This window comes from Flagellimonas yonaguniensis (assembly GCF_029193885.1).
GTDB classification, from domain to species: domain Bacteria; phylum Bacteroidota; class Bacteroidia; order Flavobacteriales; family Flavobacteriaceae; genus Flagellimonas; species Flagellimonas yonaguniensis.
Genome location: NZ_JARFVB010000002.1, coordinates 345,774 through 403,444, shown reverse-complemented (window position 1 = coordinate 403,444; position 57,671 = coordinate 345,774). Strand labels below are relative to the sequence as shown.

Sequence of the window (57,671 nt, the reverse complement as noted above, 5' to 3'; positions counted from 1 at the left end):
TGCATACACACTTCCGCCCGGCGAATTGATGTAGATTTGGATATCCTTGGTGGCATCGGCGCTTTCCAAGAAAAGTAATTGTGCCTGCACAATATTGGCCACTTGATCGTTGATGCCCGTTCCCATAAAAATGATTCTGTCCATCATCAATCTGGAGAAAACATCCATGGCAACGGCATTCAATTGCCTTTCCTCAATGATGTTCGGGGTCATGTTCATGGGGTACATGGTACTCATGAGTTTATCATAGTACATGCTGTTGATACCATGATGTTGGGTAGCGTATTTTTTGAATTCTTTTCCGTAATCCATAGGATTTGACTCGATTTATCTTAAAAAAAAGGTGCCGAAAAATTAGCTTTTCGGCACCGTAAAGATACTTAATTTTCTTTTAGCGAAACCTTAGCTGTATGCTTCCTTGATGAAGTCGTCATAGGAGACTTCCTTTACCTTAAGGTTGGCCTTTTCTTTGTAGAGGTCCAAAAGTTTTTGGCTCATCAATTGTTCGGACAATCTTTTTACCTCGTCCTGATTGCTCATTACCCTAGCGGCAACATTCTCCAATTCTTCTTCTTTGGGGTCTATGTGGCCGTATTGTGCCATTTGTGATTTGATGAATCCTTTGGCGAACTCCTTCAATTCATCAAACTGAACCTGAAGTTCGTTTTCTTGGATGATCTTGCCCTCGATCAATTGGTAACGAAGTCCTTTTTCGGATTTTTCAAACTCTTCTTTGGCTTCATCCTCTGTCAATGGGTTTTCTCCACTGATCTGGATCCACTTTTTCAAAAACTCGGAAGGAAGCTCGAATTTGGTCTCATCGATCAATTTTTCAGTAATGTCGTTCAACAATTTTTGATCGGACTGCTGCTCGAACTGTTTTTCTGAATCTTCCTTGATCTTGTCCTTCAATTCTTTTTCTGAAGAAACGTTCCCTTCTCCGAACAATTTATCGAAGAGTTCTTGCTCCAAAACTGCGGGTTCTCTTTCGTTGATTTCTTCAATAGTGAAGATAACATCGATTTTTAAGCCATCAGCTTTGTCCTTTGCTATCCCCAAGGCGCTAGGTAACAGGTAATCTTCTTTGAAAAGTCCTTTTGTGTTCAAGGTAACAGTGTCGCCAACTTTTTTTCCTACAAGTGCATCAACAGCTTTTTTGCTCTTGATTTTGTCCACTTCAATGGTGGTCTTGTGGTCGATTTCTTCCTCTTCATTGGCAAAGAAGCCGGTAATCTCATCTTTGTTGCCCACTTCGGTCTTGGAAATCAATTTCCCGTATTGCTTTTGAATACGCTCCACTTGCTCCTCGATCATTTTTTTATCGGCCACGATTTTGTATTGGGTAACGGCTTTTTTGGTCTTCAGGTTAACGTCAAAGCTTGGTGCCAATCCCAACTCGAATTCGAAATCCAAATTGTCCTTATCCCAGTCAAAATCGTCCTGTTGTTTGGGAAGAGGATTTCCCAAAACATCCAATTTTTCTTCGGTAAGGTATTTGTTCAGATTGTCTTGGAGCAATTTGTTCACTTCATCCACCAAAACGGCCTTGCCATACTGCTTTTTGATAAGTCCCATGGGAACCTGTCCTTTTCTGAAACCAGGAATATTGGCCTGCTTTCTGTAATCCTTTAGGATTTTCTCTACTTTGTCCTGATAGTCTTCTTTGCTTATGGCAACCTTTACTACTGCATTAAGATCGTCAATCTGCTCTTTGGTTATATTCATTTCCTACCTAATTTGCTTTCTAAAAATGGGATGCAAAAGTAACTCTTTTTTGATTTGCTGCCAAGTTTTTAAACCCTTGACTTTCAAACCATATGATTTCTACTGATCTTCCTTTAAAATGGAATGCAAAATGGCTTGTAAAAAAGAGAGCAACAGGCTGAAAATAATGGCCCACCAAAAACTGGTCACATGGAAACCATCAATCAAATTCGCTGCCAAAAGAATAATGATGGCATTGATGACCAAAAGGAAGAGTCCTAGGGTAAGGATGGTAATGGGCAAGGTAAAGATGACCAAGATTGGTTTTACCAAAAAGTTGAGCAAGCTGAGGACTACGGCTACGATTATAGCGGTAAACATGGAATCGACACCGACTCCGGGCAATACGTAGCTCAGTATTACAACTGCAAGTGCATTCAACAATAATCTTAGAATGAGTTTCATAGGTTGACTAATTGATTTTATAAATAAAAAGGCACCGAATTTCGGTGCCTTTAAGATAAAGAAAAATTATGTTTGTTTAGTCAATATATAGTCCAGTGTAATCCAAAGGATTGACTCCGGGCAAATTCGAATTATATTTTGCGTTGATAGTCTCAATGAAGGCGTTGGCTACTATGGCATATCCTCTTGGTGCTGGGTGAACTCCATCCAAAGAGAATCCTCCACCTGTGGCAAATGTGGCATCCACGATACTGCCATCGGCTTGTTGGAACCCATTGGCGTTTAGCTCGGCCAATAATGCATTTGCATCCACAAACGCCAAATCGTAAGCTGCGGCCAAACCAGCAATGGTTTGGTTGTATGATTCAAGTGCTGTTTCCACAAGGTCTTGCTCGTCTGGTGTCAATACCCATTGGTCTGCTAAAGGGACGGCAACTCCATTGATTGATGTAGGATTGTTAGGGTCGGCAAGTGTTCCTATGAAAGAACTTGCTGTGAGTACCAAGAGGTCTTTTTCGGTGGCTTGTCTCATATTGGTCAGTGCAGGGTTGAACCCTGTCAAATCTGTCAGGTCTTCATCCATGATAACCACCGCATTTCCTTCCCCTGGGGCAAAAGAGATGGTTCTAGCTGCCAACTCATCCTCTGTTATGATATTCAATTGTTGTAATTGGGCCAAACCAGCGTTGTATGCACCATAAGCGTCTGCGCTGTTCAAAAAGGCAGCTGTAGCTTCATCCAAAGGAATGGGGTTGTGTGGTACCGTTGTAAAATAGGGTATGTCGGTCACATTGGGCAAATTGGCAATGGCTCCATCTGCACCGTTTGCTGTCATGGCTTGAAGCATGGCGTCCAAAGATCCTGCAAAAACATTTGGGTCGGTAATATCGTTTCTGGAGTAGGTGCTTGGGTCTAGGTTGCCTGCTTGGTCAACTCCTGTTCCACCGCCAGTAGCGTATACCAAAATATCGTTTGCGCCAGCCCATAAGGTAAAAAATGTGGGGCCCTGAGCGGCGGCATCTCCGATTACCGTTGCGGATTCTGAAGATGAAAACCGGGCAAAGTATGGATTGGCGGTTCCCATGGCCACACCGGCCAAGCTACCGTATCCAGGTGCTAACAATTCGTAACTTTTGGCTCCAGGTACACCCATGTTGTTGTATGTTCCTGTTAGTTTGTTTGAAACTTCCGTGGTGCCTTGGCCTATAACTTCAACTGGACTTGGACTTTCGCCCAAAAAGGACAATATCAATCTATTGCCTGCTATTGGGGTTCCTCCAAGTGTCATTCCTCCAAGATTGTCCGCCATAAATGGAATCTCGAAACTTCCACCTCCCGCAAGAGCAAAGTTTGCGGCCAGCATGTTTGGAAAGGACGCTTCTTGCCCGTCTTCAAATAAGGCATTGTCGGAAAAACCAGCTGTCAATGAGTTTCCAATGGCTACGTAATTGGAAAAATCAGCTGTTCCTGAAGTGTATTCCACTGGGTCTGGGTCCGGTGTTTCGGTTATTGGGGTGTCATCTTCGCATGCAATCAAGAGTAAGCCTAGAAATGGGAGTAGGGCATAAAACTTTTTCATATCAAAAAATCTGTTATAGTTAGTTTATGTTAATTCTTATGGTAAGAATCTGAATTAACCAAATCTATATCAAATTTGTCATACAGACAATTAAATGGGTAAAAAAATTATGCATGCATAATAAAAAGGGGTGAATTTTAAGAATTCAGAAAGTTGAAACTCTTCTCGAAAAACTGTTTTGGATTTTCTGCATGTAGCCAATGTCCAGCCTTATCAATGGTTTCAATTTGGACATTGGGGAAGTGTCTTTTGATTTCGGCAAAGTCGTTGGGTTGGATGTATTCCGAACGGTCGCCACGCAAAAACAGGGTAGGGCCATTATAAATGGCATTTGGGAATATATTTTCGCCAATTTCTTCCATGCGGTTTTTGAGCACGTCAAAGTTGAAACGGAACCCCAGCTTTTCTTTTTCCACCCAATAGAGGTTTTTGAGCAAAAACTGTCGAATTCCTCTGTCCTTAATATATTTGGACAATTCATCGTCAGCTTCACGCCTGTCTGAAATTTGGTCAAAATCCAAGTGGGAAAGACCATTGAAGATGAAATCGTGATGTGGGGGATAATATTTTGGGGCGATATCTGCTACGATCAATTTAGTTACCCTATCCGGATGGGAAGTAGCCAATTGCATGGACGTTTTGCCTCCCATGGAGTGTCCCATCACAAAGGCGGAATCTAGATTATGATGGTTCATGTAGTTGATGACATCATCGCTCAATATGTCATAATTGAACTCTTCGGAATGAAAACTTTTTCCGTGGTTGCGCTGATCTATCAAATGAACTTGAAATCCATTTTCGGAATATTGGGTGCCAAGGGTTTTCCAATTGTCGGACATGCCCAAAAATCCATGCAGTATGATGAAAGGTTGCCCTTCGCCCAATATTTTTGAATGCAGTATCTCCATTATTTCAATCGGTGTAAGTACATGTTCACCACATTTTCGAGACCTAGATATATGGACTCGCAGATTAAAGCATGTCCTATGGAGACTTCCAAAAGGTGTGGAATGTGTTCTTTGAAAAATTTGATGTTTTCCAAACTAAGGTCGTGCCCTGCATTGAGACCAAGACCAACTTCGTGTGCCATTTTGGCTGCCTCAACAAACGGAGCAATACCACCTTCCTTGTTACCTTTGGCAAATTCATCGGCAAAACTTTCAGTATAGAGTTCCACGCGGTCGGTTCCCGTTTCTGCTGCCCCTTTTACCATTTCCATGTCGGGGTCCACAAAAATTGAAGTTCGGATGCCGTTTTCCTTAAAGGTTTTGATGACGTCAACCAAAAAGTCCCTGTGCTTTATGGTGTCCCAGCCAGCGTTGGAGGTAATGGCATCTTCGGCATCGGGCACCAAGGTAACCTGCGTGGGCTTTACTTCGAGCACCAAATCGATAAATTTTGGAACAGGATTGCCCTCAATATTGAATTCTGTGGTAACCACTTTTTTGAGGTCCCGCGCATCTTGGTAACGAATATGTCTTTCGTCCGGTCTTGGGTGTATTGTGATGCCCTGTGCACCGAAGGATTCGATGTCCTTGGTGGAAGTGATCAGGTTGGGCACATTGCCACCCCTCGAATTTCGTAAAGTTGCCAGTTTATTTATGTTGACACTTAACTTTGTCATGTGGTTCTTTTTTAGAATGTCAAAAATAAGAATTCGGCATGCCTTTTGCCATTTTAAATTAGTATTTTGCACCTAATAGAGTTGTTATGCAGATTCAAGACAAAATAATCAGCACAGTTCCCGTTTTTGAAGTGTCGGAAACTTTGAAAGATGTGATCAAATTTTTTGAAGAGACCACATTTTCCCATGTTGGAGTGACCGAGAACGGTACATATTTGGGATTGCTTTCCGAAAACGACCTGGCCTGTTTCGAACCCGAAAAAAAAGTTGACGATTTCAGGTTTGAAATGGAGGACTTTTTTGTGACCAAGGAAACCGCTTGGTTGGATGTGCTGGAAATGTTCTCTAGAAACGAGGCCAATGTGTTGCCTGTTTTGGATGAAGACCGTTTGATTATTGGTTATTACGATCTTGAGGATGTGGTGGACGTATTTATCGATACACCTTTCTTTAGGGAGCCAGGAGCCATTCTGGTGGTTTCCATTGGAATCAAGGATTATTCCTTTAGTGAGATTGCCCAAATTGTGGAAGGAAACAATGCCCGCTTGTTGGGTGCCTTCATTACCGATTCACAGAACGATATCGTGGAGATTACCTTGAAAGTTGGAACACAGAGCTTGAACGAGGTGGCACAGACGTTTAGGAGATACAACTACACCATTGTGTTTGGGAACAGCGACGACCAGTTCTTGGAAGATTTGAAGCAACGTTCCGACTATCTGGAAAAATATCTTAATGTTTAGTATGAAGGTAGCCATTTACGGTCAGTCCTTTCAGAAGGAGGACCAGCTCTGCGTGGAGGAGCTTTTGGACGAATTGAAGAAGTTGGATGCTAGTGTTTATGTGGAGGAGAACTTCAATGAACTTGTTGCTACAATTACCGAAGAACAAGTAAAGGGAACATTTACCCAATCCAAAGGATTGGATTCCTCTTTTGATATGTTCGTGAGTTTTGGCGGCGATGGTACCATGTTGCGAGCCGTTACATATATAAAGGACTACGATATTCCCATTGTTGGTGTCAATACGGGTCGTTTGGGATTTTTGTCCACTTTTAAAAAGGAGAACGTCCGAAAACTGGTTACTGAATTTGAAGCTGGTCATTATACCATTGAAGAAAGGACATTGGTAGAGGTGGAACTGGATTCCGAACTGGATGAATTCCGTGGAATCAATTTTGCCCTGAACGAAATTACGGTGAGTCGCAAGGATACCACTTCCATGATTACCGTGGAAACTTGGCTGGACGATGAATATTTGACCTCCTACTGGTCCGATGGACTAATTGTTTCCACCCCAACAGGCTCAACAGGCTATTCCTTGAGTTGTGGCGGTCCGGTCATTGCTCCTTCGGCAGAATCATTAGTGCTCACACCCATTGCGCCGCACAATCTAAATGCCCGCCCTTTGGTGATTTCCGATAAAACTCAAATTAGACTGAAGGTTTCAGGTAGGGAGCGGACCCATTTGGTGTCCCTGGATTCTCGGATTGCCGATATTCCGAACGGTAAGGAGATTCGCATCAAAAAAGCGGACTTTACCATCAAAATGATCGAGTACAAATCCGAAAGCTTCTTGAAAACCTTGCGCAACAAATTACTTTGGGGAGAGGATAGACGTAATTGATACCATCAAAAACAATAAAAGGAACGAAAAACTGTTTAACAAGGGAGAGCAACTCTAAATATAAATCTATAGACCTTCCTTTACTCTTAATTCTTGAAACTTTTTGGATAGTATGCGGATAGTTTTGGCAGTTTTTCTATGCTGTGTGATCAAGGTAAATGCACAGACCTACGAGATAGGAGTGTTTGCCGGTGGTGCCAATATGATAGGTGATGTGGGAAGGACCAATTACATTTTACCTTCTGGCCCTGCCTTTGGAGGAATATTTAAATGGAACAAAGGGAAACGCTATGCTTGGAGGGCCAGTGTCCTTTATGGTGACGTTACCGCGGACGATACCAAATCCCACATGCAGTCCAGGCAACAAAGGGGGTATGTGGTCGATAATTCCATCTTGGAGTTCTCCGCTGGACTGGAAATCAACTTTGTCGAGTACAATCTTCATAAGCTCGGACCCGCCTTCACGCCTTACTTGTACACGGGTGTAACCTACTTTAGATACGATTTTAATTATATTGATGCCCTTCAGATGCAGGATATTAACCAAAAAGAAGGTAGTTTTGCAATTCCAATGACGGTTGGGGCTAAGTATCGTTTAAATCAATTCTTGATTCTAGGGGCCGAAATTGGGGCCAGATATACTTTTACGGACAATTTGGACGCAAGTAACCCAGAAGGTTCCAATTTTGAGCAATTCCGATTCGGGAATATATTGAGCGACGACTGGTACGTTTTTTCAGGTATAACATTGACCTATACCTTTGGACGTAAGCCCTGCCAGGATTGTTTTCAATAAAATGCACACACTAGAGGACGTAGACAAAGAAAAACTACCACAACACGTGGCCATCATCATGGATGGTAATGGAAGATGGGCCAAACAGCGTGGCAAAATACGTATGTTCGGGCACGAGAACGGAGTGGAATCCGTGAACCAAACTGTGGAGAGCTGTGCCAAACTCCAGATTCCTTTTTTGACACTTTATGCCTTTTCCACAGAAAATTGGAACCGCCCAAAGACTGAGATAGATACCTTGATGAGGCTTTTGGTCAACGCGTTGAAAAGGGAATTGAAAACCCTGAACAAGCATAATATTAGGTTAAAGGCCATCGGTAAGATCGAAACATTGCCCAAAAAAGTCTATAAAGAGCTTACCGAAGTGATGTCAAAAACCGAGAACAATTCAGGGATGACCCTTACGCTGGCATTGAGCTACGGCTCACGGGAGGAGATAAAAACAGCGGTTCAGGAGATTGCGGTCAAAGTTAAAAATAACATAATTTCCCCCGAAAATATTGATGAAACAGTTATAAATACACATCTTTACGCGCACTTTTTGCCTGATGTAGACCTGCTTATCCGTACCAGTGGCGAATGCAGGATAAGTAATTTTCTACTTTGGCAGATTGCATACGCCGAATTATATTTTATTGATGTATTTTGGCCCGACTTTAGAGAAAACCATTTGGTAGAGGCCATATTAAGTTACCAAAATAGAGAACGACGATTTGGAAAAACGAGCGAACAACTTAACTAAGGGTATCACAAATTCCATACTTACCGCCCTTATTATCCCACTATTTTTATTTTCAACCCACGGTATTGCCCAGGAAACCGATTTTGAAGAAGGCAAGCAATACATTTTGGGAGGGTTGACCGTAACAGGTCTACAGAGCTACAATGAACAAACCGTGAAGAGCTACACTGGTTTGCGTGTAGGTCAGCCGATCAAGGTGCCCGGCGATGAAATAAGTGCTGTGATCAAAAAGTTATGGAATCTCGACTTGTTCAGTAATGTGGAAATGTATTACACCAAAATCGAGGACGACAAGATATTTTTGGAACTGAACATCACTGAGCGCCCAACCTTGAACAATGTTACGGTTTACGGTGTTAAGAAAAGAAAGGTTGAGGATATCATAGATGACACCGACCTGAAAAAAGGAAAGAAAATAACGGAGAGTTTAATAGCCAATACCAAGAACTACCTTCAGAACAAGTATAAAAAACAAGGGTTCTTGAATGCCAAGGTGAACATCGCCACTGCTGCGGATACCACTGGTGCCAATGTACAGAACATGGTCATCAATGTGAACAAGGGGGATAAGGTCAAAATCAAGAATATCAACTTTGTCGGCAACGAAAAGCTGTCCAACAAAAGACTGAGAAAATCCCTTAAAAACACAAAGAAGAAAAAAATCTATCGTTTCTGGAAAAAGTCAAAATACATTGAAGCCGACTACGAAGAAGATTTGGATAACCTGATTGATGCCTATGCGGAAAGAGGGTACAGGGATGCTAGGATATTATCGGATACTTTTGTGAAACTGGACGATAAGAACATTGACTTGACCATTAAGGTGGAAGAAGGGGATAGATACTATTTTGGTAACATTGATTTTGTTGGTAACACTGTATACACCGATAGGATGTTGAGCCAATATTTGGGCATCAAAAAAGGGGATACCTATAACGGCGTGCTGCTCAAAGAACGTATAGCAGATGCTTCCGATCCTGATGCGCAGGACTTGACCAATCTTTATCAGAATAACGGGTATCTGTTCTCAACCATCAATCCTGTTGAGGTTTCCGCAGTAAACGATACCATCGATTTTGAGATAAGGATCATTGAGGGAAAAGAGACCTTTTTGGATCATGTGACCGTTTCGGGTAACGACAAGACCAATGATCATGTGATCTACAGAGAAATACGAACCAGGCCTGGCCAAAAATACAGCAAGTCCAATATCGTAAGGACGATTAGGGAATTGGGTCAACTTGGCTTCTTCGATGCAGAACAAATAGTACCGGACATTCAAAATCCAAACGCGAATGAAGGAACGGTTGACGTAAATTATAGCTTGGTCGAATCCGGCTCCAGCCAAATTGAGCTCCAAGGAGGTTTTGGAGGAGGAGGTTTCATAGGTACATTGGGACTTTCCTTCAGTAACTTTTCCCTTAGGAACATCTTTAACAAAGAAGCTTATACACCCGTACCCATGGGGGATGGTCAAACATTTGCATTGCGTTTGCAGGCCAGTAGAACCTTTAGGGTATATAGCTTGAATTTCTCCGAACCTTGGTTAGGAGGTAAAAAACCGGTAAGGTTCAACCTGTCCTTATCAAGAACACAACAATTTGGTACCAGTTACGATAGTAACGGAAGATTGGATGTGGATAAGTCCAGGGGTTTTGCCATTACAGGAGTTTCTGCTGGTTTGGCAAAAAGGGTGCAATGGCCGGATGATTTCTTCACTATTTCACATTCCTTGAGCTATCAGTTGTATGATTTTGACAACTACAACAGTGGACTGTTCAATTTCGGTAATGGTAGTTCCAACTCCTTGAGTTATACATTTGGTATCTCTAGAAGTTCCCAAGGACCGAGCAGAATTTTCCCAACTTCCGGTTCCAACTTTGAGTTGACTGCAAAGTTTACCCCGCCATACTCGCTTTTCAGCAGTAAAGATTACGGACAGTTGAAAGACGATATTGATGAAACTACCCAAAGGCTTTACGACATAGGAGAGCCTGGTTCGACAGAGGAGCAGCTGGAATTTAATCAGTTGAGTGATGATCTGGAACGGATGGAAGAAGAGCGCTTTAAGTTACTGGAATATTATAAGGTAAAGTTCAAAGGAGACTGGTACCAGGCCATAGTGGGCAAGCTTACTTTGCGCACCAATGCCGAGTTTGGATTCTTGGGAGCTTATAACCATGATATTGGTAATGTGCCTTTTGAGCGCTTCTACGTTGGGGGCGACGGTTTAGGTAACTTTACCTTGGACGGTAGGGATGTGGTACAGTTACGTGGATATGAAAACCAATCGTTGACTCCATACAGTACCAACCCAATTACAAATAATCTGGAACAAGATGGAGGAACCATTTACAATAAATTCTCATTGGAAATGCGTTATCCACTTACTTTAAAGCCAACAGCTTCCATATATGCACTGACATTTTTGGAAGCAGGTAACGCCTTCAACAATTTTAATGACTATAATCCGTTTGAGTTAAAAAGATCTGCCGGAGTGGGGCTACGTATTTTTATGCCGGCATTCGGACTCTTGGGAATTGATTTTGGTTATGGCTTCGATACAGATGCCCGTCCAGGATCGGTGGGACCAAGTGGATGGCAAACGCACTTCATCATCGGGCAGCAGTTTTAATTTATGGAAAATCGTGTATTGCTAATTTGTAAATAATTCATTTTAAATAAATTAGTAATTTTGGCACGATATTTTCTATGTAAAATGCGGAATCAAAGATGAATACCAAAGTTCTTTTATCAGTAGTTGTTTTGATGTCGTCCCTTTATGGGTTTTCCCAACGAGGAGTGCGCATAGGATATGTGGATATGGAATATATCCTCGAAAATGTGGAGGAGTACAGGGATGCTACTGAACAGTTGAATGCCAAGGCCCAAAAATGGAAGCAGGAAATCGAGCTGAAGCAAAGCGTCATCGAACAAATGAAAAAAGATCTGATGGCAGAAAAGGTTTTGTTGACGGACGAGCTTATTTTGGAACGTGAAGAGGAAATCCAGTTGCTTGAAAAGGAAATGTTGGACTACCAGCAAGACCGTTTTGGACCACAAGGGGATTTGGTACTCCAAAAACAAGTTTTGATACAGCCCATACAGGATCAAGTGTTCAATGAAGTACAAAAAATCGGGGCCAATAAAAGATACGATTTTATTTTTGATAAATCCGCAGATGTTGTAATGTTGTATTCCGAAAAAAGACACGATATCAGTGACTTGGTCTTAAGGGAGATAGGACGCACCAGAAAAATCAGTGCATCCAACAAAAAACAACAGGAACAAAGCCGTCTAGAGCAGTTCAAAGAGGAAGAAGACCAGATCAGTGATGCGCTTAAGGAAAGACAGGAACAAGCAGCTGAAGCCCAAGAGGAACGGGAAAAGGCAGCAGAGGAACGAAGAGAGGATAAGTTGAAAGAACGCGAAGAGCGTAAGAAAGCATACGAAGAACGAAGAAAAAAATTATTGGAAGAGCGCGAAGCCAAGAGAAAAGCCAAATTGGAAGAACGAAAAAAAGCGCAAGAACAACAAAAGGATTCAATAGGATAGATTATATTGAAACACTAAATTTAAAGTCAAAAAGTAACGTTGAGAATCATGAAAAATGTAAAAAGGATTGCTGTAGCCCTAGTATTGTTTGTTGCGGCTACGGGTTTTGTAAATGCACAGAGCAAGGTTGCACATATCAATGTACAGCAACTATTGTCTGAAATGCCGGAGATGAAGGCTGCACAAGCTGAATTGAAGAAATTACAGGAAACTTATCAAGCGGATATTCAAGGCTCCATGACAGAGCTTCAAAACAAGTATACACAATACCAAAATGAAGCCACTTCCAAAACAAGGGAAGAAAACGAGCAAAGAGCCGTAGAGCTTCAAGGATTTGAGAAAAACATTGAAGAAGCACAACAAAAGGCTATGCAGGATATGCAAAAGAAACAGCAAGAGTTGTTCGCTCCTATCTCGGAAAAAGCCAAAGCAGCTATTGAAAAAGTGGCAGCGGCCGAAGGGTATGAGTATGTAATCGATGCCAGCCCAGGATTAAGCTTGATCGTGGCCAAAGGAAAAGATCTTTTGCCAGCTGTAAAGCAAGAGCTTGGTTTCTAAACCATGATTTTACAATATTCAAAAAACCGCTTTTATTAAAAGCGGTTTTTTTATGCCATAAAAATTCAAGGCACTATTTTTAATCATGCAAAAACCAATAGGCATTTTTGATTCAGGAGTAGGGGGTACATCCATTTGGAAAGAAGTGGCAAAGATGCTTCCTCGCGAAAACACCATTTATCTGGCCGATAGTGCCAACGCCCCTTATGGCGAAAAGTCAAAAGAGGAAATACAACGGCTCAGCATCAAGAACACAGAGTTTCTGCTCGGTCGTGGCTGTAAAATCATTCTAGTGGCATGTAATACCGCCACAACAAACGCTATTGACTACCTTCGTTCCCATTACGATGTGCCATTTATAGGAATCGAGCCCGCCATAAAACCTGCCGCATTGCATACCAAAACCAAAAAAATTGGGGTTTTGGCCACCAAGGGTACCCTCTCCAGTAGCTTGTTCCACAATACGTCCAAACTGTATGCTGAAGGAATCACCATATTGGAACAGGAAGGAAAAAGATTGGTGGAGCTTATAGAAGCAGGTAAAATCCAATCTGATGAGATGAAAGAGCTATTGATCGGTTTCTTACAGCCCATGCTTGATCAAAATATGGATTGTCTGGTACTCGGATGTACCCATTACCCGTACCTGATACCCGTTTTGAAAGACATATTGCCAGAACATATTAACATCATAGATTCGGGCGAGGCCGTGGCGAGACAAACCAAAGCTATTTTGGAGCAAAACAGCCTGCTTTCAGATAGGAATGTACAACCCGAACATATCTTTTATACCAATGCCAATATAGCGGTTATTGAAGATTTAATCGATCGGCCCTCCGCGAAAGTCTTTTATCTGGATTTCTAATAGAATGAAACTGTCATTCCCGTGAAAACGGGAATCCAAAACCTATTTTCTTCGGTAAGTCAGATATGTAAAGTCATATTGATGTCTATCATCCTTTGGATGATGTTCCTCGTTTACCAATTTCCATTGGTCATCATCGATTTCCGGAAAAAAAGCGTCCGCTTCAAAAGTGCCGTGAACCCTTGTCAATTCAATATCCGTGGCACGGTCCATGGACTGTTTGTAGATTTCCCCGCCTCCGATGATGAAAGCCGTTTCGTTGTCTTTCACCAGACCAATGGCATCCGCCAATGAATGTACAATGGTGCAAGGAAACTTTGGGGTATAATCCTCGTCCCGTGTGATGGCAATATGGGTTCGGTTGGGCAATGGTTTCGGAAAGCTCTCCAATGTCTTTCTGCCCATGATGATCTTGTGTCCCGAGGTCAAGTTTTTAAAGCGTTTGAAATCATCAGGCAAATGCCACACCAAGTCGTTGTCCTTGCCAAGGGCATTGTTTTCGGCCGCGGCCGCAATAATGATCAATTTTCTCATTGATCTTTTTTTTTATTGATTTTGGAAAGAGGAAAGTCCGTTTCTATTTCCTTTTGGATTTCGCCAATCCGTTCTTTTTGAAGCCTTACCAATCGCTCACGTTGCTGACGCTCCCAATTTTGCCCCATGAATTTGTGGGTCACAAACACATTGAACAGATGCAGGACCAATAAAAAGACCCAGGCCAATACGATCCAAAAGGACCAATCGTACCCTTCCCCGTACTTGAGGACCTTGTTGGCAAGAATCAAAAAAATACTGCCGATCAAAAAAATGACAAAGTGGGAGAACAGCCCTTTCTTTTGTTTGATGCGCTTATGGGCATTCTCCAAAAGTTCGTGCTGCTCCAAATCTATTTCCGACTTCTTCTTTTTACCAAATGACAACATGGAATGGCTATCTTTATCAACAAAGATAACTGAATTGTATCCAAAAATCCCGACATGCAAAATCTAAGAAAAAAATTTCCAGCCCTTAATCAATCCGTATACGCCAATACCGCATCCGCAGGGCTGTTGAGCGAAGATTTGATGGAGTGGCGCCAAGGGCACGACCTCGATTACCTTATTGGCGGAAGTGAAATCAAGAACAAAGGTTTTGCCCACATGCCCGAGATCAAGAAGACCGTTGGGAGGTTTTTCAATTGCAAAGCGGAAAATGTGGCCTTGGTCCCAAATTTCAGTTTGGGATTCAACCTGCTCTTGGAAGGATTGCCCAAGGATAAAAAGGTATTGCTCGTAAATAAGGATTATCCAAGTGTCAACTGGCCATTCGAGACCCGGAATTTTAAGCGGGACTATGTGGATGCCGATGAACATATGGAAGAAAATATCCATGCCAAGGTAAAAAAAGGCGATATTGAAGTACTTGCACTCAGTTTGGTGCAATGGGTAGATGGGGTCCGTATCGACTTTGATTTTTTGAAAGATTTGAAAAAGGAGTTTCCCAACCTGATGATTCTGGCCGATGGTACCCAATATTGTGGAACAGAGCCTTTTGATTTTGAAGCTTCAGGAATCGATATCTTGGGAACCAGTGCCTACAAATGGATGCTGGCCGGTTACGGGAACGGTTTTTTTCTGGTAAAAGACGAAGTGATGGAGCAGTTCGAGCTTCGGGGTATCGGAAATGGCTCTGTGGACAATGATGCCTCCAAACGGAACAACATCACTTTTTGTAAGTTTTTGGAACCGGGCCATTTGGATTCCCTCAATTTTGGAAGCTTGGAGTTTGCGGTCAAATTTCTGGATGAAATAGGTTTGGACAATGTGCAGGCACAACTCCAAAAGCTCTCCAAAAAAGCAATGACAGTCTTTACCGAGCTCGATTTGTTGCAGCCCGCTATCACCAAAAGAAAGCAGCACAGCACCATCTTCAATGTTAAGGGAGACGAGAAGCTCTTCAATAAACTCACCGGGGAAAATGTAGTGGCATCACCACGGGGCGGAGGTATTCGGTTGAGCTTTCATTTTTACAATACCGAAGAAGAAGTAGATGTTGTTGCAACACTTTTAAAACGCTGGGCTTCAAACTAATAATTGGTAAAAAACATTGATTTTATTTACTAAAAGTGATCTTGGGGTTAGGTGGATTTTATCAAATTGATAAATCGATTCTAACTTATTGTAAATAAATGGTTTTATGTATTGTTTTGTACTGAAATTAAAATTTTTGGTACCATGGCAATTAAAAAACAATACCTAAAGAGCAAGCCTGTTTGCAAAGTAACTTTCACAGTTCCTGCGGACGAGGCCAAAACGGTTGCTGTAGTGGGGGACTTCAATAAATGGAACCCTAAAAAGAGCAGCTTGAAGAAATTGAAGAACGGCACCTTTAAGGGAACGTTTGACCTACCCGTGGAGAACAGCTACGAGTTTAGATACTTGATCGACGGCAATTACACCAATGACTCCGAGGCTGACCGTTACCAATGGAACGATTATGCGGGCACCGAGAACGCCGTATTGGAAGTATAAAAACACTGTCCGCCATGAGTGAGCCCCAAAGCTGATGGCGGATTCCCTTTTCCTTTGATTTATTATTATCCTTTGCCCTGAACTTGTTTCAGGGTCTCATAAACTTTTGACATAATTTGATGAGATGCTGAAACGAGTTCAGCATGACGCTCTCAAAATTCACTTTGTCCAATAATCCACAACGGTTACATCCGCAATGTGCGGCCCTGCAACGTCGCCAAAGGCTACATGGTCGGGGTGGGTAAGGTACGTATCGCGATCGGCTTCGCTGTTAAAAGTTAAAAAGAAACAATGGGTAAGTCCTTTGTTCAGGTTTTCTGGGCTGTTGTTCTTGCCCCATTCATATCCTTTTATTTCGGAAATTTTGGATGGCAGGGCGTTGAAAGCCTCTTCCACTTGCTGTATATCTTCTTCGGAAGAATTCTCCTTGAATTTGAACAATACCACATGGCGGAGTTGAGGTGCTGTTGTTTCTTCTGATTTTTCCGTGCTTGCTGTCTGTTTTTCGGAGGCTTCCTTTTTTGGTTGTTCACCACAACTGGCAAATAATAGTGTGGCGAATATTCCGATGATGGTGGGTTTCATGGCTTATGGGTTAACATTGATTTGAGTCAAATGTACGATTTTGGATAGATTAATCTTGTTTCTATTATTCCCTTAGCCTTTAGCGTCACCCTGAACTTGTTTCAGGGTCTCAGAAGGGTTGTTATAATTTGATGAGATGTTGAAACAAGTTCAGCATGACCATTTGCCTTTTTGTGTATGTATTGGTTTTGGTCAACCAAGGTCATAATTTGTTATGACGCTTTATCCGTTGGGGTTGATTAGATTTGAAGCATGACACAAAGCGATAGAAAATTTTCGGACTTGTTTGAAGATGTTTATTCTTCGCCAAATGAGCTGGCCGAAGTTTTGGATTTGGGTGTTGAAATGCTTTTTTATGTAGAGGAGGGTGTTTTTTCCAAAGAGGATTTGCGAAATGTTGTTACTGCTTTAAGAAAGATAACTTTGGAGCTAAGAAAATGATTACTTCGAAAATTTTGATTTCAAGCCTATTTCTGGTGCGAGCCTGCCTTTGTCGGCAGACAGGCGTTACGCTCGTTCCATTATTGAATTAGTAAGGTTTTGAGAAGTTATACTGGTCACGAGCCAAGGGGCTCACGCTAGCTGGGTATTTTCAATCCAATAGGCAATCAAAATTTTAAAACACCCCTATCAAATGCATCAAAATGGGTTATGATAGGGAGTTCAAAGCTGGAGTAATCGGAATTGGTGGAGTTTACAATGACCACATGTCCCACTTTGCAATTAAGAGCTGCCTGTATCCCTGAATGGGAGTCCTCAAAAATAATGGAGCCTGCTTTGTCCACACCTAGCCTTTCAATGGCCCGGTCGAATAGGTCAGGGTTTGGTTTTCCTTTTACGGTGCCATCATTGTACACAATATGGTCTTCAGCAAAATAATCCAACAGGTTGAATTTGTCAATAAAAAAGTCCACATTCGATTTTCCCGAGGCTGTGGCAATGGCCATGGGGATGTTGTTTGCTTTCAAATAATTCAGAAGGTCCAGTGCTCCTGGCGCCAGTACCATTTTATGCTTAAGGCACTCATTGCGGTACAGGACTTCCTTCTCTTCGGAATAGTTGTGGACTTCTTCATCGCTCAACTCCCTTTTAAACAAAATTTCGAGGGTGTCCTTCCCGTTTCTGCCGTGGATGTATTCTTTTTTTTGCTCTTTGGTCAGGAGAATATTGTGTGCAGCTAGATATTCGTCCCAAGATTTTTCTTGGTGTTCGGAATCCCAGAACAATGTGCCGTTGAAGTCAAAAATCACTCCACCTTTTTTCATGATATTGTGAATTGATAAGGTCTTTACACTGCCACAACCCCCTTGATATGTGGGTGCGGGTCGTAGTTCAATAGCTCAAAATCATCAAAGGTAAAGTTAAAAATGTCCTTTACTTCAGGGTTCAATTTCATGGTGGGCAAGGGGCGAGGGTTACGGCTCAATTGCAGTTCCACCTGCTCCATGTGGTTGTTGTAAATATGTGCATCACCAAAGGTGTGGATGAACTCCCCGGGTTGGTAGCCACAGACTTGGGCCATCATCAAGGTAAACAACGCATAAGAAGCAATGTTGAATGGTACCCCCAAAAAGATATCCGCACTACGTTGGTACAATTGACAGGATAATTTGCCATCGGCCACATAAAACTGGAAAAAGGCATGGCAGGGTGGTAGAGCCGCCTTTCCGTTGGCCACATTTTCGGAAAATGATACCGAAGTATCCGGTAATACACTGGGATTCCATGCAGAAACCAACATTCTACGGCTGTTTGGGTTGTTTTTCAAGGTTTCCACCACTTCCTTGATCTGGTCGATTTCCTCGCTGTTCCAATTGCGCCATTGATGTCCATAAACTGGGCCCAAATCCCCATTTTCATCGGCCCACTCATTCCAAATTCGGACTCCATTTTCCTGAAGGTAGGCAATATTGGTATCTCCCTTTAAAAACCATAAAAGTTCATGCACAATAGATTTAAGGTGCAGCTTTTTTGTCGTTACCATAGGGAAGCCCTCGGAGAGGTCGAACCGCATTTGATAGCCAAAAACACTCAAGGTTCCTGTTCCTGTGCGGTCCCCTTTTTGGTTCCCGTGCTCCAATACGTGTTTAAGAAGGTCGTGGTACTGTTTCATGCTGTCTGTTCTGTTATCAGAGTCATTTCGAGGATTTTCCGCAGGCGGAAAATTGTATCGAGAAATCATTTTCGGAAAAAAGTTAAGATATCTCGACTACGCTCGATATGATAAAAAATCAATCCATCGAAATTACTTCAATAAGTGTGTTTTGGAAACTAAAAGGCAAAAGACTTATGAAGAGTTTATTAACTGAAAAGAGGTTGAAGGGTTACCCTAAAATCATCCCAGCTATGGTAGCCGACAGCAATGAAGCCAAAGATCCTCCCAAAACGGCCTTCATTCCAAATGAGGAAAGTACTTTTCGTTGACCGGGCGCCAAGGACCCTATACCGCCAATTTGAATACCGATGGAAGCAAAGTTGGCAAAACCACAGAGCATATAGGTGGCCATGATTACTGATTTGTTGTAGGTAAAATGAACACCACTGGCCACATTCTTTAGATCTGCCAATTGAATGTATCCCACAAACTCGCTAGCGGCAAGCTTTATTCCAAGCAACTGTCCCATGAGCATAATGTCCTCATTGGCAACACCAATAAGCCACATAAGCGGGGCAAATATGGTTCCTAGAATGGCCTCCAATGAAAATTCCGTATAAGGGGAATTGGCAGCGATCCAGTTGTTGAACGTGGAGACATCACCAACCCAGCCCAAGATTCCGTTGATCATGGCGATAAAGGCCACAAAGACCAAGAGCATGGCCCCGACGTTCAAGGCGAGTTTAAGGCCTTCGGTGGTTCCATTGGCAATGGCGTCCAAAATATTGGCACCTATTTTTTCGGAAGACACCTCTACATCGGTGTTGACTTTCTCGGTCTGTGGATACAATATTTTTGAAATAACGATTGCCCCAGGTGCCGCCATTACCGATGCTGCCAAAAGGTGCTTGGCAAAGACCAAGCGTAGTTCTGGATCATCACCGCCTAAAAAACCGATGTAGGCGGCCAAGACCGCTCCTGCTACCGTAGCCATTCCTCCAATCATGACCAAAAGGATTTCGGATTTGTTCATTTTTTCCAAGTAGGCCTTGATGAGTAAAGGTGCTTCGGTTTGTCCCAAAAAGATATTGCCTGCCACGGAAAGACTTTCGGCTCCCGATATGCCCAATGTTTTGGAAAGTAGCCAAGCCATCCATTTTACCACTACTTGAATCACTCCCAAATAATAAAGAACCGAGGTCAAGGCGGAGAAAAATATAATGGTAGGCAGTACTTGAAAAGCGAAAATGTACCCAAATGTATCCATGTCCACTACCAGGCCTTCAAACAGGAATTGGCTTCCAGCACGGGTAAAGTCCAGAATGCTGACGAAAATGCTTCCGACTTGTTCAAAAATATATTGTACAAAAGGAACCTTGAGCACGCCAATGGCAATCAATACTTGTAACGATAAACCGATTCCGACCGTTTTCCAATTGATGGCCTTTCTGTTGGAACTGAACAAAAAGGATATCAGAATAAGCACTGCCATCCCCAGTGCACCGCGTAAAAATGTAGTGAAGTTGAACCCTTGGTTGGGTATGATTTCTGCAGTTTCCGGTTGGAAAGCGGTTTCCGTAATAGTGGACCCGATGGCAACGTTAAGGGAATCTGCGGGCAATGAATTTTGGCCGAAAGCGACCGAACAAATGAATAAAAGTATCAGTAAACTTTGGGTCTTTTTCGCCATGTACGTTGGTTGTTTATTTGCGCTTGGAAATCTCATCCCTTAATTTGGCAGCTTTTTCGTAGTCTTCGCTGGCAACTGCCTTGTCCAATTCTTTGTGGAGTTCTTGTAGGGACATCTCCCGGTATCCGTGTGTGTCGGCACCCGATTCTATTTCCACGGTCTCTCCCTCTTGTAGGATTTCGTCGACCATGATGCTGTCATCGTCATCCTCTTCCTTTTCTTTGGAAGAGAATTTAAGGAAAATCCCAGCTTTGTCAAGAATGGTCTTGTACGTAAAGATAGGAGCATCAAAGCGTAGCGCAAGCGCAATGGCATCGCTGGTACGGGCATCGATGATTTCCTCATCGTTATCGCGCTCACAAATAATGCTGGAATAGAAAACACCATCCACCAGTTTATGGATAATTACCTGCTTGACCACAATTTTGAACCTATCGGCAAAATTCTTGAACAGGTCATGTGTTAATGGTCTGGGCGGTTTTATCTCTTTCTCCAGTGCAATGGCAATGGATTGTGCTTCAAATGCGCCAATAACAATGGGAAGTTTACGGTCTCCCTCTTCTTCATTTAAAATAAGGGCATACGCGCCATTTTGTGTTTGGCTGTATGATATCCCCTTTATTTTTAATCGTACTAAACTCATATATCTCCTCCTAAAGCAAAGGGCCGTCCAAATAAGTGGCTTTACCAGTTATCTGAACAGCCCCTTGCAATGGGCAAATTAACAAAATTTAAGCGTTTTGGGCTTTAAATTCTTTTAATTTTTCGATGAGTTCGGGCACTACCTCGAAGGCATCCCCGACTATTCCGTAATCCGCAGCCTTAAAGAAAGGTGCTTCGGGGTCGTTGTTGATGACCACTTTTACTTTGGAGGCGTTGATGCCTGCCAAATGCTGAATGGCCCCAGATATACCAATGGCGATATAGAGATTGCTCGCAACGGGCTTTCCAGTTTGTCCTACGTGCTCACTGTGCGGGCGCCATCCCATATCCGAAACTGGTTTGGAGCAGGCGGTTGCCGCACCCAAAACATCGGCCAATTCTTCAACCATGCCCCAGTTTTCGGGTCCTTTAAGTCCACGCCCCCCTGATACAACAATATCCGCATCGGCAATGGTTGCTTTTCCGACCACACGATCTACTTCCACCGATTTAACGGCAAAGGCATCGTCGTTCAAAGAAGGGCTATATTCCTCAACTGAGGCAGAAACATTATTTTCCACTACTCCGAAGGCGTTACTGGATACCCCGATTACTTTTATATCCGATGAAATTTCGGTCATGGCGAACCCTTTATTACTGAAAGCGGTGCGCTTTACAATAAAAGGAGAAGTGCTTTCTGGGGCAGCCACTACGTTAGGTACATATCCAGCGGTCAATTTAGCTGTTAGGATAGGTGCTAAAAATTTGCTGTCCACACTGGAACTCAATATGATTACTTTAGCGTCCTCTCCTTTTACTGCTTGGGCCAATACATCTGCATAGGCCTTGGCGTTAAAGGTTGTCAGGGAATCGTCCGATACCTTCAAAACTTTGGAGATCCCGTAGGTTCCCAAGGAGGCATCGTCCTCGGCATTAAAAGATACCGCTGTTACGGTTGTGCCTAAATCTTGGGCCACTTTATGTGCGTAAGAGGCCACTTCGAAGGCATTTTTTTTGAATTTTCCCTTAAGGGATTCTGTATATACTAATACTGACATAATTTCTTAATCTTGTTTAGATAACTTTTGCTTCATTGTGCAGTAGTTCGACCAATTCTCCCACATTGCCGGCATCGACCAATTTAACAGGTCCTTTGGCTGCAGGTTTTACAAATTTTTGGTCTTGAGTTGGCTGAGTGGCATCAACAGGTTCTATCACGTTCAATGCTTTTTTACGGGCCATCATGATTCCTCTCATGTTGGGGATGCGAAGGTCACTTTCCTCGACCAATCCTTTCTGTCCACCGATGACCAAGGGAAGCGATGTGCTTATTTTTTCCTTACCACCATCGATTTCACGAACCGCAGTTGCTGTGTCGCCATCGATTTCGAGTCCTATACAGGTGTTCACAAAATTCATGTCCAATAAAGTGGCAAGTATTCCTGGAACCATACCTCCATTATAGTCGATGGATTCCCTACCTGCAATAATAAGGTCGTATTCCCCTTTTTTGACCACTTTGGCCAATTGCTGGGCCACGAAGAAACCATCTTTTGGCTCGGCATTCACTCGAATGGCCTCATCGGCGCCAATGGCCAACGCTTTTCTGATGGTCGGCTCCGTTTGGACACCGCCAACATTTACCACATGAACTGTGGCACCTTGCTTTTCTTTGAACCACATGGCGCGGGTTAGGCCGAATTCATCATTTGGATTAATAACAAATTGAACCCCGTTTGTGTCAAACTGGGTATCGCCTTCCGTAAAATTGATTTTGGAAGTAGTATCCGGTACGTTGCTTATGCAAACTAAAATCTTCATATATACTTAAGGTTTATGTGCTCAAATATAATTATAAAATCCGAAATTTATTATGCATGCATAATAAATTTTGTTCTTTTTTTGGATTTTGGTCAGGCAAATTTCGGGTAGTTTTTGCTATTTTTGCTTGCGTTTTTAAGCAGACTATAAATATTTAGTACGATTCAATGAAAACATTACAATTTAGGGAGGCGATAGCCGAGGCTATGTCCGAAGAAATGCGAAGGGATGAGAACATTTATCTGATGGGCGAGGAGGTAGCCGAGTACAATGGTGCTTATAAGGCTTCCAAGGGCATGTTGGATGAGTTCGGACCTGAGCGTGTTTTGGATACCCCGATTTCAGAACTTGGTTTTGCCGGTATCGGCGTTGGTTCTGCCATGAACGGCAATAGGCCCATTATAGAATTCATGACATTCAATTTCTCCTTGGTGGGAATTGATCAAATTATAAATAACGCCGCCAAAATCCGTCAGATGTCCGGTGGTCAATTCAATTGCCCCATCGTGTTTAGAGGTCCAACAGCTTCTGCAGGACAGTTGGCCGCAACCCACTCCCAGGCTTTTGAAAGCTGGTATGCCAATACCCCTGGACTTAAAGTTGTGGTTCCTTCCAACCCAGCCGATGCCAAAGGATTGTTGAAATCAGCGATTCGTGATGACGACCCTGTGATTTTTATGGAATCGGAGCAGATGTACGGAGACAAGGGAGAGGTGCCGGAAGGAGAGTACACCATTCCATTGGGTGTTGCTGACATTAAAAGGGAAGGTACGGACGTTACCATCGTTTCCTTTGGAAAAATTATCAAAGAGGCTTACAAGGCTGCCGATGAATTGGAAAAAGAGGGCGTTAGCTGTGAAATCATCGATTTGAGAACAGTTCGCCCAATGGACCATGAAGCCATCTTGGCTTCCGTAAAGAAAACCAACAGAATGGTCATCTTGGAAGAAGCTTGGCCTTTTGGTAATGTGGCCACCGAAATCATCTATCACGTTCAGGATAAAGCGTTCGATTATCTGGATGCACCTATCGTAAAATTGAACACTGCAGATACGCCTGCACCATACTCTCCAGTCCTTTTGGCCGAATGGTTGCCCAACCATGAGGATGTTATCAAGGCTGTTAAGAAAGTGTTATATAAGCTATAGAATCATATTTGTAAGGTATATTAGCCCTGTCAACTTTGTTGATAGGGCTTTTTTAGGGAATATTTTTTGATTAGAAATTACTTTGAACCAAATTTGACCTAATATATGAATTGGGAAGCAGTTGTGTTTTTCCTGATTGTCCCTTACATCTGCCTATGAAAAGATTCTTTTCCGTTTTTTTTCTGCTTTTTATCACTTGTGTTACCGCACAGACCAAAATCGAGGGTGTGGTTACCGATGATACCGGTATGCCAATCGCCTTTGCGAATATCATTTTCGTTAATTCTTCCGAAGGGACCATTACCAACGACAATGGACACTTTTATATGGAGTCCGATGAAACCTATGGTGCCATTAAAGTATCCTTTATCGGGTATGAGACCATGGAAATTCCACTGGAGCAAAAGGTAAACTATGGTATGGAAATCGTGCTCACGGAATCTGCAGAGCAACTTCAGGAAGTCGTTGTTTACACAGGAAAGCAATCCAAGAAGAACAATCCCGCGATTGATATTCTCCGAAAAATATGGGCCAAAAAACGGGAAAACGGAGTGCGTAAGTTCAAGCAGTACCAATACGATAAGTATGAAAAAGTAGAGTTTGACCTGAATACCATTGATAGTGCGCTGATCAAAAGCAAGCTTTTCAGGGGGCTGGAATTTATGTTCGAGGATTTGGATACCTCCCGAATCACAGGGAAAACCTATCTGCCCATGTTCCTGAACGAAACTTTTTCCAAAGTCTACGGAGATAATGTACTGGATAAGGAGAAAGAGGATGTGCTCGGTAATAAAAACTCTGGGTTCAGTGGCAATCAGGCCATAACCGCCTTTGTGGAAGATCTCTATTCCGATTATGATATTTACGACAACTACCTTAAGTTTTTTGATAAGAGCTTTACCAGTCCATTGTCCAAGACCGGGGTTGACGTCTATAACTACGTGTTGTCTGACAGTACTTATATTGATGATAAATGGTGCTACAATATTATTTATTACCCCAGGCGAAAGAACGAACTTACTTTTAAAGGGGATTTTTGGGTAAACGATACCACCTATGCCATCAAGAAGATCAATATGCAGGTCACCAAGAGTGCCAATATCAACTGGGTAAAGGATATCTATATCGAACAGGATTTTGAGGTGGTCAGCGATTCGGTCTTTCTCTTGAAGCGTGATTATATGCTGAGCGACTTCAGTTTCTCCAAAAAAGAGGAATCGCGTGGGGTGTATGGTAAGCGAACCACGGTTTTTGACAATTATAATTTTAATAACCCACGACCAGAAGAGTTTTACAAGGCCGTTGCCGACCCTTATGACCCAAGGGTATTCTCGCAAGACAGTGTTTTTTGGAAAAATGCCCGTTTGGAAAGCTTGAACGAGGATGAATCGGGAATCTTCAAGTTGTTGGATACCCTAAAAACCGTGCCCAAGTTCCGTACCTATTACGACATTGTGAGTGTATTGGGCTCGGGCTATATCGAAATCGATAAATGGAACATCGATATTGGGGATGTCTATAGTACTTTCGGTTATAACGATGCGGAAGGGATTCGGATGCGCGCTGGGGCACGGACCTATTTCGGACAGAACGATATGTGGCGTCTGGAAGGCTATATGGCCTATGGTTTTGATGACAGAAAGTTCAAGCACGGATTCTCGGGCAAGTTTTTGCTCGACCGAAAGAACCGGCTCATTATTTCGGGGGGCAATCGAAGGGATATAGAACAGTTGGGCCTTAGTTTGACGAGTACCAACGATGTGATGGGGCGGAGTATCGCTTCATCTTCCTTGGTGACCGTGGGGTCCAACGACCGTTTGACGAACATTAACCTTTCCACGCTCAATTTTGAGATGGAACCCGTGAAAAATTTCAGGATAAATGTGGGGGGGTCTTTCCGTACACTGAGTTCTGCCTTGCCCGATGCTTTTAGTCTGGATTATGTGGACCCGACTTTACCTACAGGAATCGCATCGGAAGTAAAACAGTTTGATTTGAATACTACATTGATTTACACTCCGGGCAAGCGAACTATTGGATACGGGGTGGAGCGTTCCAATATCAATGATGATTATAGCACCCTGGTTTTAAAATACACCAAAGGTGTGGATGGTTTTCTGGAAAGTGATTTTGATTATGAGAAGATCCAGTTTTCATACCAGCAACCTTGGCAAATAGGTGGTTTTGGTCGGTTGACGAGTAGTGTGGAACTTGGTAAAACCTTTGGGGCTGTACCTTTGGGCTTGTTGAGTGTTATCCCTGGAAACCAGACCTTGTTTTCGCTGTACAATGCATTTCCCAACTTGGATTTCTACGAATTTGTCACTGATACTTATGCGACGGTACATTTGGAACACAATTTTAATGGGCGTTTGTTTTCGCGTATTCCTTGGTTGCGCAAACTCAACCTTAGGGAAATTGTTGGGGTAAGGGGAGCATGGGGACAACTGTCCGAAGAAAATATCGCTCTGAGTGCTCCGACGAACATTCCTTTAATGGCACCCGAAGACCAAGTGTATTGGGAATACTCTTTTGGTGTAGGCAACATCTTCAAAATACTGCGTATAGACTTTAATTTTAGAGGGAATTACCTCGAGAATCCTGATGCAAGAGCCTTTGGGATAACCGGAACCTTCGGATTTAGCTTTTAATTCACACGAAACAGGCAATTTATGGGGGCTATTCCAGTTATACTGGTTATTTTTGCATAATAAATTTATCACTAACATGTCTAAAAAACCACGTATTACCTTTGATGTACTGGTAGAAATTCCCAAAGGTAGCAGAAACAAGTACGAATACGATTTTGCCCTCAATAAAATTCGGTTTGATCGAACCTTATTTTCTTCAATGATGTATCCTGGCGATTATGGATTCATTCCAGAAACCTTGGCCTTGGATGGCGACCCATTGGATGTATTGGTTCTTTGCACCGAGCCAACCTACCCTATGGTAGTTGTGGAAGTAAAGCCAGTTGGGGTTTTCCACATGACCGATGAGAAAGGTCCTGATGAAAAGGTGATATGTGTGCCTGTTTCCGATCCTATCTGGAGCAAAAGAGACGATATTAGTGAATTGAACCCACACCGATTGAAAGAGATCGAGCACTTCTTCCAAGTGTATAAGGATTTGGAAGAGAAGAAGGTGGATACCGGTGGTTGGGGAGATGTCAACGAAGCCGTTAAAATCTATCAGGAATGTGTACAACGCTACGAAGATAGCGACCACAAAAAGAGGCGAGCCTTCACGATATAGATTACATAATAATAACTTTAAAAAAATGCGCTTTTATTAATTAAAGGCGCATTTTTTTTATTACTTCGTATTTTATTACATTAGCTGGCATTAAAAAAATTCTAAACAATCTAACCTATGGATTTAATCGTAAAATTTTTGCCTGTATTTGGTGTGTTGGCACTGCTTTATGTGTTCATCAAGAACGTATGGATTTCAAAACAAGAGGTCGGGGACGAAAAAATGGCAAGGATTGCCAAGAACATTGCCGATGGGGCAATGTCATTCTTAAAAGCCGAGTATAAAATACTGAGCATCTTTGTAGTCTGTGTGGCCGTTCTGCTCTTTTTTAAAGGGAGCAACGAATCTGGCTCCAACGGTATGGTGGCACTCTCTTTTGTGGTAGGGGCCATCTGTTCTGCTTTGGCAGGGTTTATCGGGATGAAAGTCGCGACCAAGGCCAACGTAAGAACTACCAATGCAGCTAGAAACTCTTTGGGCAAGGCATTGGAAGTTGCCTTTGCAGGTGGAGCTGTGATGGGACTTGGTGTAGTGGGACTCGGTGTTCTTGGTTTGAGCGGACTATTCATGATTTATAGTGGACAAGGTTGGGAAATCGCCGAAGTATTGAATGTGCTTTCCGGGTTTTCCCTTGGAGCCTCGTCCATCGCACTTTTTGCCCGTGTGGGTGGAGGTATATACACCAAAGCTGCCGATGTAGGTGCTGATTTGGTAGGTAAGGTCGAAGCTGGGATTCCTGAAGACCACCCGTTGAACCCTGCAACCATTGCGGATAATGTGGGTGATAATGTAGGGGATGTTGCCGGTATGGGAGCTGACCTTTTTGAGTCCTACGTAGGTTCCATAATTGGTACCATGGTACTAGGGGCCGTTTTCGCGGGATTGCCAGAATTCCAAGCGGCTTTTGATGGACTCGGTGCAGTGTACTTGCCTCTTGCATTGGCGGCGGTAGGTATCATTATGTCGATTATCGGAACATTCTTTGTTCGAGTAAAAGACGGTGGAAACCCACAAACCGCTTTGAATATAGGTGAATTTGGATCTGCTGGCTTGATGTTGGTGGCTTCTTACTTTATTATCAATGCAATGCTACCCGAATCTTGGGTGGAAGGTGGAAAGGAATTTACTTCCATGGGAGTGTTTTGGGCAACTATTGCTGGTTTGGTGGCCGGGTTGTTGGTTGGAAAAGTAACAGAATATTATACAGGTACGGGAACCAAACCCGTAAACTCCATAGTACGTCAGTCGGAAACTGGTTCGGCGACCAATATTATTGCTGGTCTAGGCGTGGGTATGATGTCCACTGCCATTCCAATTATATTAATCGCAGCGGCCATATTGGTTTCCCATCATTTTGCTGGACTGTACGGAATTGCAATAGCAGCTGTGGGAATGTTGGCCAATACAGGTATTCAGCTTGCCGTTGATGCCTACGGTCCCATTTCGGACAACGCAGGTGGTATCGCTGAAATGGCAGAGCTTCCTGGGGAAGTTCGTGACAGGACTGATAAATTGGATGCCGTAGGAAATACAACAGCGGCCATTGGTAAAGGATTTGCCATTGCGTCTGCGGCATTGACGGCATTGGCACTTTTTGCAGCTTTTATGAAAACAGCCGGGGTGCAGTCCATCGACGTTTCCCGTCCGGATATCATGGCAGGATTACTGATAGGGGGAATGCTTCCTTTCGTGTTCTCTGCCCTTTCGATGAATGCAGTAGGTAGAGCGGCTATGTCTATGATCGAAGAGGTTCGTCGTCAGTTCAATGATATACCGGAACTAAAGGCTGCATTGGGCATCATGCGCAAGCACGATTCGGATCTTTCAAAAGCCAGTAAAGAGGATATGGAAATTTTTGAAGCAGCTGATGGTAAGGCAGAGTATCAAAAATGTGTTGAAATTTCTACGCAAGCTTCCATTAGAGAAATGGTATTGCCCGGATTATTGGCCATCGCGGTACCAGTAGCCGTCGGATTTATTGGTGGGGCCGAGATGTTGGGAGGTCTTTTGGCGGGTGTAACCACAGCAGGAGTACTTATGGCCATATTCCAATCCAATGCCGGTGGAGCATGGGACAACGCCAAAAAGACCATAGAAAGTGATGGTCGAAAAGGTAGTGATGCCCATAAAGCGGCAGTGGTGGGTGATACCGTAGGTGATCCTTTTAAGGATACATCAGGTCCTTCCTTAAATATTTTGCTTAAATTGATGTCGGTAGTGGCATTGGTCATTGCGCCTAGTTTGGTAAGCCTTTCCCCAGCTGATGAAGTGGGTATGGTAAAAGAAGACGGTACTATGATCACCATTACCGAAGAGGGAATGAAAGAAACCAAAACCGTTGAAAAACAAATCCGTGTGGAAGTTAGCAATACTGCAGATGGTGCCTACAAGGCCGTAATCATTTCAACTTCCAAAGAAGATGGAAAAGTAGTTGAAGAAACCGAAGAGCTTACAGCTGACACCAAAGAAGAATTGGAGAAAAAAATAGAAGAGTATAAGAGTGCCGAGGCAAAGAATTAGCTAGCACTTTTGAAAGCTGGAAAAACCACGCTATCGGCGTGGTTTTTTATACTGTCACATCGAGCGCAGTCGAGATGTATTAGTTCAATTTAAACGTAATGGGGATTGAGTAAGGTACTTTGACAGGTGTTCCTCGTTGTTTTCCGGGTTGTAATTTGGGCAACTTGGAAATGATACGGGCAGCTTCTTTTTCGAGACTCTCATGTGGTCCTTTAAGTCTTACATCGCCGATGCTACCATCTTTCTGAACAGTGAAAATAACACTTACCCTGCCTTGCAGTCCCATTTCCTTTGCAATATCCGGGTAACGGAAGTTCTTTCGAATATGTTTCAACATATTTTCTTGAAAACAATCTCTTTTGTCTTTTTCGGTTTTTTCATTTTCACAGCCCGGGAATACAGGGGCATTTTCAATAAGGATGAAGGGTATCTCTTCTGGAATGATATCTTCGGCAACATCAATGGATTCAACATCGGCTATTTCCGCGTCTTGGTCGGTTTCCGATGGTTTGATTACATCTTCAACAATGTCCTCATCATCATCGGTGATTTCAATTTTGGGTGGTGCTTGAATTTTGGGTTTTGGAGGTTCTGGGATTTTAAGCTTGAGGATGGTTGCGTCTTCAATCAAATCCTCGTCGACTTTTAATTCGCCTACGTCCCAAGAATTGTCTTGGTAATAGGTTTTCCATTCCAAAGCCATATAGGCCATGAAGAGTACTAAGGTCATCCCTACAAAAAAGTAGAGTAGACTGTTTCGTTTTACCTCCAGTTGTGGATTTTTTTTCGGTTCCATAATTTTCAAAGTTTTGGGCCTGAAAAGGCGTAGTTAATAGCAGTGGGTTCATCCCACCTCTAAACTACTTTGAAAAAGAACCGGAGTAAACCGCCAATGAGTGAACGGGCTATTTGATTGAGGGAAACGGAAATAAGTTTTTAATCCACTATCGCTTGATAGATCAAAGCACGTAATTTTCCGTGATCGTCAATGTCGCCTGCGGGGATCAATTGGGTAAAATACACCACAACCATTTCCTCTTTTGGGTCTACCCAATAGGAGGAGTGATAGGCACCTCCCCATGCAAACTCACCTTCGGAGCCCAATTCGCCACGTAGTCCCAAATCTTCCACAGTGGAAAATCCCAGTCCGAAACCTTGTCCTTCATCACGGGGAAAAGGAAGGTGGTTGGTGGTCATCAACTCCACGGTTTTAGGTGAAATGATACGTTTGCCATCAAATACCCCCCTGTTGAGTATCATTTGTAAAAACCTGGCATAATCCATGGAAGTGCTCAAAAGACCTGCGCCTCCTGAAAAACTTTTTCTGGGACCATCCACATAAGCTCCTTGGCCCACCATACCACCAGGGTTTGGTGCACGCTCCAATCCGTTTTCCGTAGCTGAATAAACGGTTGCCAAACGTTCCCTTTTTTCTAAAGGGAGATAAAAATGGGTGTCTACCATGCCAAGAGGGTCCAGAATGTTGTTTTTAAGAAAAACATCAAGGGATTTACCTGAAACAACTTCAATCAACGCCCCAAGAATATCGGTGTTGTACCCGTATACAAATTTTGTTCTGGGTTGTGATTCAAATGGGAGCTCTGCCATGCGATTTACCGTTGCTTGAATGGGCTCGTCACGATCGGCAAAATACCACCCTTGGATTTTGGCTTCTTCCCATAGGTCTGCTGCAATTCCATATCCATAAGAAACTCCAGAAGTGTGGGTAAGCAGATCACGAATGGTAATGGGTCTATTGGCGGGAACAATATCGTAGGTGCCATCATCCTTGCTCACAGCTACCTTGGTTTCCATAAAAGCGGGAATGTATTTTCCGACAGGATCTGTGATCAATAGTTTCCCTCTTTCTTGAAGCATCATGATTCCCGTGCTGACAATGGCCTTGGTTTGCGAGGCTATCCTGAAGATGGAGCCCTTGGTCATGGGAACGTTGATCTCGATATCGTTCTTGCCAAAGGATTCAAAATAGGCAATCTTACCTTTTCGTGCCACAAGAATGGTGGCACCGGGCAATTCTTCATCATCTATATAATCTTGAAAGGTTTGGGTTAAATATTGCAAACGCTCAGAAGATAATCCTACATCCTCGGGGGTTGTTTTGGCCAGTTCTTGTGCATTGGTATTGAAAGGGAGAAAGAATGCAAACAGTAAGGTTGCATATTGGGTTATTCGAAGGGCTTTCATGTGACTTGAATTAGTTTGATTGTTGCAAAAACACATCTAAATATACCTAATATCTGGTCTGCAATGAATTCTTTGAAGAATAGTTCTTCCTTGGAATAATTATTCAAACAGTCCGTGGATTTCCCCATCTATACGGTTGATGACTTCGCCCAAATCCTCTGGATTGTCCACAAAATCGAGATTGTCCACATCAAAAATGAGCAATTTGCCCTTTTTGTATGTGTTTACCCAAGCTTCGTAGCGTTCGTTCAGACGACTGAGATAATCAATGGAAATGGAATTTTCATAATCACGTCCCCGTTTGTGTATTTGGTTTACCAAGTTTGGGATGGAACTACGTAGGTAGATCATTAGATCCGGTGGTTGTACCAAGGTTTCCATTAATTCAAAAAGACCTTTGTAGTTTTCAAAATCACGGTTGGTCATTAGGCCCATGGCATGCAAGTTGGGTGCAAAAATATGGGCGTCTTCATAAATGGTCCTATCCTGGATCACATTTTTGCCACTTTCCCTGATCTTTAAAATTTGACGGTATCTGCTGTTCAAGAAATAAATCTGAAGGTTGAAACTCCAACGCTCCATTTGGGTGTAAAAATCATCGAGGTAGGGATTGTCCACCACATCCTCAAAATGAGCTTCCCATTTATAGTGTTTAGATAAAAGATTGGTAAGGGTGGTTTTCCCTGCACCTATATTTCCAGCTACAGCAATATGCATATGTCAGTGTTTATTGATAATGTACTTTGTGCCACTTGCGGCACAATATACAAAGTTAATATGCGCCATTGAAAATTTTTGGGTGTACGCGATTTTTCTTAAAAAAATCCTAAATTAAAATATTTTGTTAGTGTCGATTAAACCATTCTTCGATATTGGTGTCAAATCCACAATTTTGAACCAAATGATATGATGAAAATATTGCTCTTTTCTGTTTTTTTGATGCTTACCATATCCTATGGATATTCCCAAAGTTTTATAGGTACTGCAACATATCAAAGCAAAACTTCGATACAAGGGGATTTTGGTCCACCAGATATGCCCGAAGCCCGCAAACAAGAAATTATGGAACGGATGAAAAAGGCAATGGAGAAAACATACGAATTGACTTTTGATCGTTCAACCTCCATTTACGTGGAAGAAGAAAAATTGGAAGCACCATCCATTAACCAGAGTGGCGGTGGACGCCGATTTGGTATGTTCTCTGCGACCGGTGGCACTTATTATAAAGATATTCAAGAACAGACCTACACCAATGAAGTCGAGACTTTTGGCAAGAAATTTTTGATTAAGGATAGTTTGCGGCAATTGAACTGGGAGCTTACTTCGGAAACAAAAAAAATAGGCAACTACACTTGTTACAAAGCAATTGCGGTAAAAGTGATAGATACAGCTACCATGGATAATCTTAGGAATATGTTGAGACCGCCCCGGCGTGATGATGCTGACAAAGAGGAGGGACAAAAACAAAAGGATTCTGTTAATGGGAATTCTTTGTTGGCTCGTATTGAGGCACCTAAGGAACAAACCATTACCGCATGGTTCACACCGGATATTCCTGTGGGTCAAGGGCCAGGTTCCTACTGGGGACTTCCTGGTCTTATCTTGGAGGTGAATGATGGCCGTACTGCCATATTGTGTTCCAAAATAGTGCTCAACCCTGATGAAGAAATTGAAATAGTACAGCCCAAAAGAGGTAAAGAGGTGAGCCAGGCCGAATACAATCAAATATTGGCGGAAAAAATGAAAGAAATGTCAGAAAGGTTTCGGAATAATGGACGAAGAAGTGGCGGCCCAGGTGGCAGACCATAATTTTTTAGAATAGTTGATGAATAAAATTTTTCAGGCACTATTGTTACTCTTCGTAACATCTGCCATGGCCCAAAAGGTCACAGTGACAGGAATGGTTACAGATTCCCTAAAAAACCCTTTGGATGTTGCTAACGTAGTTGCGGTAAACCAAGAGAACCAAGCATTGGATGGTTTTGGGATAACCAATGACAAAGGGCAGTACAAATTGAACCTAAAGGCAAATTCCAATTATATTTTAAAAGTAAGCTACCTGGGATTTAGTCCTGCCGAAATACCATTACAAACAGTAGAATCCGATGTGGTCATGGATGTGGTTCTTTATGAACAGGCAGAAAACCTGAAAGAGGTTGAGGTTGTTTATGAGATTCCAATCACAATTCAAGGAGATACCATAGTTTACAACACAGATTCTTTTGTGTCGGGAACTGAACGGAAGTTGTCGGATGTTCTGGAGAAATTGCCAGGAATCGAGGTTAGTGATGAGGGTGAGATACAAGTAGAGGGCAAAACAGTAACCAAGGTCATGGTGGAAGGGGAGGAATTTTTTGATGGCGATTCGAAGCTCGCATCAAAAAACATACCTGCCAATGCACTCAGTAAAATAGAAGTATTGCGTAATTATTCAGAAGTTTCTCAGCTTGGAGGGGTTGCCAATAATCAGGACAATGTTGCACTGAACATAAAACTAAAGGAAGGCAAAAAGAAATTTTGGTTCGGTGAAATCACTGGAGGTTTAGGTTTGGATGAACGGTATATCGCCCATCCTAAATTGTTTTACTATTCACCCGATTTTAGTGTAAATATCCTTACCGACCTGAACAATATCGGAGCGGTGGCCTTTTCTTCTCGCGATTATTGGAATTTTACAGGAGGCTTTCGCAGTGCGACCAGAAGGACTGTGGGGACATCATTTACCACAAGTTCCAATAGTCAGGGAATTAGTACGGCCCAGAACAACAGGGCAAAATCCGTGGAAACAAAGTTCGGGGCCATAAATTTCAGCTACAAACCATCCGAATCCTGGAGGTTGAGCGGATATGGAATTTATTCGTACAACAACACGCTCATGCAGACCACTGCCAGCAACACATATATCTCCAGTGGCGAAACAGAGAATACCGATACCAATATAGATCAAACATCAAAGTTGGGACTCTTACAATTCAAATCTTCCTATAAGCCAAACGACAGGTTGCAATGGGATTATCAGATTCAGACCAAATTGTCCAACGAGGGTCAATACACAAATATCTTGTCGGTATCCGATGTAACAGACGAGATTGGCCAGAACAATGCGCAAAAACCAACAACGGTAACGCAGAACACCAATCTGTATTATACCTTGAATCCAGACCATATATTTGCGTTTGAGGGGCAATATGAATATTCCGACGAAGATCCTTTTTATAATGCCATTCGTTCGGAACAACCCTTTGAAGGATTGATACCCTTGGATTCCGACCAATCCGATTACAATATCAACCAAAGACAATACACTCAAACCAACAGGGTGGATGCCAAATTGGATTATTTTTGGGTGACCGGGGCCAAGAGCAATATTAATTTAACCTTGGGAACCACCCAATCCAGCCAAAGGTTCAATTCATCCATTTTTCAAGTATTGGATGCCGGAAATGAGATTACTTTTGATGATGATGAACTCAATAACGATGTCCGGTTTAATTTTTCCGATTTGTATTTCGGATTGCATTATAAATGGATATTGGGCAAGTTCACTTTTAATCCAGGGGTTCACGTACATAACTATGTGGCCACAAATACACAACTTGGTTCAGAGGCAAAGGACGAGCTTACCAATATAGTGCCCGACCTGTTCATCAATTTTCAAATAAAACAATCCGAGAGTATCAGGTTTAACTATAACATTACCCGAAACTTTACGGATATCAACAACTTGGCGGAAGGCTACATTTTTAACAACTATAACTCGGTTTATCAAGGGAACCGCGATTTGGAAAGTGCACTGTATCACAACGTGTCCCTTAATTTTTTCAGTTTTAATATGTTCAACCTTCAAAATATATTCGCCAGGTTCAACTATAGCAAACGTATTGATGCTTTCAAGGTAAATACCAGTATCGATGGAATCAATCAGGTACGTACCACCATCAATTCCAATTTGGAAGATGAAACATTCAGTGGTTCTGGGAGTTTTCAGAGAACCTTTGGCAGAATCAAGGTAAAGACCAATGCGTCTCTATCACTTTCAAATACATATAATATAGTTAATGATGCACCTCAGAATTCGAAATCGCTGACCCAGGGTTATTCTGCATCCGTTGGTAGCAGTTTTACCAATGCCCCTAACTTGGAACTTGGGATTGGATATACCATTAATGATTACGATAACGGAAATACAAGTACTACCTATTACACCAACAGGCCGTTTGCCAAGTTCGATGCCACCTTCTTGAAAAATTTTCTTTTTTTGTTGGATTACGACCACTACATATACTCGGATAAGGAAGACACGATCGACAATAGATATGGTTTTCTGGATGCGAGTCTATCCTATCAAAAAACGGACAGTAAATGGGAATACAGTATCGAGGCGACCAACCTTACCAATAACTCCTCTTTGGACCAAAATTCTTATGATGACCTGTTTTTTAGAACTTCAAACTATGTTGTTCAGCCATGTTACGTAGTGTTAAAGGTAAGGTATGAATTATGATTTCTTTTTGTATCCAAAATTTTGATGGTTATTGGTTTCACCGTACTTTTGCCCATCAAAACGAGGAAAGATTTGACTGATTGCAACCTCTTGTCCTGAATAATCAGAGACGAAAAATGCTAAAGCAGTTTACTGGGCCTGTGTTCAGTGGTCTCTACCGAGAAATAAACTCCTTTGGTTTTTCATTTGAATCTTTTCATTAAAGGAAAACAATGTCATATTTATTTACGTCCGAATCCGTAAGCGAAGGACATCCGGATAAGATTGCAGATCAAATCAGTGATGCATTGCTGGATAATTTTTTGGCCTTTGACCCCGAGAGCAAAGTAGCCTGTGAAACTTTAGTGACCACGGGTCAGGTGGTGTTGGCGGGAGAAGTAAAAAGTCATACCTATGTGGATTTACAGAGCATTGCCAGGGAAGTCATCAACAATATAGGGTACACCAAAGGTGAGTATAAGTTCAGCGGGGACTCCTGTGGGGTTGTTTCGTTGATTCATGAACAATCACAGGACATCAATCAAGGTGTTGACCGTGGTGCCAAGGAAGAACAAGGAGCTGGAGATCAAGGGATGATGTTCGGCTATGCCACGACAGAGACAGATAACTACATGCCTTTGGCATTGGATATCTCGCACAAGATTTTGGAGGTGTTGGCCGGTTTGAGGCGAGAGGGAACCCGAATACCCTATTTACGTCCCGATGCAAAGGCCCAGGTAACGATTGAATATTCGGATGACAATGTTCCACAGCGGATTGATACCATTGTGATTTCCACCCAACACGATGAATTTGATTCGGACGAAGCGATGCTGGCCAAGATCAAGGATGATATCATCAACATTTTGATTCCCGAGGTAAAAAAGTTGTTGCCCGAGAACATTCAAGAATTGTTCACGGACAACATCAAATATCATATCAATCCCACTGGAAAATTTGTGATTGGGGGTCCGCACGGAGATGCTGGTCTAACGGGACGAAAAATAGTGGTGGATACCTATGGCGGAAAAGGTGCTCACGGAGGAGGTGCTTTCAGTGGTAAAGACCCAAGCAAGGTAGACCGAAGTGCTGCCTATGCTGCCCGACACATGGCCAAGAACTTGGTGGCCGCAGGAGTTGCCGGTGAAATATTGGTGCAGGTAAGTTATGCCATTGGCGTGGTTGAGCCCACATCCATTTTTGTGGATACGTACAACTCTTCCAATGTGGATATGACAGATGGGGAAATAGCCCAAAAAGCATCTGAACTCTTCGATATGCGCCCCTTTGCCATTGAAGAGCGCCTTAAGCTCCGTAACCCAATTTACTTGGAAACGGCCGCTTACGGTCATTTGGGAAAAGAACCCAGAACCATGACCAAGGTCTTTGAATCTCCCTATAACGGAAGAATCGAAAAAGAAGTGGAGCTTTTCACATGGGAGAAGTTGGATATGGTGGACAAGGTAAAAGAGGCTTTCGGTTTGTAAACCACCGTTAAAAACATAGATGGAAAGGAGCTTTGACAAGGCTCCTTTTTTTATTGGTTTACTAACACGAACTTTAGTAGCTTTAGCATATCAAAAAAATAACAAAAAAATGAGAAGTTCAGTTAGAATCCTGTTCCTATGTATTTTAATGTTGGCGGTTACCGTCAGTTGTAAAAAAACCGTCAAGACCGAGGTGCAAGAAGTCGACACCTACGTGGCTGACAATTACACCAAAAAAGAAGTGGACATTGAAATGCGGGATGGGGTAAAACTGCATACCACCATTTACGCTCCAAAGGATACTTCCAAGGAGTACCCTATCATTATGCAGCGTACCCCATATAGTTCCAGACCTTATGGCGAGGGCAATTTCAGGACGAGAATCGGTCCCAATGGGCATTTGATGAAGGAAGGGAACATCATCGTTTACCAAGATGTTAGGGGAAGATGGCTCAGTGAAGGACATTATGTTAATATGCGGGCCTACATTCCCAACAAAACCTCCAATGATCAGGTGGATGAAAGTTCAGATACTTACGATACCATTGAATGGTTGGTGAACAATGTGGAAAACAACAATGGCAATGTGGGTATTTGGGGCATATCCTATCCGGGTTATTATGCCACCTACGCCACTGTGGATGCCCACCCTGCGTTGAAGGCTGCCTCACCACAGGCCTGTATCGGGGATTTCTTTTTTGATGATTTCCATCATAACGGAGCCTATTTGTTGAGCTATTTCAGGGCAACTTCACTTTTTGGAACCCCAAGACCCAATGGGGACCAGCCCATAGATACGGCTTGGTACACGCTTCCCAACCTGCCCACGGAGGATCAGTACCAGTTCTTTTTGGATGCGGGACCACTTAAAAACCTAGATCATTTCTTTGAATATGAGACTGCTGATACCCCGACCATGCGCCCTGAAGGTGTGACCGATGATTTCTTTTGGAATGAATTGAAAGAGCACCCAAATTACGATGCCATGTGGCAGAGCAGGGGTTTGATTCAACACTTGAAGAATGTAAAGAGCAGCGTGGCCACCATGATTGTAGGGGGATGGTTTGATGCCGAAGACCTCCATGGTCCTTTGGAAACCTACAAAAACATTGAAGAATATAACGAAGACAACTACAATACCATGGTGTTCGGGCCATGGGACCACGGGGCCTGGGCAAGGACAAAGCAGCGAAACGCTGTGGGCAATTACTATTTTGGGGATTCCATATCCTTGTTCTTCCAAGAAGAGATTGAAACCAAGTTTTTCAATCATTTCCTAAAAGGAGAAGGTGATGAAAATTCTGGATTGCCCGAAGCCTATGTGTTCGATACAGGTAAAAAAGAATGGAAAAAATACGATACTTGGCCGCCGGAAAATGCCGAAAAGCAGACCATGTACTTGTCCGAAGACCAAGAACTCACTTCAGAGCAACAAGGAACCACGGGGATTCAGTTCGTTAGCAATGTGAAGAAACCCGTTCCATATTCTGAAGATGTGAAAACCGTTTTTACCCCAAGAAAATATATGACTGACGATCAGCGTTTTGCTGCCCGACGTTCCGATGTCCTGGTTTTTGAAACCGATGTGATGGAGGAGGACCTGACCTTGGCCGGGGATATTTTGGCCAAACTGAAAGTGGCCACTACAGGAACCGCGGCCGATTGGATCGTAAAAGTAATCGATGTGCACCCAGCAGATATCGAGACCAATGAGGAAATGCAAGACCATCTTAAAATGAGCAATTACCATTTAATGGTAAGGAGCGAAGTCCTTCGTGGTCGATTCAGGAATGGTTTTTCAGAGCCAGAACCGTTTACGCCCAACCAAAAGACGGATGTGGACATCAAACTACAGGATGTGTTCCATACCATAAAAAAGGGGCACAAATTGCAGATTCAGGTGCAAAGTACATGGTTCCCGCTCATTGATTTGAACCCGCAGACCTATGTGGACAACATCTTTAAGGCGGACGAATCAGATTTCAAAACACAAACCCATACCGTATTTACCGATTCCAACATTGAGTTCACGGTATTGAAATAATAAAGTAACGAGTTTCGTGGGGCAGGACAATTGATGAAAATTTCCCAAAAGATTAGGAAAATCAAATTTTCCATCAGTATATTTGTCCCACGAAGTTCAAACATGTATTGTTAGTTATCAAGAAAGGTGGAGGGAATAGACCCGTTGAAGCCTTAGCAACCCTTGACGCTTGTCATGAAGGTGCTACATTCTATCCCATTTTGGGAATAGATAACATCACAGGTAGTTTCTGCCCCTTCTTTCTTATAACCTTACTATTTATTAATTGTTGACCCTCAGGGTCTATTGCTGTATATATGGATTTAAGGCATTTGGCCATATCGGATTTTAAAACATTGAGCGGGTCCGTTCAGGATATAAAGTTGTCGTACCAGACTTTTGGAAAACCCTTGCACACTGCACCCATTATTTTGGTCAACCATGCGCTCACAGGTAATTCCAACGTGGCAGGAAAAGATGGATGGTGGTCCGATCTGATTGGTGACGGAAAATGCATCGATACAGAGAAGTACACCATTTTATCCTTTAATATTCCTGGGAACGGCTTCGATGGTTTCATCATCAAAAACTATAAGGATTTTGTGGCTGGCGATATGGCCAGAATATTTCTCTGGGGATTGGAGCAATTGGAAATTGATAAACTCTTCGCCATTATCGGCGGTTCCTTGGGAGGTGGTATTGCCTGGGAAATGACGGCCACCAACCCAAATATTACGGAACATTTGATTCCTGTTGCATCGGATTGGAAATCCACGGATTGGTTGATAGCCAACTGCCAGATTCAAGAGCAGTTCTTGGTCAATTCCAAGCAGCCCGTACACGATGCCCGGATGCACGCGATGCTTTGTTACAGAACCCCGGAATCGTTCAAGGAAAGATTTAAAAGAAGCACCAACGAAGAGTTGAAAGTGTTCAACGTGGAATCTTGGTTGATGCACCACGGTAAAAAATTACAGGAACGTTTCCAGTTGTCAGCTTATAAGTTGATGAACCAACTGTTGAAATCCATCGATATCACTAGAAATGGAGAAGAAGCTTTTAAAGCGTTGCAGGAAAGCGATACCAAAATCCATATTATAGGTGTTAACTCTGATTTGTTCTTCACTGCCGAAGAAAATAAGGAAACGTTTAAACGGTTGGCACAGGCCAACACCAATGTTACTTATGGTGAGGTGCAATCCGTACATGGTCACGATGCCTTTTTGATGGAATTTGAACAATTGGAGAAATTGTTGGAGAGCGTTTTCCAAAAGAATACCGAGCGTATAAAAATTTTGAAGTTCGGAGGCAAATCCTTGGCCAATGGAGAAGGCATCCAGCGTGTATTGAAAATTATAACCAAAAGGTTTGAAGAAGATGAACACTTTGCTGTAGTGGTTTCTGCTCGTGGCAAGGCAACGGACCAATTGGAAAATTTGTTGGAAAAAGCAGCTAAGGGCGCTGACTTCAAAGCTGATCTGGGAAAGTTTGCAGACTATCAGAAAAATAATTTCGATGGTGTGGATATTGATGAAGAACTGGCCGCCATTGAGAAAATATTGAACGGGGTTTCCTTAACAGGGGATTACAGTCTTAAGATCAAGGATGAGATATTGTCCTTCGGAGAACTGTTGTCTGCCAAGTATGTGACCGCTTCTTTGAATGCATCTGGATTACAAGCAAAGCTTTTGGATTCAAGAAAGTTGATTGCAACCGATGACAACTTTAGCAATGCTGAAGTGGATCAAGGGATATCCAAGGAAAATGTGCTTCGATATTTCCATGAGTTGGAAAAGGATACCATTCCAATCGTTACTGGATTTATTGGTTCCAATCGAGATGGTTCAACCACAACTTTAGGGAGAAACGGAAGTAACTATTCCGCCGCCTTGTTGGCCAATTTTCTGGATGCTGGCGAGTTGATCAATTACACCCATGTCGATGGCATTTTTACGGCCAATCCAGATTTGGTGCAAGATGCGAAGCTGATAGATGTGATATCATACAGTGAGGCCAACGAGTTGGCAAATTTTGGGGCCAACATTTTGCACGCGAAGACCATTATCCCATTGATTGAGAAAAATATTCCGTTGCGCATCTGCAATACTTTCAACGATGATAATGAGGGTACCTTGATTGGACCAAAAACCAACAATGGTGGAATAAAGTCGTTATCCGTGCTGGAGAACATGGCACTCATCAATTTGGAGGGTAGGGGACTGCTTGGTAAAGTTGGTGTGGACATGCGGATTTTTAGGGCATTGGGCCTAAATGGTATCAGTGTGGGTATTGTTAGCCAAGGCTCGTCCGAACGGGGTATTGGTCTTGTTGTGGACGAATCCAAAGCGGAAAAGGCCAAAAAAGTACTCGACCAAGAATTCGAGACCGATTACTCTTCTCAAGATATTAACCAAATCACTGTGGTGAAAGATGTTTCCGTGATATCCATTGTGGGGATGGATTTGAGCAGTTTTCACAAGCCATTCAATGCTTTGGCGAAAAATCAAATAATTCCGCTCTTGTTCAACAATACGGTAACTGGGAAGAACGTGAGTATGGTGGTAAAGAAATCCGATCTTCACAAAGCCATCAACGTAATCCATGGACAGATTTTCGGTATTGCCAAGAAAATCAATCTGGCCTTATTTGGTCATGGCAACGTGGGAGGTACTTTGATCAGTCAGATTCTGGGCTCGGAAAAGAGTATTGAAGAGCGAAAAAGTATTGACCTAAAGGTTTTTGCTGTTGCAAATTCAAGAAAAGTACTTTTGGATGCTTCAGGAGTGGGTTCGGATTGGAAAGAACGTTTGGAAAAAGAGGGGCGACCCTATCAAATTGAAGATATAACCGCATTTGCCAAAAAGCATCACTTGGAGAACCTAATCGCGGTGGACAATACGGCGAGCAAAACATTTGTAGAGCAATACGAACCACTGATTGAGCATGGTTTTGATTTGGTTTCATCGAATAAAATTGCGAATACGCTCAGTTTTGAGAAATATAAATCGGTTAGAAAATGTTTGGATAATAATCAAAAGCAATACCTGTACGAAACCAATGTAGGGGCAGGTCTTCCACTTATAGATACCATTAAATTATTACATCTGTCCGGAGAGAATATTACCCGAATAAAAGGTGTGTTCTCGGGTTCGTTGAGTTATATTTTCAATACCTTTTCGGAGAAAGATATTTCCTTTTCAGAAATTGTAAAGGAAGCCATGGAAAGTGGATTTACTGAACCCGACCCAAGGGAGGATTTGTCTGGAAATGATGTGGGAAGGAAGTTGTTGATTTTGGCCAGGGAATTAGATCTTCAGAACGAGTTTTCCGATATTGATGTCCAAAATCTGATTCCCGAAGAGTTACAGACCTTGGATTTTGAAAAATTCATGGAGCGTATAGGGGAGATGGATAACATTTATAAAGAAATCAAGGAGAACCAAGAAGCAGGTCACGTATTACGCTATGTGGGCGACTTGCATGGTGATTTGCAACAGGACAAGGGAGTTTTGGAGGTAAAATTGGTTTCAGTGCCCAAAGGAAGTGCTTTGGGACAGGTAAAAGGCTCTGATTCCATTATTGAGATATATACAGAATCCTACGGAGAGCATCCCTTGGTGATTCAGGGAGCAGGAGCTGGGGCAGCAGTAACGGCAAGGGGTGTGTTTGGTGACATTTTAAGAATAGCAGAAAAGATATGAGCAGTAAAGGCAAAAAATTCGAGACACAGGCGATAAGAACGCAAATGGAGCGCAGTCAAAATTTGGAGCATTCCAGCCCCATTTATATGACATCCAGCTTTGTTTTTGAAGATGCAGAGGATATGCGCGCTTCTTTTGCAGAAGAAAAGCAACGGAATATTTATTCCAGATACTCCAATCCCAATTCAAACGAACTTATTGAAAAAGTATGCAAGATGGAAGGTGCGGAGAATGGTTTTGCCTATGCCTCAGGAATGGCTGCAGTGTTTTCCACCTTGGCCGCCTTGTTGGATGCTGGTGACCATGTGATATCGTCTAAAAGTATTTTTGGTTCCACACATACCCTGTTCACTCAGTTTTTTCCAAAATGGAACATCGAGACCAGCTATTTTGATGCCAATGATTTGTCTCAAATTGAAGGATTGATTCAATCCAATACCAAAATTCTTTATGCGGAAACCCCGACCAACCCAGGTGTGGATGTATTGGATTTGGAAATGTTGGCGAAGATTGCCAAAAAACATGACCTCATTTTCATTATTGATAATTGTTTTGCAACGCCCTACTTGCAACAACCCATAAAGTTTGGTGCGGATTTAGTGATTCACTCAGGTACAAAGTTAATGGACGGACAAGGACGAGTACTGGCCGGAATTACGGTGGGCAGTGGTGATTTGATGGATAAAGTCTATCGTTTTTCTCGAATAACTGGACCAGCGTTGTCGCCTTTTAATGCGTGGGTGCTTTCAAGAAGTTTGGAAACTTTGGCCATTCGGGTGGATAGACATTGTGAAAACGCTTTGAAATTGGCAACATATCTGGAAGGGCATGATAAAGTTGAGTGGGTAAAATACCCTTTCTTGAAATCACACCCAAAACACGAAATTGCCAAAAAGCAGATGAAAGCTGGGGGATGTGTGGTTGCTTTTGAGGTAAAAGGAGGTCTGGAGGCAGGACGGGAATTTTTTGACAGTATCCGATTATTGTCCCTGTCGGCTAATTTGGGGGATGCACGAAGCATCGTGACACACCCAGCGTCCACAACGCACAGCAAGCTTACCACGGAAGAGCGCAATGCCGTCGGAATTTCGGATGGAATGGTTCGGGTATCGGTAGGCTTGGAACATATTGATGACATAATTGCGGATATCGAGCAGGCTTTAGGGTAAATTCGATTACCAGCTTAATAGAGGTGAATTGCTAATTTTCCCTATATTCGTGTGATGCTCTCCAAGAAGACAAAATACGGACTCAAAGCACTTACCTATCTCGCAAAAGTTAAGGACAGGGAGCCTGTTCAGATTGCGGAAATTGCCAAATGTGAGAATATTTCCCAAAAGTTTCTGGAAAGTATTTTGCTGACCCTTCGAAGAAATGGCCTCTTGGGATCCAAAAAAGGAAAAGGGGGCGGGTATTACCTAATTAAGGAGCCCGAAGAAATCCACATGACCACGGTAATGCGAGTGCTGGAAGGCCCGATTGCTATGGTACCTTGTGTGAGCCTCAACTTCTACGAAAAATGTGACGACTGCCCGGATGAGGATGAGTGCTCCGTTCACAAACTCATGTTGCAGGTAAGGGACAGTGCATTAGAGGTATATAGGAACAATACACTGGCCGATTTGCTGTAAAAGTTTCTGAAAATTTATGCTTATTCAATAAGATTTTTTTAAAAATCAACCCTTATTTGTATATAATCTACTAAAACGATGGGATAAAAGTAATTTTAAACTTCATTTTGGTTTTTCTTCCAAAAAATAATTTTATTTTTGAAAACTCTAGTAAAACGATAGACTTTATATTTTATGGCACTCGATATTGATTTGGATTATTACAACAAGCAATTTAGGGGTATACCACCTGAAGAAATTATCAGTTGGGCTCTTCAATTGTCGAAAAAAAGAATTGTAACCACAAGCTTTGGGAAGTACTCTGCGGTACTACTCAATACATTTAGTCTGGAAGATCCCGGTATCAATGTGGTTTGGTGCGATACAGGTTATAACCTACCTGAAACTTATGAGCATGCTTCGCATCTAACTTCATTACTCAATCTTAATCTAAACACTTACGTTCCAAAAGAAACAAAGGCTTTTACCGAACATCGATTGGGATTTCCTTCGGTAGACCAGCCAGAGCATGCCGAATTCTCAGAGATTGTGAAGCTTGAGCCTTTCCGAAGAGCTTTGGCGGATTTTAAACCGGATATTTGGTTTTCCAACATTAGAATACGCCAGACCGAATTAAGAAGCTCTAAAGATATTTTAAGTTATAGCAAAGATGGAATTCTCAAAATAAGCCCTTTTTACTATTGGACAGATGAAGAACTGGATTCTTATTTAGATGCACATAACCTACCTAAGAACAGCACATATTTTGATCCGGTAAAAGCTTTGGAAAGCAGGGAGTGTGGCATTCATCTTCAATAGATGGATATAATATCCAAATCATTTTTGTTTATTAATCTATTAAAAAGATAGGAATAGTAGAATATGCAGAGTTTTAGAACAGAAATAGAAAATCCAGTTGTAGAAAAGGACATCATCGAATTGGAGAAAAAAATCCGACAGTTCAAAGGTGGTGAAGTGGATGAGGAAAAATTCCGTAGTCTTCGATTGGCCCGTGGGGTTTATGGACAACGTCAACAGGGTGTGCAAATGATTCGTATCAAGTTGCCCTACGGTAAAGTGACCTCCAATCAGTTGTTTCGAATCGCCGATGTTTCCGATGAATATTCCAGAGGGCGTTTGCACATCACTACCCGTCAGGATATCCAGATTCACTATGTGGATTTGGAACGTACCCCGGAACTTTGGGCGCAATTGGAAAAGGATCAAGTAACCCTACGTGAAGCCTGTGGGAATACAGTTCGAAACGTAACCGCAAGTGAAACGGCTGGAATCGATATGGATGAACCATTTGATGTTTCTCCCTATGCCCAAGCGGTTTTTGAATATTTCCTACGTAATCCGATCGGACAGGAAATGGGAAGAAAGTTCAAGGTTTCCTTCTCTGCCAGTGATGAAGATACGGGACTGTCCTACATGCACGATCTTGGTTTTATCGCCAAGGAAAAAGATGGTGAAAGAGGTTTTAAAGTGATGTTGGCTGGTGGTTTGGGTTCTCAACCGCGACACGCTGATGAGCTTTATGGCTTTTTGCCTACCGATAAGATTATTCCATTAATGGAAGGTGTTATTCGCGTGTTTGATAGATACGGGGAGCGTAAGAGTAGGGCCAAGGCCAGAATGAAATTTTTGTTGAAGGATATTGGTTTGGATGGATTTAAACAATTGTTGGAAGAAGAACAAATCGCCGTTCCCCATCAAACCTATCCCATCAACTTTGAGGATTATCCAAAAGTAAATATCGCTGAGGTTGAGACGCCAGAAGTTTCAATTGAAGACCAAGAAGCTTTTGAACAATGGAAGTCGACCAATCTGGTTCCTCAAAAACAAGAAGGCTATGTAGCCATCGGTATTAAAGTGCTTTTAGGTGATTTCTATACAGATAAAGCCCGTGAGTTGGCCAAATTGGTGAAAGATTATGCCGCAGGTGAGATTCGTTTGTCACTTAGGCAAAACATATTGATACCCTATGTTAAGGAGGAACTGGTTCCTTTCTTTTATCAGGAACTCAAAAAACTGGGCTTCGCCGAAGCCGGTTATAACAAGGCTTTGGATATTACAGCCTGTCCAGGAACCGATACCTGTAATCTTGGTATTGCCAGCAGTACGGGAATTGCAGACGAGTTGGAAAAGGTTATCAAAGCGGAATACCCCCAGTACATCAAAAACCCGGATGTCGTCATCAAGATCAGTGGTTGTATGAATGCATGTGGACAGCACAATATGGCCCATATCGGGTTTCAAGGCATGTCTGTTCGAACTAAGGATAAATTGGTGGCACCAGCCCTTCAGGTTTTGTTGGGAGGTGGAAACTATGGCGACGGTAAAGCAAGGTTTGCAGATAAAGTGGCCAAGATTCCAAGTAAAAGGGGGCCACAAGCATTGCGTCTTATTTTGGATGACTTCGAAGCCAACGGGAATGGAGCATCGTTCACTGACTATTATGAGGAAAAGGGACAGATTTATTTCTATGACTTCCTTAAACCATTGACCGATGTGGATAACCTGACCCAAGAAGATTTCATTGACTGGGGCAATGAGGAAAAATATAAAAAAGAGATAGGGATTGGGGAATGTGCAGGGGTTATTGTAGACCTCGTGGCTACCTTGTTTTTTGAAAGCCAGGAGAAGATTGAAAGTGCCGAAGAGGGTATCAAAGAAGGCAAATGGGCGGCAAGTATCTACTATTCTTATCAGTCCATTGTAAACTCTGCCAAGGCATTGTTGACCGCGGAAAAAGTGAAGACCAATACCCATGCGAGTATCATCAAGGATTTTGATAAGCTGTATGTGGGAACAGGAAAAATTGCCTTAGAGGGCGGGTTTGATAAAATAGCTCTTCAGTTGAACAAAAACGAACCATCCGAATCATTTGCAAAAAGCTATTTGGAAGATGCCAAAACGGTGCTGCAGCGTTTGGAAACGTTCAGAAAAATGGAGTTGGAACATGCGTAGAGGAGGAAAGTTGACGGTAGTGGGTGCAGGTCCGGGAGATGTGGATTTGATAACACTGAAAGGAGTTAAGGCCTTACAAAATGCAGATGTCGTTTTGTATGATGCATTGGTTGATTCCGAGTTGTTGGAACACGCCTCACAAGCTGAGCAAATATTTGTGGGCAAGCGCAGGGGATGCTATTCCTATCAGCAAGAACAGATCAATGATTTGATTGTTGAGCGTGCTCAACAGGGATTACATGTGGTAAGGTTAAAAGGCGGAGACCCCTTTGTGTTTGGACGAGGCGCCGAAGAAATGGAACACGCATCAGCGTTTGGAGTGGAAGTGGCGGTAGTGCCAGGGATTTCATCCTCGGTGTCCGTGCCGGCATCACAAAATATTCCCGTGACCAAAAGAGGTTCAGCCGAAAGCTTTTGGGTCATTACAGGAACCACAAAGGAGCATAAACTATCAAATGATGTGGCTCTGGCGGCAAAATCCAACGCTACCGTGATTATCTTGATGGGAATGTCCAAATTGGGGGAAATTATGGAACTCTTCAAAGAAGAGGGAAAAACAGAGACACCAGTGGCCATTATTCAAAATGGAACAACGGAAAACGAGAAAATCGGTATTGGCACTGTTGCTTCAATTGAGCACAAGGCAAAGGAGCAGCAGTTGTCCAATCCAGCCATTATAGTTATTGGCGAGGTGGTCAACCATCGTCAAAATATCTTGGATATTCAACTCGAATATCAAAATCAGGGAAAAAAATTGTTTGAAAAAGTATAAATCAATATGTCAGCTCGAGTCTAGTCGAGAGGATTTAAATGTAGAGTTATGATCAAAACAGACATCATTATAATAGGAGCGGGGCCCACAGGTTTGTTTACCGTTTTTGAAGCAGGATTGCTTAAACTAAAGTGTCATTTAATTGATGCCTTGGCACAACCAGGAGGGCAATGTTCAGAGATCTATCCTAAAAAACCCATATACGATATTCCAGCTTATCCAGAAATTTTGGCAGGTACTTTGGTGGATAACCTTATGGAGCAAATCAAACCGTTCGAGCCTGGTTTTACTTTGGGGGAACGTGCCGAAACCTTGGACAAGCAAGAAGACGGTTCCTATATTGTGACAACAAACAAGGGGACACAGCACCATGCTCCCGTAGTGGTTATTGCAGGAGGATTGGGATCTTTTGAACCTAGAAAACCTCTGATTCCAAATATTGGACTCTTTGAAAGCAAAGGGGTGGAATATATGATCAAGGATCCCGAGCAGTTTCGGGATAAAAAAGTGGTGATCTCCGGTGGAGGTGACTCTGCATTGGATTGGGCCATATTCTTGGCCGATGTAGCCTCCGAAGTTTCCTTGGTGCATCGTAGAAATGAGTTCCGTGGAGCTCTTGATTCTGTTGAGAAAGCTCGTGAGTTGGCCAAGTTGGGCAAGATTCAATTGTATACGAAAGCCGAAGTGAAAGAAATCCATGGGAAGGATGACCTTCATGCTGTTGTTATCAAATATAACGATGAAGAAAAAGAACCAACTTATGTGGAAACCGATTACTTTATTCCATTGTTCGGATTGTCTCCAAAATTGGGACCTATTGGAAATTGGGGCTTGGAAATTGAAAAAAATGCCATCAAGGTGAACAATGCCAAGGATTATCAAACCAATCTTCCAGGGGTGTTTGCCATTGGGGATGTCAATACCTATCCTGGTAAATTAAAATTGATTCTTTCTGGATTTCACGAAGCGGCCGTAATGTGCCAGTATGCCTATCAAATTATCAATCCAGATAAGCGATTCGTGATGAAGTATACTACCGTTGGTGGCGTGCAAGGATTTGATGGCTCCAAAAAGGAAGCCAAAAAAGAAGTTGTACAGAGCATCAACTAATATCATTTGTTTTTAGAAGAGAGAACACCTTCCATAAGTGATTTTGGAGGGTGTTTCTGTTTTTAGGGTATATTTGAATTTTACAAGCGTATGACAACTCCGTTCACATTAAGCGATTTTTACGGCAATCTTGGTTTGCCCATTCCTGAGAACATTGGGAAGGACATTGGGCATTTCAATGTTTTTAACATTGCCGAATATCGTACACGGTTGAACAAAGGAGAAATGCGCTATGATAGAAGGGCATACTTTAAAATTAGCCTTATCAATGGTAAAAATCGAGCTGAATATGCAGATAAGATTATTCATATCGAAGACAAGGCCCTATTGTTCGCATCACCAAAGATCCCCTATAATTATGTGCCACAAGAAGAGGAGCAATCAGGTTACTTTTGCGTGTTTACGGAAAGCTTTTTATCTAAAGATAAAAGCGGGATTATTTTGGAAAAATTGCCCATCTTCCAACCTGGAGGATATCCCATACTCGATATCTCCGATGAGGATTATGGGGAAGTCGAACGGCTGTTTGCTAAAATGGACAAGGAACTCTCGTCCGACTATCCCTTCAAGTTCGATTTGATCCGTGCTTATGTGATCGAACTGTTGCATATAGGTCAAAAGTTGCATCCAGTTCAACCACAAGCAAGTGGAAAAAATGCAGCGATTCGAATTACCGATATGTTCGTGGAGTTGTTGGAAAGGCAATTCCCTATAAATGCTCCAGTCCAAAGATTAATGCTGAAAACAGCCAACGATTTTGCAGAACGCTTGGCTGTGCACGCCAATCATCTAAATAAAGTACTTAAAGAGACCACAGGGAGCACTACAACAGCAATTATTCATGCCAGAATATTTGAAGAAGCCAAAATACTGCTCAACAACACTGACTGGAACATATCCGAAATCGCATTCAGTCTAGGTTTTGAAGAGGTGGCACACTTTTCCAATTTCTTTAAAAAACACGCACACTTATCCCCAATGAAGTTTAGGACTTCCGTCAAAGTTTGATTTTTGCAAAAAAGGGATTGATGCTTGCAATCTCCAAAAGGCATATCCAGCTAATTTTGTTTTGTAATCAAAAAATCAAATAAAATGAGCAAAGAAAAATTAGTATTGGTCACAGGTGGTAGCCGTGGATTGGGAGAAAATATGGCTATCAAATTGGCCGAAAAAGGTTTGAACGTCCTAATTACCTATCAAAGTAATAATGAAGAGGCGGACAAAACTGTAAAAGAAGTTGAAAAATTTGGTCAAAAAGCATATGCGCTCCAATTGGATGTGGCAGAAAACAACAGTTTTGATGCTTTTGTGAATGAAGTAAAAAAGGTGCTGGATTCTCATTTTGGGACATCAAAAATTGATTACTTGATTAACAATGCTGGAATTGGAATCAACGCACCGATTACCGAGACTACTGAAGAACAATTGGATGCTCTTGTGGACATTCATTTTAAAGGAGCATTTTTCTTGACACAGAAACTTTTGCCCATTCTTTCGGATGGGGGAGGTATCGTGAATATTTCAAGCGGGTTGGCGCGTTTTTCATTTCCTGGCTATTCGGTGTACGGCTCAATGAAAGCGGCTATTGAGGCCCTGACCCGATATCAGGCCAAAGAATTGGGGGTGCGTCAAATCAGGTCGAATGTGGTGGCGCCAGGAGCCATTGAAACGGATTTTGGAGGCGGTACCAACAAGAATGATGAGGATAAAAGAGCGGCCATTTCCAATTTTACTGCCTTGGGTCGAGTTGGAATCCCTAGTGACATTGGAGGAGTTGTTGCTTTTTTATGTACCGAGGATGCCAAGTGGGTCAATGCACAGCGCATAGAGGTTTCAGGAGGAATGATGGTGTAAGAACATCACAGAAAATATTAAGAAATGGGTTGAGTGATCAATCCGTTTTTTTATTGTTTGTTTTCTAAAAATTCAAGGGCTTTTTTTGCTTTTCACTAAGGAGTGCCGTTTCTTTGCAGTTCAGTTCATTTATAAATTGAAAGTGTTATCAAGAAAGGTGGAGGGATTGGACCCTGTGAAGCCTTAGCAACCCTCGACTTCGAGAAGGTGCTACATTCTACCCTTGTCTTGGATTTTTTCAAGACCTTTTAGGAAGTTTAACCTGTAAGGGGAAGGATAACGAAGGAATACAACACCGTATCCACCCACTTTTCTTGATTTCATAACACCCTTTTTTGAAGGAAGATTGTACTATGGAAAAAATTGAAGACATATTGAAGAAACGGATTTTAGTATTGGATGGGGCAATGGGCACCATGCTGCAACGCTATAAATTCAATGAAGCCGATTTTAGGGGAGAACGTTTCAAGGATTGGCCAAGTGATCTTCAAGGAAACAACGATTTGTTGTCCTTGACCCAATCTGAAGCTGTGAAAGAAGTTCATCGGAAGTTTTTGGAAGCCGGTGCGGACATTATTGAAACCAATACCTTTTCTGGTACTACCATCGCCATGGCAGACTACCACATGGAAGAATTGGTATATGAATTGAATTTTGAATCCGCTAAGATTGCAAGGGAGGTAGCCGACGAATTCACCAAAAAAAATCCAAACAAGCCTAGGTTTGTAGCGGGAAGTATTGGCCCTACCAATAAAACGGCCAGTATGTCGCCAGATGTTAATGACCCTGGCTACCGTGCTGTATCTTTTGATGAACTTCGTATCGCATATAAACAACAGATAGAGGCCTTACTCGATGGCGGAGTGGATATTTTATTGGTAGAGACCATATTTGACACCCTTAACGCCAAAGCAGCCCTTTTTGCCATAGAAGAGGTAAAGGATGAACGCAATATTGAAGTACCAATAATGGTCAGTGGAACCATTACCGATGCTTCGGGAAGAACATTGTCTGGACAGACAGCCGAAGCCTTTTTGATTTCCGTTTCCCATATCCCGATATTATCGGTCGGCTTTAATTGTGCCTTGGGAGCCAAACAATTGGTGCCTCATTTGGAGGTGGTGTCGGCTAAATCAGAATTTGCCGTTTCTGCTCACCCAAATGCAGGACTACCCAACGCCTTTGGAGAATATGACGAAACACCCGAGCAAATGGCCGTGCAGATCAAGGAATATGCGGATAAAGGATTAGTGAATATTGTTGGTGGTTGTTGTGGAACCACTCCAGAGCACATTAAGGCCATTGCCGATGTGGTAAAAGATTATAAACCGAGAAAACTTCTGACTCCAGCATAGCTTAAGTTTATGGCAACGAACAACGAACAACGATATTTAAAACTTTCAGGCCTCGAGCCCTTGGTCGTAACCCCAGATAGTAATTTCATCAATGTGGGGGAACGTACCAATGTAGCTGGTTCCAAACGGTTTTTACGGCTCATCAAAGAAGAAAAATTCGACGAAGCCTTGGATGTTGCACGAAATCAAGTCGAAGGCGGTGCCCAAATCATCGATGTTAATATGGACGATGGTCTGATCGATGGTAAGGAAGCTATGGTCAAATTCCTCAATCTTATTGTCTCAGAGCCGGATATTGCCCGAGTACCCATCATGATCGATAGTTCCAAGTGGGAAATCATCGAGGCCGGATTACAGGTGGTGCAAGGGAAATGTGTGGTGAATTCCATCAGCCTCAAGGAAGGGGAAGAGGAATTTATCGGTCATGCCAAGTTGATCAAGCGCTACGGGGCCGCAGTAATTGTTATGGCTTTTGACGAAGTAGGTCAGGCTGATAACTTGCAGCGTAGAATCGAAATTGCCAAGCGTTCCTACGATGTGCTGGTCAACAAGGTCAATTTTCCACCAGAGGATATCATTTTCGATCTCAATATCTTTCCAGTGGCCACCGGAATGGAGGAGCATAGGCGCAATGCCGTCGATTTCATAGAAGCCACCAGGTGGGTAAAGGAAAATCTACCTTATTGCAGTGTAAGTGGGGGAGTGAGCAATGTTTCCTTTTCGTTCAGGGGGAACAACCCTGTTCGTGAAGCCATTAACTCGGCCTTTTTGTTCCATGCCATAAAAGCAGGGATGAACATAGGAATCGTTAACCCGACCATGTTGGAGGTGTACGATGATATTCCCAAAGACCTGTTGGAGTATGTGGAAGATGTACTGTTGGATAGAAGGGACGATGCCACAGAAAGACTTTTGGAGTTCGCAGAGACAGTTGTAGGTACCAAAAAAGAATCAAAAGTTGACCTATCCTGGAGGGAGGAACCGATTCAAGATAGGATTACACGTGCCCTGGTCAAAGGAATCGATCAGTACATTATTGAAGATGTGGAAGAAGCGCGTCAACAGGCAGCCAAGCCTTTGCAAGTAATCGAAGGTAATTTGATGACCGGGATGAATGTTGTTGGAGATTTGTTCGGAAGCGGAAAAATGTTTTTGCCACAAGTGGTAAAATCCGCTAGGGTCATGAAAAAGGCCGTTGCCTATTTAACACCTTATATCGAAGCATCCAAGGACGAAAATGCGAAGGCAGCAGGTAAAATTTTAATGGCTACCGTAAAAGGTGATGTACACGATATCGGTAAAAACATCGTAAGTGTGGTACTGGCCTGCAACAATTACGAAATTGTGGATTTGGGGGTGATGGTGCCACCGGAAAAAATCATCAATAAGGCAAAGGAAGAGCAAGTGGATATTATTGGCTTGAGCGGACTTATTACACCGTCTTTGGATGAAATGGTGTTTTTGGCCAAGGAAATGGAACGTCAAAACTTTGAAGTACCCCTTTTGATCGGAGGAGCTACGACAAGTAAAGCCCATACCGCTGTTAAGATTGACCCACAATATAGAAATGCAGTGGTGCATGTGAACGATGCTTCTAGAGCGGTAACAGTGGTAGGGGACTTGTTGCATCACGAAACAGCAGTTACCTATAAAAAATCCATCAAACTGGATTACGAGAGTTTTAGGGAGAAGTTTCTAAAGCGTGGGAAGCAAAAGGAGTACTTGACCTTGGAGCAAGCACGGAAGAACAAACTTCAAATCGATTGGAATCCATCGGACATAAAAAAACCGAACCAGTTGGGCGTTGAGGTCTGGGAAGATTTTGATCTGACCAAATTGGAAGAATTTATTGATTGGTCCCCATTCTTCCGAAGCTGGGACCTGCACGGTAAATATCCCGATATTTTGACGGATAAGGTCGTTGGCGAGCAGGCCAGAGAACTTTTTGAGGATGCCCAAGTGCTTTTGAAGAAAGTCTTGAGTGGGAAACTATTGAAGGCCAAGGCCATTTTTGGATTGTTTCCGGCCAATCAAATTGATGATGATGATATTGAGGTTGTCAAGGATGGGGAAACCTTCATTTTTAGAACACTGCGCCAACAGTTGAAAAAACGCGAAGGGGTTCCCAATATCGCCTTGGCGGATTTTATTGCTCCGAAAAATGCTGGAATTCAGGATTATATAGGCTGTTTTTGTGTAAGCACGGGATTCGGTACGCAAGAATTGGCCGCCGAATTCGAAAAGAACCATGATGATTACAATTCCATTATGATCAAAGCCTTGGCAGACCGATTCGCAGAGGCTTTTGCAGAATATCTGCACAAAGAGGTACGAACAAAATTCTGGGGCTACGCCGTTGACGAAGAATTGGATAATACAGAACTCATCAAAGAAAAATATAGAGGAATTAGACCTGCGCCTGGCTACCCCGCTTGTCCAGACCATTTGGAAAAGTTGACCATTTGGGAAATGATGGAGGTAGAGGAAAAAATAGGTGTGAAATTGACCGATAGCTTGGCCATGTGGCCAGCTGCCAGTGTCAGTGGCTATTACTTTGGACACCCAGAAGCAAAGTATTTTGGATTGGGAAAAATAAAGCAGGATCAAGTAAAGGATTTTGCTGAGCGAAAAAATATAAATTTGGAGAAAGCCCAAAAGTGGCTGGCTCCCAATATTGTTGATGAGTAATAGTTTTGGGATATTATAGTTTGCCAAGATTCAACCATCAACTAAAAACGATTAACGGACAACCGTAAAATGAAAATTACCGACCACATAAAAAAAGCAAACGGAGAAACGCTTTTCAGTTTTGAAATTGTACCACCCGTAAAAGGAAAGAGCATTCAAGAGTTGTACAATAACATAGATCCTTTAATGGAGTTCAAACCTCCGTTCATTGATGTGACTACCTCAAGGGAAGAGTATGTCTATAAGGAGAAAGGTGGGTTGTTGGAAAAAAAGATGACACGAACCCGCCCTGGAACTTTGGGCATTTGTGCCTCATTGAAGCATAAATATGATGTGGACACCGTTCCCCATGTGCTCTGTGGAGGTTTTACCAAGGAAGAAACTGAATATTTATTGGTGGACTGTCAGTATTTGGAGATAGAAAATGTAATGGCACTTCGTGGGGATGCCCGAAAAGAGGAGAAATACTTCACACCTACCAAAGGAGGGCATCGGTATGCCACCGAATTGGTAGAGCAGATTCAAAATATCAATCAGGGAAACTATTTACATGATACCATTGAATCCAGTGGTTTGGGTAGTTTCTGTATTGGTGTGGCAGGCTATCCAGAAAAACACATGGAAGCACCATCCCTGCAATCCGATTTGAAACGCTTGAAACAAAAGGTGGAATTGGGAGCAGATTATGTGGTCACCCAGATGTTTTTTGACAATCAAAAGTTCTTTGATTTTGTTGGGGCCGCACGTGAAATGGGCATCGATATACCGATTATTCCAGGAATCAAGCCGATTGCCGTTAAACGTCATTTGCAATTGCTGCCCCATGTTTTCAGCATAGACCTTCCTCAAGATTTGATTGATGCTGTGGAAGCATGCCAAGATAACAAGGCAGTACGTCAAGTAGGGGTGGAGTGGGCCATTCAGCAGTCCAAGGAATTAAGGGAAGCAGGCGTGCCCGTATTGCATTATTACTCCATGGGAAAATCAGATAATGTAAAGGCCATAGCCAAGGAACTTTTTTAATTTCCTACTTTAGCGCCCCATGAGGCACCTACTTTATCTGGTATTTCTGTTATGTTTTTGCTTTGGATTCTCACAAGATGGAGATGTCCCAAAACAATATACATTGGATGTAAGCCAATATTATGGCTCTGTACTGTTGCATAATCCTGACATTTCCCACTTGATTACCGATCATCCGGGAGGTATTATTGTGGGGTTTAACAGAAAACGTTTTGGTCATGAGGATTGGGAGGCGGATTTAGGCTATCCAGATACAGGTTTTTCGTTCGTCTATCAAGATATGAACAATACGACCCTTGGAAAGCATTTTGGGTTGTATGCGCACTATAATTTCTATTTTTTCAAACGAAATCTTCAGTTTAGGGTAGCACAGGGTATCGCCTACAACACTAATCCATACGATAGAACTGAAAACTTCAGGAACAATGCCTATGGGAGTCACTTGTTGAGTTCTACCATGCTCATGTTCAACTATCACAAGGAAAATATTGTGGCAGGATTGGGTTTTAAGGCTGGTATTTCCCTAATCCACTATTCCAACGCCAATTTCAAGGCACCGAATACGTCTACTAACACCATCGCCTTTAATTTTGGGCTGACTTACGAT

General features: G+C 42.6%; 50 protein-coding genes and 2 riboswitches (2 of these 52 cut by a window edge). Of the genes, 32 read left to right on the top strand and 18 right to left on the bottom strand.

Going from position 1 to position 57,671, the window contains the following annotated elements; translation table 11 throughout:
- The 6 genes from clpP to PY092_RS06195 all read right to left on the bottom strand — a co-directional run.
- Nucleotides 1-312, bottom strand: the beginning of a protein-coding gene (clpP, locus tag PY092_RS06220) for an ATP-dependent Clp endopeptidase proteolytic subunit ClpP (RefSeq protein WP_275614979.1). It extends 366 nt beyond the left edge of the window; only the first 312 of its 678 coding nucleotides appear in the window; it begins with the start codon at nucleotides 310-312; its stop codon lies beyond the left edge, outside the window.
- A 90-nt stretch (nucleotides 313-402) separates the two neighbouring features.
- Nucleotides 403-1,725 (bottom strand): trigger factor, encoded by a 1,323-nt coding sequence (gene tig / locus PY092_RS06215; RefSeq protein ID WP_275614978.1) that lies wholly within the window; start codon nucleotides 1,723-1,725, stop codon nucleotides 403-405.
- A 99-nt stretch (nucleotides 1,726-1,824) separates the two neighbouring features.
- The gene (locus PY092_RS06210; RefSeq protein WP_275614977.1) at nucleotides 1,825-2,169 is read right to left on the bottom strand and encodes a phage holin family protein; all 345 of its coding nucleotides are present in this window, start codon (nucleotides 2,167-2,169) and stop codon (nucleotides 1,825-1,827) included.
- 76 nt (nucleotides 2,170-2,245) lie between these two features.
- On the bottom strand, nucleotides 2,246-3,748 hold the full coding sequence (locus PY092_RS06205; protein WP_275614976.1) for an SGNH/GDSL hydrolase family protein: 1,503 nt from the start codon (nucleotides 3,746-3,748) through the stop codon (nucleotides 2,246-2,248).
- A 137-nt stretch (nucleotides 3,749-3,885) separates the two neighbouring features.
- Nucleotides 3,886-4,656: an alpha/beta fold hydrolase gene (locus PY092_RS06200; protein ID WP_275614975.1), complete on the bottom strand. Its 771-nt coding sequence runs from the start codon at nucleotides 4,654-4,656 to the stop codon at nucleotides 3,886-3,888.
- Nucleotides 4,656-5,372: a pyridoxine 5'-phosphate synthase gene (locus tag PY092_RS06195; protein ID WP_275614974.1), complete on the bottom strand. Its 717-nt coding sequence runs from the start codon at nucleotides 5,370-5,372 to the stop codon at nucleotides 4,656-4,658. Before PY092_RS06195 ends, PY092_RS06200 begins: the two co-directional genes overlap by 1 nt.
- Before the next feature lie 86 nt (nucleotides 5,373-5,458).
- Here PY092_RS06195 and PY092_RS06190 point away from each other — a divergent pair, with 86 nt between their 5' ends.
- From PY092_RS06190 to murI, 8 genes are all read left to right on the top strand, one after another.
- A complete protein-coding gene (locus PY092_RS06190) occupies nucleotides 5,459-6,115 on the top strand; it encodes a CBS domain-containing protein (RefSeq protein ID WP_275614973.1) in 657 nt (218 codons plus the stop codon).
- Nucleotide 6,116: 1 nt separating this feature from the next.
- The gene (locus PY092_RS06185; RefSeq protein ID WP_275614972.1) at nucleotides 6,117-6,998 is read left to right on the top strand and encodes an NAD kinase; all 882 of its coding nucleotides are present in this window, start codon (nucleotides 6,117-6,119) and stop codon (nucleotides 6,996-6,998) included.
- A 112-nt stretch (nucleotides 6,999-7,110) separates the two neighbouring features.
- Nucleotides 7,111-7,794 (top strand): type IX secretion system protein PorG, encoded by a 684-nt coding sequence (porG, locus tag PY092_RS06180; RefSeq protein WP_275614971.1) that lies wholly within the window; start codon nucleotides 7,111-7,113, stop codon nucleotides 7,792-7,794.
- Between the two features lies 1 nt (nucleotide 7,795).
- The gene (locus PY092_RS06175; protein WP_275614970.1) at nucleotides 7,796-8,536 is read left to right on the top strand and encodes an isoprenyl transferase; all 741 of its coding nucleotides are present in this window, start codon (nucleotides 7,796-7,798) and stop codon (nucleotides 8,534-8,536) included.
- Nucleotides 8,508-11,171, top strand: coding sequence for an outer membrane protein assembly factor BamA (gene bamA / locus PY092_RS06170; protein ID WP_275614969.1), 2,664 nt, complete (start codon nucleotides 8,508-8,510; stop codon nucleotides 11,169-11,171). The genes PY092_RS06175 and bamA overlap by 29 nt, the downstream gene beginning before the upstream one ends.
- Nucleotides 11,172-11,269: 98 nt before the next feature.
- Nucleotides 11,270-12,091 carry an OmpH/Skp family outer membrane protein gene (locus PY092_RS06165; protein WP_275614968.1) on the top strand — a complete coding sequence of 274 codons (822 nt, stop codon included), beginning with the start codon at nucleotides 11,270-11,272 and terminating at the stop codon, nucleotides 12,089-12,091.
- 48 nt (nucleotides 12,092-12,139) lie between these two features.
- A complete protein-coding gene (locus tag PY092_RS06160) occupies nucleotides 12,140-12,649 on the top strand; it encodes an OmpH/Skp family outer membrane protein (RefSeq protein ID WP_275614967.1) in 510 nt (169 codons plus the stop codon).
- Between the two features lie 85 nt (nucleotides 12,650-12,734).
- Nucleotides 12,735-13,514: a glutamate racemase gene (gene murI, locus PY092_RS06155; protein WP_275614966.1), complete on the top strand. Its 780-nt coding sequence runs from the start codon at nucleotides 12,735-12,737 to the stop codon at nucleotides 13,512-13,514.
- 42 nt (nucleotides 13,515-13,556) lie between these two features.
- Here murI and PY092_RS06150 read toward each other — a convergent pair whose 3' ends face one another.
- The gene (locus tag PY092_RS06150) at nucleotides 13,557-14,048 is read right to left on the bottom strand and encodes a dihydrofolate reductase (protein WP_275614965.1); all 492 of its coding nucleotides are present in this window, start codon (nucleotides 14,046-14,048) and stop codon (nucleotides 13,557-13,559) included.
- A complete protein-coding gene (locus PY092_RS06145) occupies nucleotides 14,045-14,437 on the bottom strand; it encodes a 2TM domain-containing protein (RefSeq protein ID WP_275614964.1) in 393 nt (130 codons plus the stop codon). The genes PY092_RS06150 and PY092_RS06145 overlap by 4 nt, the downstream gene beginning before the upstream one ends.
- A gap of 54 nt (nucleotides 14,438-14,491) precedes the next feature.
- Between PY092_RS06145 and PY092_RS06140 the strand changes: the two genes are divergently transcribed.
- Together PY092_RS06140 and PY092_RS06135 are read left to right on the top strand one after the other, a co-directional pair.
- The gene (locus PY092_RS06140) at nucleotides 14,492-15,583 is read left to right on the top strand and encodes an aminotransferase class V-fold PLP-dependent enzyme (RefSeq protein ID WP_275614963.1); all 1,092 of its coding nucleotides are present in this window, start codon (nucleotides 14,492-14,494) and stop codon (nucleotides 15,581-15,583) included.
- A gap of 144 nt (nucleotides 15,584-15,727) precedes the next feature.
- Nucleotides 15,728-16,024: an isoamylase early set domain-containing protein gene (locus tag PY092_RS06135; RefSeq protein WP_275614962.1), complete on the top strand. Its 297-nt coding sequence runs from the start codon at nucleotides 15,728-15,730 to the stop codon at nucleotides 16,022-16,024.
- A 159-nt stretch (nucleotides 16,025-16,183) separates the two neighbouring features.
- Here the strand turns inward: PY092_RS06135 and PY092_RS06130 are convergent, their stop codons facing one another.
- Entirely contained in the window at nucleotides 16,184-16,609 is a 426-nt protein-coding gene (locus PY092_RS06130) for a Dabb family protein (protein WP_275614961.1), read from the bottom strand.
- A 252-nt stretch (nucleotides 16,610-16,861) separates the two neighbouring features.
- Between PY092_RS06130 and PY092_RS06125 the strand changes: the two genes are divergently transcribed.
- Nucleotides 16,862-17,050, top strand: a complete 189-nt coding sequence (locus PY092_RS06125; protein WP_275614960.1) for a hypothetical protein — start codon at nucleotides 16,862-16,864, stop codon at nucleotides 17,048-17,050.
- Nucleotides 17,051-17,217: 167 nt separating this feature from the next.
- Here PY092_RS06125 and PY092_RS06120 read toward each other — a convergent pair whose 3' ends face one another.
- The 6 genes from PY092_RS06120 to PY092_RS06095 form a co-directional block, all read right to left on the bottom strand.
- Nucleotides 17,218-17,874, bottom strand: a complete 657-nt coding sequence (locus tag PY092_RS06120; protein ID WP_275614959.1) for an HAD family hydrolase — start codon at nucleotides 17,872-17,874, stop codon at nucleotides 17,218-17,220.
- 23 nt (nucleotides 17,875-17,897) lie between these two features.
- Nucleotides 17,898-18,722 carry a thymidylate synthase gene (locus tag PY092_RS06115; RefSeq protein ID WP_275614958.1) on the bottom strand — a complete coding sequence of 275 codons (825 nt, stop codon included), beginning with the start codon at nucleotides 18,720-18,722 and terminating at the stop codon, nucleotides 17,898-17,900.
- Between the two features lie 211 nt (nucleotides 18,723-18,933).
- A complete protein-coding gene (locus PY092_RS06110; protein ID WP_275614957.1) occupies nucleotides 18,934-20,394 on the bottom strand; it encodes a NupC/NupG family nucleoside CNT transporter in 1,461 nt (486 codons plus the stop codon).
- A 13-nt stretch (nucleotides 20,395-20,407) separates the two neighbouring features.
- Nucleotides 20,408-21,037, bottom strand: a complete 630-nt coding sequence (locus PY092_RS06105; RefSeq protein ID WP_275614956.1) for a bifunctional nuclease family protein — start codon at nucleotides 21,035-21,037, stop codon at nucleotides 20,408-20,410.
- A gap of 88 nt (nucleotides 21,038-21,125) precedes the next feature.
- The gene (locus PY092_RS06100) at nucleotides 21,126-22,094 is read right to left on the bottom strand and encodes an electron transfer flavoprotein subunit alpha/FixB family protein (RefSeq protein WP_275614955.1); all 969 of its coding nucleotides are present in this window, start codon (nucleotides 22,092-22,094) and stop codon (nucleotides 21,126-21,128) included.
- A gap of 16 nt (nucleotides 22,095-22,110) precedes the next feature.
- Entirely contained in the window at nucleotides 22,111-22,857 is a 747-nt protein-coding gene (locus PY092_RS06095) for an electron transfer flavoprotein subunit beta/FixA family protein (RefSeq protein WP_275614954.1), read from the bottom strand.
- Nucleotides 22,858-23,024: 167 nt separating this feature from the next.
- Here PY092_RS06095 and PY092_RS06090 point away from each other — a divergent pair, with 167 nt between their 5' ends.
- The 4 genes from PY092_RS06090 (at nucleotide 23,025) to PY092_RS06075 (ending at nucleotide 29,780) form a co-directional block, all read left to right on the top strand.
- Entirely contained in the window at nucleotides 23,025-24,005 is a 981-nt protein-coding gene (locus PY092_RS06090; RefSeq protein WP_275614953.1) for a pyruvate dehydrogenase complex E1 component subunit beta, read from the top strand.
- 155 nt (nucleotides 24,006-24,160) lie between these two features.
- Nucleotides 24,161-26,656, top strand: coding sequence for a DUF5686 family protein (locus tag PY092_RS06085; protein WP_275614952.1), 2,496 nt, complete (start codon nucleotides 24,161-24,163; stop codon nucleotides 26,654-26,656).
- 76 nt (nucleotides 26,657-26,732) lie between these two features.
- Complete coding sequence (locus tag PY092_RS06080; protein ID WP_127138328.1) at nucleotides 26,733-27,260, top strand: inorganic diphosphatase; 528 nt, start codon at nucleotides 26,733-26,735, stop codon at nucleotides 27,258-27,260.
- A gap of 117 nt (nucleotides 27,261-27,377) precedes the next feature.
- On the top strand, nucleotides 27,378-29,780 hold the full coding sequence (locus PY092_RS06075; protein WP_275614951.1) for a sodium-translocating pyrophosphatase: 2,403 nt from the start codon (nucleotides 27,378-27,380) through the stop codon (nucleotides 29,778-29,780).
- A 79-nt stretch (nucleotides 29,781-29,859) separates the two neighbouring features.
- On the opposite strand, the gene PY092_RS06070 is transcribed toward PY092_RS06075, so the two are convergent.
- From PY092_RS06070 to PY092_RS06060, 3 genes are all read right to left on the bottom strand, one after another.
- A complete protein-coding gene (locus PY092_RS06070; RefSeq protein ID WP_275614950.1) occupies nucleotides 29,860-30,576 on the bottom strand; it encodes an energy transducer TonB in 717 nt (238 codons plus the stop codon).
- 140 nt (nucleotides 30,577-30,716) lie between these two features.
- Nucleotides 30,717-31,985, bottom strand: a complete 1,269-nt coding sequence (locus PY092_RS06065) for a serine hydrolase domain-containing protein (protein ID WP_275614949.1) — start codon at nucleotides 31,983-31,985, stop codon at nucleotides 30,717-30,719.
- 99 nt (nucleotides 31,986-32,084) lie between these two features.
- The gene (locus PY092_RS06060) at nucleotides 32,085-32,702 is read right to left on the bottom strand and encodes a deoxynucleoside kinase (RefSeq protein WP_275614948.1); all 618 of its coding nucleotides are present in this window, start codon (nucleotides 32,700-32,702) and stop codon (nucleotides 32,085-32,087) included.
- Between the two features lie 189 nt (nucleotides 32,703-32,891).
- On the opposite strand from PY092_RS06060, the gene PY092_RS06055 reads away from it, so the two are divergent.
- The 17 genes from PY092_RS06055 to PY092_RS05975 form a co-directional block, all read left to right on the top strand.
- Nucleotides 32,892-33,794, top strand: coding sequence for a GLPGLI family protein (locus PY092_RS06055; protein WP_275614947.1), 903 nt, complete (start codon nucleotides 32,892-32,894; stop codon nucleotides 33,792-33,794).
- Between the two features lie 16 nt (nucleotides 33,795-33,810).
- Nucleotides 33,811-36,489 (top strand): carboxypeptidase-like regulatory domain-containing protein, encoded by a 2,679-nt coding sequence (locus PY092_RS06050; protein WP_275614946.1) that lies wholly within the window; start codon nucleotides 33,811-33,813, stop codon nucleotides 36,487-36,489.
- Nucleotides 36,490-36,701: 212 nt separating this feature from the next.
- A complete protein-coding gene (metK, locus tag PY092_RS06045) occupies nucleotides 36,702-37,955 on the top strand; it encodes a methionine adenosyltransferase (RefSeq protein WP_275614945.1) in 1,254 nt (417 codons plus the stop codon).
- Nucleotides 37,956-38,064: 109 nt separating this feature from the next.
- On the top strand, nucleotides 38,065-39,999 hold the full coding sequence (locus tag PY092_RS06040) for a CocE/NonD family hydrolase (protein WP_275614944.1): 1,935 nt from the start codon (nucleotides 38,065-38,067) through the stop codon (nucleotides 39,997-39,999).
- Nucleotides 40,000-40,110: 111 nt separating this feature from the next.
- Nucleotides 40,111-40,216: riboswitch (SAM riboswitch) on the top strand.
- 79 nt (nucleotides 40,217-40,295) lie between these two features.
- On the top strand, nucleotides 40,296-43,679 hold the full coding sequence (thrA, locus tag PY092_RS06035; protein ID WP_275614943.1) for a bifunctional aspartate kinase/homoserine dehydrogenase I: 3,384 nt from the start codon (nucleotides 40,296-40,298) through the stop codon (nucleotides 43,677-43,679).
- The gene (locus PY092_RS06030; RefSeq protein ID WP_275614942.1) at nucleotides 43,676-44,848 is read left to right on the top strand and encodes a trans-sulfuration enzyme family protein; all 1,173 of its coding nucleotides are present in this window, start codon (nucleotides 43,676-43,678) and stop codon (nucleotides 44,846-44,848) included. Before thrA ends, PY092_RS06030 begins: the two co-directional genes overlap by 4 nt.
- A gap of 54 nt (nucleotides 44,849-44,902) precedes the next feature.
- On the top strand, nucleotides 44,903-45,310 hold the full coding sequence (locus PY092_RS06025; protein ID WP_275614941.1) for an RrF2 family transcriptional regulator: 408 nt from the start codon (nucleotides 44,903-44,905) through the stop codon (nucleotides 45,308-45,310).
- Between the two features lie 174 nt (nucleotides 45,311-45,484).
- Complete coding sequence (locus PY092_RS06020) at nucleotides 45,485-46,108, top strand: phosphoadenosine phosphosulfate reductase domain-containing protein (RefSeq protein ID WP_275614940.1); 624 nt, start codon at nucleotides 45,485-45,487, stop codon at nucleotides 46,106-46,108.
- 63 nt (nucleotides 46,109-46,171) lie between these two features.
- Entirely contained in the window at nucleotides 46,172-48,262 is a 2,091-nt protein-coding gene (locus tag PY092_RS06015; protein ID WP_275614939.1) for a HEPN domain-containing protein, read from the top strand.
- The gene (cobA, locus tag PY092_RS06010) at nucleotides 48,255-49,034 is read left to right on the top strand and encodes a uroporphyrinogen-III C-methyltransferase (RefSeq protein ID WP_275614938.1); all 780 of its coding nucleotides are present in this window, start codon (nucleotides 48,255-48,257) and stop codon (nucleotides 49,032-49,034) included. Before PY092_RS06015 ends, cobA begins: the two co-directional genes overlap by 8 nt.
- 48 nt (nucleotides 49,035-49,082) lie before the next feature.
- On the top strand, nucleotides 49,083-50,144 hold the full coding sequence (locus tag PY092_RS06005) for an NAD(P)/FAD-dependent oxidoreductase (protein ID WP_275614937.1): 1,062 nt from the start codon (nucleotides 49,083-49,085) through the stop codon (nucleotides 50,142-50,144).
- A gap of 90 nt (nucleotides 50,145-50,234) precedes the next feature.
- Nucleotides 50,235-51,152, top strand: coding sequence for a helix-turn-helix domain-containing protein (locus tag PY092_RS06000; protein ID WP_275614936.1), 918 nt, complete (start codon nucleotides 50,235-50,237; stop codon nucleotides 51,150-51,152).
- Nucleotides 51,153-51,236: 84 nt separating this feature from the next.
- Nucleotides 51,237-51,998: an SDR family NAD(P)-dependent oxidoreductase gene (locus tag PY092_RS05995; protein WP_275614935.1), complete on the top strand. Its 762-nt coding sequence runs from the start codon at nucleotides 51,237-51,239 to the stop codon at nucleotides 51,996-51,998.
- A 142-nt stretch (nucleotides 51,999-52,140) separates the two neighbouring features.
- Nucleotides 52,141-52,281: riboswitch (SAM riboswitch) on the top strand.
- Nucleotides 52,282-52,351: 70 nt separating this feature from the next.
- Nucleotides 52,352-53,353, top strand: a complete 1,002-nt coding sequence (locus PY092_RS05990) for a homocysteine S-methyltransferase family protein (protein ID WP_275614934.1) — start codon at nucleotides 52,352-52,354, stop codon at nucleotides 53,351-53,353.
- 9 nt (nucleotides 53,354-53,362) lie between these two features.
- Nucleotides 53,363-56,041, top strand: coding sequence for a methionine synthase (gene metH / locus PY092_RS05985; protein WP_275614933.1), 2,679 nt, complete (start codon nucleotides 53,363-53,365; stop codon nucleotides 56,039-56,041).
- 69 nt (nucleotides 56,042-56,110) lie between these two features.
- Entirely contained in the window at nucleotides 56,111-57,064 is a 954-nt protein-coding gene (gene metF / locus PY092_RS05980) for a methylenetetrahydrofolate reductase [NAD(P)H] (protein WP_275614932.1), read from the top strand.
- 19 nt (nucleotides 57,065-57,083) lie between these two features.
- Nucleotides 57,084-57,671: the 5' portion of an acyloxyacyl hydrolase gene (locus tag PY092_RS05975; RefSeq protein WP_275614931.1), read on the top strand. The gene runs 513 nt beyond the window's last position; 588 of the gene's 1,101 nt are visible here — the first part of the coding sequence; its start codon is at nucleotides 57,084-57,086; its stop codon lies beyond the right edge, outside the window.

Bases quoted from the DNA above. Each gene is read 5' to 3' on its own strand.
- tig (WP_275614978.1), bottom strand. From the start codon at position 1,725: ATGAATATAACCAAAGAGCAGATTGACGATCTTAATGCAGTAGTAAAG.
- PY092_RS06210 (WP_275614977.1), bottom strand. From the start codon at position 2,169: ATGAAACTCATTCTAAGATTATTGTTGAATGCACTTGCAGTTGTAATA.
- PY092_RS06205 (WP_275614976.1), bottom strand. From the start codon at position 3,748: ATGAAAAAGTTTTATGCCCTACTCCCATTTCTAGGCTTACTCTTGATT.
- PY092_RS06200 (WP_275614975.1), bottom strand. From the start codon at position 4,656: ATGGAGATACTGCATTCAAAAATATTGGGCGAAGGGCAACCTTTCATC.
- PY092_RS06195 (WP_275614974.1), bottom strand. From the start codon at position 5,372: ATGACAAAGTTAAGTGTCAACATAAATAAACTGGCAACTTTACGAAAT.
- PY092_RS06190 (WP_275614973.1), top strand. From the start codon at position 5,459: ATGCAGATTCAAGACAAAATAATCAGCACAGTTCCCGTTTTTGAAGTG.
- PY092_RS06185 (WP_275614972.1), top strand. From the start codon at position 6,117: ATGAAGGTAGCCATTTACGGTCAGTCCTTTCAGAAGGAGGACCAGCTC.
- porG (WP_275614971.1), top strand. From the start codon at position 7,111: ATGCGGATAGTTTTGGCAGTTTTTCTATGCTGTGTGATCAAGGTAAAT.
- PY092_RS06175 (WP_275614970.1), top strand. From the start codon at position 7,796: ATGCACACACTAGAGGACGTAGACAAAGAAAAACTACCACAACACGTG.
- PY092_RS06165 (WP_275614968.1), top strand. From the start codon at position 11,270: ATGAATACCAAAGTTCTTTTATCAGTAGTTGTTTTGATGTCGTCCCTT.
- PY092_RS06160 (WP_275614967.1), top strand. From the start codon at position 12,140: ATGAAAAATGTAAAAAGGATTGCTGTAGCCCTAGTATTGTTTGTTGCG.
- murI (WP_275614966.1), top strand. From the start codon at position 12,735: ATGCAAAAACCAATAGGCATTTTTGATTCAGGAGTAGGGGGTACATCC.
- PY092_RS06150 (WP_275614965.1), bottom strand. From the start codon at position 14,048: ATGAGAAAATTGATCATTATTGCGGCCGCGGCCGAAAACAATGCCCTT.
- PY092_RS06145 (WP_275614964.1), bottom strand. From the start codon at position 14,437: ATGTTGTCATTTGGTAAAAAGAAGAAGTCGGAAATAGATTTGGAGCAG.
- PY092_RS06140 (WP_275614963.1), top strand. From the start codon at position 14,492: ATGCAAAATCTAAGAAAAAAATTTCCAGCCCTTAATCAATCCGTATAC.
- PY092_RS06135 (WP_275614962.1), top strand. From the start codon at position 15,728: ATGGCAATTAAAAAACAATACCTAAAGAGCAAGCCTGTTTGCAAAGTA.
- PY092_RS06130 (WP_275614961.1), bottom strand. From the start codon at position 16,609: ATGAAACCCACCATCATCGGAATATTCGCCACACTATTATTTGCCAGT.
- PY092_RS06125 (WP_275614960.1), top strand. From the start codon at position 16,862: ATGACACAAAGCGATAGAAAATTTTCGGACTTGTTTGAAGATGTTTAT.
- PY092_RS06120 (WP_275614959.1), bottom strand. From the start codon at position 17,874: ATGAAAAAAGGTGGAGTGATTTTTGACTTCAACGGCACATTGTTCTGG.
- PY092_RS06115 (WP_275614958.1), bottom strand. From the start codon at position 18,722: ATGAAACAGTACCACGACCTTCTTAAACACGTATTGGAGCACGGGAAC.
- PY092_RS06110 (WP_275614957.1), bottom strand. From the start codon at position 20,394: ATGGCGAAAAAGACCCAAAGTTTACTGATACTTTTATTCATTTGTTCG.
- PY092_RS06105 (WP_275614956.1), bottom strand. From the start codon at position 21,037: ATGAGTTTAGTACGATTAAAAATAAAGGGGATATCATACAGCCAAACA.
- PY092_RS06100 (WP_275614955.1), bottom strand. From the start codon at position 22,094: ATGTCAGTATTAGTATATACAGAATCCCTTAAGGGAAAATTCAAAAAA.
- PY092_RS06095 (WP_275614954.1), bottom strand. From the start codon at position 22,857: ATGAAGATTTTAGTTTGCATAAGCAACGTACCGGATACTACTTCCAAA.
- PY092_RS06090 (WP_275614953.1), top strand. From the start codon at position 23,025: ATGAAAACATTACAATTTAGGGAGGCGATAGCCGAGGCTATGTCCGAA.
- PY092_RS06085 (WP_275614952.1), top strand. From the start codon at position 24,161: ATGAAAAGATTCTTTTCCGTTTTTTTTCTGCTTTTTATCACTTGTGTT.
- PY092_RS06080 (WP_127138328.1), top strand. From the start codon at position 26,733: ATGTCTAAAAAACCACGTATTACCTTTGATGTACTGGTAGAAATTCCC.
- PY092_RS06075 (WP_275614951.1), top strand. From the start codon at position 27,378: ATGGATTTAATCGTAAAATTTTTGCCTGTATTTGGTGTGTTGGCACTG.
- PY092_RS06070 (WP_275614950.1), bottom strand. From the start codon at position 30,576: ATGGAACCGAAAAAAAATCCACAACTGGAGGTAAAACGAAACAGTCTA.
- PY092_RS06065 (WP_275614949.1), bottom strand. From the start codon at position 31,985: ATGAAAGCCCTTCGAATAACCCAATATGCAACCTTACTGTTTGCATTC.
- PY092_RS06060 (WP_275614948.1), bottom strand. From the start codon at position 32,702: ATGCATATTGCTGTAGCTGGAAATATAGGTGCAGGGAAAACCACCCTT.
- PY092_RS06055 (WP_275614947.1), top strand. From the start codon at position 32,892: ATGATGAAAATATTGCTCTTTTCTGTTTTTTTGATGCTTACCATATCC.
- PY092_RS06050 (WP_275614946.1), top strand. From the start codon at position 33,811: ATGAATAAAATTTTTCAGGCACTATTGTTACTCTTCGTAACATCTGCC.
- metK (WP_275614945.1), top strand. From the start codon at position 36,702: ATGTCATATTTATTTACGTCCGAATCCGTAAGCGAAGGACATCCGGAT.
- PY092_RS06040 (WP_275614944.1), top strand. From the start codon at position 38,065: ATGAGAAGTTCAGTTAGAATCCTGTTCCTATGTATTTTAATGTTGGCG.
- thrA (WP_275614943.1), top strand. From the start codon at position 40,296: ATGGATTTAAGGCATTTGGCCATATCGGATTTTAAAACATTGAGCGGG.
- PY092_RS06030 (WP_275614942.1), top strand. From the start codon at position 43,676: ATGAGCAGTAAAGGCAAAAAATTCGAGACACAGGCGATAAGAACGCAA.
- PY092_RS06025 (WP_275614941.1), top strand. From the start codon at position 44,903: ATGCTCTCCAAGAAGACAAAATACGGACTCAAAGCACTTACCTATCTC.
- PY092_RS06020 (WP_275614940.1), top strand. From the start codon at position 45,485: ATGGCACTCGATATTGATTTGGATTATTACAACAAGCAATTTAGGGGT.
- PY092_RS06015 (WP_275614939.1), top strand. From the start codon at position 46,172: ATGCAGAGTTTTAGAACAGAAATAGAAAATCCAGTTGTAGAAAAGGAC.
- cobA (WP_275614938.1), top strand. From the start codon at position 48,255: ATGCGTAGAGGAGGAAAGTTGACGGTAGTGGGTGCAGGTCCGGGAGAT.
- PY092_RS06005 (WP_275614937.1), top strand. From the start codon at position 49,083: ATGATCAAAACAGACATCATTATAATAGGAGCGGGGCCCACAGGTTTG.
- PY092_RS06000 (WP_275614936.1), top strand. From the start codon at position 50,235: ATGACAACTCCGTTCACATTAAGCGATTTTTACGGCAATCTTGGTTTG.
- PY092_RS05995 (WP_275614935.1), top strand. From the start codon at position 51,237: ATGAGCAAAGAAAAATTAGTATTGGTCACAGGTGGTAGCCGTGGATTG.
- PY092_RS05990 (WP_275614934.1), top strand. From the start codon at position 52,352: ATGGAAAAAATTGAAGACATATTGAAGAAACGGATTTTAGTATTGGAT.
- metH (WP_275614933.1), top strand. From the start codon at position 53,363: ATGGCAACGAACAACGAACAACGATATTTAAAACTTTCAGGCCTCGAG.
- metF (WP_275614932.1), top strand. From the start codon at position 56,111: ATGAAAATTACCGACCACATAAAAAAAGCAAACGGAGAAACGCTTTTC.